Source organism: Pseudomonas sp. P4_C8 (assembly GCF_056401975.1).
Window position 1 is genome coordinate 1 of sequence record NZ_JBFUIH010000001.1, and the last position, 57671, is coordinate 57671.

A 57671-nucleotide genomic window follows, 5' to 3' on the forward strand; every position below is an offset into this window, starting at 1 on the left:
GATGGAGAGATGGAGAAGTAATAAGCTCGAAACAATTCTCCGGTGAAATCAAAAATAATCGTGTTCTTTGGCTAGCTGGTCCTGCGGGAAGCGGAAAAACAGAACTGCTACAACAATTCATGCGTGAGTATTTTTCTCACAAAAACCTCTATTCTGCTTGGCAGAATTACAAATGCATTCCGATATTTGTTCGAGTGAGAGACTTCGCAAACATATCAGCTTCCGGGGGGGACTGGATACCTGAAGCGACGCGCCTATCTCTAAGATCTAAACGCCTGCGATTTGAAGATCGCTCTTATTTCAATAATCTTCTGGCCTGCGGGGACTTTGCTATATTATTAGACGGAATGAATGAGGCAAACCGAACCTCGGAGTTTCTGCAATATATTTCCGAAACCGAAAAGACAAAGGTTATAGCCACATCTCAAGGCCCAAGTCCCGACTCAAAATTTCGCCGCCTTATACTTTCACCCTTTACAATTGATGAGGCAAAGGAGCTATTGGAGATTTTCCTAGATAAAAAACTTCAATCGCTGAATGAAGCGGTAGAATCTCTATTAGGGCAACTTAACTCCGGATACGATGTCCTTCTTCTAGCCGACATAATAAATAACGGTCTATCGGTTCCAAAAAATCGCACCGCGCTTTATGCTGAAACGCTTAGGGTTGCGGCTAAAATTGGAGAAGATACCTTTTCAGAAGAAATAGTATGTCGGCTTGCCTGGACTTCATGGAAGTCTGGTAGTCGAACCTTCGCTGTAGATAATCAGATTACTGAAAATATTGTCGCCGCATTACATTCGGCGCATATTATTGTTTCTCGTGGCGGGAAATTTGAGTTTCGTCATGATCTTATGCGCGGGTATCTTGCGGCTTCTTGGCTTATGATTCACTCAACATCTATGGAACAAACTCTTACCCGACTTGCCGCGGCCGACATTTGGGATTTAAGTCCTTCAGAGCAAGCGTCAGTATTCCCTTTTTTAGTTGACCTTTGTACAGAGAATGACGAGTTTGAGATGCTATTCTCTGAAACCATGAAAAATCCTGTTCAAAGAGTTGTGCTGTTAGAATCACTTCAAGAGAGCGCGCAAAAGCGAGGTTTGTATATATCGCTGAAATTAAATCGCCCATGAATTTCGCAATCGTTAAAATGAAATACTTTAACTTTTGCTTAAATCTACTCTGTTTGTGTAGCGTTTGCGTCCAACGATTAAATTCTATCAATCTAGGCTATCGTGACCGTCCGCTTCTGGCCGAGGCTGTGTAAAAACGGTTTAGAGCAGGTTTGACAGTCAGAACCAGAACAAAAATCGCGTTCCTACGCAAAATTCAGGTCCGGCTGATACACCAATCATTGGCAGATTTTACGCAGCGACCCAGGCTGTGTGAAAACGCATGCACTGTTTTGTAGTCTGCGTTGCTGCGTAAAATCTGTCGGTGATTGGTTAGTCAACAGACCAATAATTTACGTAGGAACGCGTTTTTCGTTCTGATTCTGACGGTCAAACTCGCTCTAAAACGTTTTCACACAGCCTGGACCCAAAGCGGACCCTAGCGTCCGGTGGAATGATGGGTTGGGCGACTCATGAAGTACGCAAGGCCTTACGTGCCGCAATTTCTTTCTGCAGAACAACAGGAAAGCCGGTGGGAAATACCTTCCTATACCACCACCGATGGCGACGGAAACGGCAACGATCACTGGAATCCAAACCGCAGCAACCGTCTTCGAGGGGTCTTTTGTGGCGGAAGCCAACGAGTCTGCTGTGTCGGAAGGCGTTTGGTTTTCGCTTTCGTTCTTTATTACTTGGCCATCGGTTGCTCGTTTTTCTGTGCCAAGCTCTTTCGCCAAGCGATGTTTCTGGGGCGAGTGTTGGACTTACGCAGTGAATTACTGAATCGTCAACGCGACATGCCCCTTGTTATTCCCATAGCAATTCCACGCGTCATTGGCATAGGCATAGAGATACCCCGAGCGCTTCGGCGTATACGTGCAGCCGTGGCCGATGAGGAAGGTTTCCGGTTTCAGCAGGATGCCTTTGGCATCGACACCATCGCTGTTGGCGATTGCGCCGACGAGACTGAACCAAGGGTAGTTCTCGTGGCGGCGGGTGAAATAAAAGTTTGCGTTGCTGTTGTTAAATAGCTTTCCGTACCAGGTTTCCAATTTGCCCAGCGCAGTGCCGGCAAGGTATGCCAGTTCGCTGGGTTGAAAATTGTTACTCACTGGCCCGTCTGGGTCGCAAACGATCGAGGCGTCCAGCCATTCACCGCTGGCACTAAAGGTGTAAGCGGTGCCAGCGTTGAGCCACAGACCGATTTCGTTCCACGGCAGGCGCGCGGAGATGTCCACTACCAGCGGGGTAGGCGGTGCCAGTAAGCGCGCTTTGCGGTAGGGCGATTGGGTGATGGGTGGGATTTTCTGCCGGTCCAGTGCTGATTGATGGAACAGCGCCGGTTGTGTGGTCATGTCGGCCACGCTGCGAGGCTGAGTCGCCAGCACGTTGAATACCCCATCACAGGAGTCGTGCATGGTGTCGTAGAGGTCTGGCTTGATCTGCCCGACAACATTCGGGTCGAAATTCAGACCGGCCGTGCTCGCCTCATCGACCATCCACATCAGCGCGCCATTGGCCAGGCCGCAGTGCTGGTAACCGCCGCCGACGTCTGAATGCACGCCGGGGAACCAGATCTGCTTGAGTTGGGTGCCATTCGGTGGCTGGCTCCACAGCGTCGGCTGGAACGAGGCACGGCGTTCGTCCATCGCCAGCGCGTGGCGGGCGTGCTTTACCAAGGGGTGCAGCGTGGTGTCGTGGAAGGTGTAGCGTTCGCGATTATCGAGCAGATTGAGCAGTGCCATGTCGTCGGGGATGCCCAGCGCACCGACAGTGTCCCATACCCCAATGAAATGGATTGGGATCGACGCGCCTGCCTTGTTATGGAACTTCCAGCCTTGAGCGGTCCAGTCTTTGCGCTGCTCAGTTTTACGCCGGTAGCCGCAGGTGAGCAGGGTCTGGATGCGCGCCCAGACTTCGGCTGGTGGTAACCCGGCGATCTGCAACAGCCCGCACCGGCCGATGAATCCGGCAAGGCTGCGCACCGTGTAGGCGCCGCGGCTGAAGCCGAACAGGAAGATCGCATCGCCGGGCTGGTAGCAGTAACAGAGCTTCTGATAGGCGCTCATGATGTTGTCGTCAAGGCCGGCACCTGTGCCACCGCCAACGGCTTTATCCCACCAATTGCCATTGGTGCCGACGCCGGGGTGATAGTAGGAGGTTTGCGCTGCGCCCTGGGCGTCGAAATCAGCTATGGCATTGTACAGCCGCACCACGTTGGTGGGGGCGGGGACGCCCTGATCGAGTTGGTCGGGGGTGTTCCAGGTGCCGTCGCAGCAAATAACCAGATTAGGCATGGCAGATCCTTTTTCCCGGCATGCAGGAGCCGGTTAAAGAAGCCCGACGGCGGGTTTGGCTACATGCTGCGAGCAGTGCCAGACGCGTCGGTCGGAAAGGGCGCGCTGACCACGGAAACCCAGCGGCAAACAAGATTCAAGATCAGCCCCGCGGGGGCGTCAAGCGGCGCTAGCTAAAAACATTAGCGCTCGCCGCCGGCGTCCGGCCAGCAGCGCTCTGTAGCGCGGCTCAGGCATGTACGAAGTATTCACGCTTTTCCTAGGTGTGCTTCAAGCCCACACCCCCTACGTTGATAGAGTTGGCATATTTACGTTGCTTTCGACCGGTAAGTAGATATGTCTCCATATGTTTACCTTGGATAGTGGCGCTCGGAACCCCTAGGAGCTAAATCTGAACGGCCGCTTTTGGCCGAGTCTGTGCAAAAACGTTTTAGAGCAGGTTTGACGGTCAGAACCAATACGAGAATCGCGTTCCTACTCAAATTTCCGGGCCCTGATTAACCAATCACTGGCAGATTTTACGTAGCAGCGCAGACTTCAAATCGGCGCATACGTTTTCACACAGCCTGGGCCGATTGCTGCCCTTGCGTGCTCACTCCGGCGCCATGAGTACTGCGAGGCTCATTTTGATAAATTCTTCGTTTTTGTCGATCGTTTGCAGGGCGCCGCGAACATTGCCGGCTACCTCCGTTGATCCTCTTTGTTCAACCCAAAGCGTCAGCTCCATGATCGCGGCTTCGAGCGCAAGTTGATTTTCGTTGATCTTGAACAGCAGGGAAGGGAGCAGGTCCGAGTTAGGCATCACTAAATCCTCCATGAAAGAGGGGCATCGTAGCAGCGGAAATGCGGTGACACACATAGGGGAATGCAGCGGTCGGCAGGACGTCGGAGAAAAGGAACTACTGTAGGAATATACAACGCTAAGTTGTTGATTCTTATAGGGGCATACCACTGTTTTGTACCCCTGCTAAAACGTCTATTTATCGTTATAGATCAATTGGTTGCGTAGGTTTCTGGGTCGCCTTGACATGGTGGATCCTGATTTTACGCCCTTTACGACAGTTTTTATCATTCGACATGATAAAGAACCCTTGCTATGGAATTTGCCGATTTGTAGCTGCCTTCTGATAGGTGGAGGCTATATGCGAGTCCGTTTGTTGGGAAGCTTGCGATAGTTTCCACTACCTGTGACTCCGCAGGAATAGTTGGAGAGGAGGCTCCTGGATTAGAAAGGAATGCTCGAAATGAGATGCGATAGCCATCACTTGATCGTGGCAAAGAAAATTTTTCCCGCGACATGCCAGCCCCAAATTCTGCCCATACAGCGGTCGAGGGATAGGAGAAGTGTAGTCCGTTCACCTCAACGACAATCCGCCCAACTTGGAACTCATTTGATTCGACACTTTCAATAGTGAGCCAGCGTTGTGGCTCTACCGTTGAGCGACCAATGTACCCTGCCGCCGCGAGCGCTCCTGCAGTAGTAATTACAGCAACCAATATTGCTTGGAATGCTGTGATTTTCGCGATTGTGATTCCTGGGACCGGTTTAGTCGTCATAAAATTACCTCGCCAAGACATGGATTGTGAGTGTGGCCCCTATTCACGATAGTTTGTATTGAGCAAAGTGAAGCTGATGAAGCCCGCGTTACACAAGTCTTGCGCGCAAAACCTCCTCTGGAGGCCGCGAGTTTCCGTTTGCATAAGCACAGAAAAGTGGGTGTTTTGCCAGCGCTGTAAGTGGATTTATTCGTTTAAAAACAATAAGTTAGGCTTATACAGTTCCCAGCATGGGGTGCTTGGGGTGCTAGGGGTGAACGTGGTGCTATTGACCGTTTGTTGCCTTCGCGAAGCGCTGCAGTCGACCGATTCTGGTGAAAAAGTCGACCATGATTTCCGCAGCAGAAAAGTATGCGTCCGAGATTGAAATCTTTACTTTCGGTAGAGGTTTCCGGACTCAGATTTCACGTAGCAGTATGTAAAAAAGGCGTTTTAACCAGTCAATGACCAGGCCATTTGGGTGAACCGACTGTTTTCAACAGAATCGACCCAATGCAGCCGGTTGGCACCGGTGGGCCGTTTGGCGGCCAACGTGGCGAATATCACAGATCGATAAGCTGCTGCACGGCGAGGAAAAGATGGTCGGCGCCGACGCGGGTTATACCAGCGTCGAGAAACGCTCTGTTCTTTGTCAAACCACGAAGCGCGTCTTCATATAATTAGACCGGCGCTTTATCGCCCGGAATGGGTGCTCGATCTTGGCGCGTACCTGGGTCTTGGCCTTCTCGATCTTGCGCTTGGCTTTGTTTGCAGAAGTGCTCAGTAACTCTCACATCAGTCTAAAGCTTTGCACCTGAAGTCTACACTTCGAATATCGTGCAAACGCAGCAATGGGCAATGAAGGAGAGGGTTGATGGACCTTAAACGCCTCACGGAGTGGCTTGGCACAATGGATGGGCTAAGCAAATCAATACTCGCCTTGTTTGGTCTGCCCGCAATTATATATGCAGGGACTACCAAATTTTTCGACTCATACATTAAACGTTTCGGTCTGTATCCAGAGGTGTCCATAGTCGCTCCAGCCCTCATCGCCCTGCTTATTGGGTTGTTGTTGTGGCTAAGCTTTCGGCGCTTCTATCGGTCAAGCCRGCTTGAGCAACCTGATGCGTTTACGCTGCGCCCCACTGGCCCCGGCTCACTGCTCGGTCGCGCGGAAGATCTAGCAGGGTTGCTCAACGCTGTGAAAAACCATCGGCTGGTACTGTTGGACGGGGAATCAGGCTGTGGCAAGTCAGCCTTGGTCAGTGCTGGCCTGATTCCTAGTTTGCTGCCTCAAAATGGGCTATTGCCGGTAGCAATTTACGACTGGGGCGATGATTGGCTGCGTGGAGCGCTTTCGGCAGCCCAGGATGCACTCTTCCAAAGTGTGTCTCAGATAGACCGAGAAAAGCTCGGCTGGACCTCGTCGCCTGATTTGGCTGCTCATACAGAAAGTTTGGCTCTCGATTTGAATGCGCGTTTGATAGCTGTAGTTCATACCCTTGGGCGACGGCCATTGCTGATCGCCGATCAATTCGATGACTACCAAGCACAGTACCGCAACCGTTTCATGGATGACGATGGCAACTGGTTATCCCCCTCTGCCCTTGCTAAGAGCAACTGTTTTTGGGATCTGGTTAACGATGGTCTGAGCGAGGGCCGATTGCATCTTTTAGTCATCACACGTGCAGATACCGCTGCGGGCCTGGCCTGCGTTCGCTTTCTTGACGGGGACCAGACAAGCACACGCACCCTGCCGAGGGTCGAGGCTGAACATCTACGCCCGTTGTTAGCGGGGATAGCAGCCGACGATACCCTGCCGCCGGTCGTTAGTAACCCGGCAGGCGGATGGCATGAGTTGCGCGACCGTTTGGAGATCGATCTGAAAGCAGAGAGAGCGATCTTGATGCAGCAGGTGCGCACCGTGTTATTGGGCCTACGTCAATTACCTGTTTTAACTCCACGGAGCTACCGAAACGCAGGAGGTCTGCAGGGCCTTGGGACTCTAGTTATCTCGCGATCTATTATTCGTGCGAGCGACTCCGCAGGAGGCGGTGAGGCGGGTATCCGGACGGTACGCGCGCTCTTAGGGCATTTAATAATGGCAGGTGGCCCCAATCAGCCGCCTAAGGCAAAAAGGACATTGCTTTCCGACCTTGTTGGAATTGTCGGTGATCCGCAGCGTATCGAAGCCATCTTAAAAGTGTTGCAACACGATGAAATAGTCCGGTCGGCCGAAGTAGGCAATCACAGTAGTGCGTGGCAACTGGACCACGATTACCTAGCGCGCTCCGTTTTGGCAGAGGCGCGACAGGCTGATCGCTGGGCTGTCTCTTTGCGTGAGTCCAAGGTGCGCTATCAGGAGGCAGCGTATGATTGGCGGCAAAGGTGGGCTGCGTTACTTCCTGTTGGTGTGTTAGCTCGTGTTTGCTGGGAACGAGCGCGAAGGCGCCTCGAGTTTGGCGAAGCTGCAAGTTATGTGCGGCTTAGCGCAGTCAGGCCGGCGATTGCCCTACTGTGCATGGTGCTGATTGGCGCATCGGCTCATGCTTGGTACCAAGACAGGGCTCTGACGCTGGAGGCCAATCGACTGATTGACAAGTTCGCTGCCCAAGGCGAAAAGAGTGCGGTGTTACAGATTTGGCGTGCCCCCCCAATACTGCGCAGACGTGTTTATGAACTCGTAACTAAGGAGGCCGGACAATTGGAGCGCGCCACTAATAGCGCTTGGCCCCTGGCGCATGCTGGCTTCGATGTTACAGAGGTGCGGGAGATAACTCAGATCTTGCGCACATCACTGGAGCAATCACCGACCGAAGATCGTGCCAGCAGGCTCGTAAAGATCTACGAGGTCGTCGCAGCGCGGTTGACCGATGCCACAGACATAAAAGTTGAGGCCTCGGCCCTGCGTAGGGCATTGGAGCAAGCACCGACGAACTGGCGTGTCAGTTGGCTCGTGGGCGCTTACACAGCCGTCGCGGCGCGGCTTTCAGATGCCATGGAGATAAAAGAAGCGGTCATGACCTTGCGCACGGCACTGGAGCGAGCACCGGCTGACGAGCGTGACATATTGGTCGAGAAGTGCTACGCGGTCGTCGCGGCGCGGCTGACCGATGCGGACGTAAAAGTTGAGGCTACGGCCTTGCGCAGGGTGCTGGAGCAAGCACCGACTGATGAGCGTGCCAGCTGGGTCATGGACGCCTACGCGCTCGTCGCGGCGCGGTTAACCGATGCCACAGACATAAAAGATTCGGCCATGGCCTTGCGCAGCGCACTGGAGCAAGCACCGATTGACGAGCGTGCTCGCAAGCTCGTGGATGCCTATACGACCGTCGTGGCGCGGCTGACTGATGCGGACGTAAAAATTGAGGCCACGGCCCTGCGCAAGGCGTTGGAGCAAGAACAGGCTGACTGGCGTGCCGACAGGCTCGTGGGCGCTTACACAGCCGTCGCGGCGCGGCTGGCTGATGCGGACGTAAAAATTGAGGCCACGGCCTTGCGCAAGGCGTTGGAGCAAGAACAGGCTGACTGGCGTGCCGGCAGGCTCGTGGGCGCTTACATAGCCGTCGCGCCGCGGCTGGCTGATGCAGACGTAAAAGTTGAGGCCACGGCCTTGCATAGGGCACTGAAGCAAGCAACGGCTCAGGAACATGCTAAGCACCTCGCGAATGCCTACGCGGTCGTCGCGGAGCGTTTGACCGATGCCACAGAGATAAAAAATGCGGCCATGATCTTGCGCAGCATGTCGCTGGAGCAAGCACCGACTGACGAGCGTGCCGGAAGGCTCATAGAGGCCTACGGGGTGGTCGCGGCGCGGTTGACCGATGCCGGGGAGATAAAAGATGCGGTCATTGCCTTGCGCAAGGCACTGGATCAAGCTCCGACTGAAGAACGTGGCCAACGGCTCGTGGAGGCCTACAAGATCGTCGCGGCGCAGCTGACTGATGCGGACGTAAAAATTGAGGCCACGGCCTTGCGTAGGGCAATGGAGCAAGCAAAGACTGACGAGCGTGCCGGTTGGCTTGCGGTGGACTACGCGCGCGTCGTGACGCGGTTGACCAATGCCTCGGAAATAAAAGATGCGGCCGTGACCTTGCGCCGGGTACTGGAGCAAGAACCGGCTCGTGAAGATGCCGACTACTTCGCGTATGCCTATGAGGTCGTAGCGGCGCGATTGACCGATGCGGACATAAAAGCTGAGGTAGTGACCTTGCGCAGGTCAATGGAGCAAGCGCCGACTGGCACGCGTGCTCGCTTGCTAGTGATGGTCTACGGCGTGGTCGCAGCGCGGTTGACCGATGCCACGGAGGTAAAATATGCGGCCACAGCCTTGCGCACGGCGCTGGAGCGAACTACTGGCTGGAGTAGGATGTGGCTCAACGACCGGCTCGTGGACGCCTACACGGATGTCGCGGCGCGGCTGACTGATGCGGACGTAAAGGTTGAGGCCATGGCTCTGCGCACGTCACTGGTGCAAGCACCGAAGGGCGAACTTGCCCGCTTGCTCTTGGACGCCTACACGGCTGTCGCGGCGCGGCTGATTGATGCGGACGTAAAAGTTGAGGCCATGGCTCTGCGCACGTCACTGGAGCAAGCGGAGGACGGAGTCTATGACCTCGCGAAGGCCTATGCGGCGTTAGCGGGAGTAATGGCCAAACGTGCTGACCCAGACCGCCATTTTGCCCTCGTCCAAGAGACGCTCTTGATAGCCGGCCATCCATTCCTCGACGATTATGCCCCGCTGCTTTCGGTCTTAAAACCTCTGGCAGGAACAGACTTTGATGGCAACCTCAGTGCCGCCTTGAGCTGGGCCGAGCAGAACTATGGCATTAGGCCGGATCAGCTCCGCCCACCGCTTCTCGAGCACTAATTGACCCAGTTTGCAGAAACTACACGGCGTAGATATGTTCCTGGACGTTGAACAATATGGTCAGTTTTTGGATGCCAAGCATTCAGGCTTGGCACGTAGGCCGCTGACAGCATGACTGTAGTCCAGTAAACCATCGTTTTTGCCGCGGACAATGTCATGAACATTTACGTGCTCAAGCGGATGAGGAGGCCGTCGCAGGCCAGAAAACTGGACAGCCGAGTCGTTGCTGCTACCGCCCTAAAGAACTCGCAAAGTTGTTGGAACCTGCATCGAGCGGACCTGAAGGTGTCTCATGCGCAGGCTCTGTATCGATTGCTGGATGCCGAAACCTGCTGCGGCGGTCGATCACCGTCTGCTCCTGGCCAATTCTGTTAAAAAATTCGGCCATAATTTGCGCATCAGAAAAGTACGCGTCTGAGATTGAAATCTTTACTTTTGGCAAAGGCTTCCGGACTCGGATTTCACATAGCAGCGTGCAAAAAAGGCGTTTTCACCAGTCAATGATCAGGCAGTTTGGGCAGACCGACTTTTTCAACAGAATCGGCCGATCACAGTCATTCCGGCGCCATCATCACCGCGAGCGTAATTTTGATGAAGTTTTCATTCTTATCGATTGCTTCTAGGGCACCGCGTACGTTATCGGCGACATCTGCCGATCCGCGCTGCTCGATCCAGTTCGAAAGCTCCATGATGGCGGCTTCCAGTGCGAGCTGGTTTTCATTGATTTTGTACAGCAGGGAAGGGAGCAGGTCGGAGTTAGGCATCGCGATTCCTCCATGGAAATGTGAGCGTAGCATCTGAAAAGTGGATTTGTAGGGGTTGTATTCGATCGGCAGGAAGCCGGTGGCTTGGGCCAATTTTTGGGCCAAAGAGGAGAAAAGTAGGGGGCTGGTGAGGTTTTCAGCCCCTGTAAATGCTGGCTTTAGTCCTCAGGAAACCCCGATCAAGACTGCATCGTGATGTTAGCTGTAGAGATCAAAGGTTTTTCCTGCGAAGCATTCAGAGTAGCTAGGGTTGCGGCAGTACCGATTCAGTACCCGTTTCCGGTATTCAAACCACGGGAAATGCATCCCGGTCAGAAGCGGAAGGTCCATCTGGCAATAAGTGGACAGCAGCATATGGAGCGCTTGGCCCGAGTCGAAGTGCGCTGAGACGGGGTTCATTCCCGTCATCAACCAAGGGGGGCGCGTAATGTTTGGCGGCGATTGTACTGGTCTGGCTCTTTAAACGATAGGGCGTTGAGACCGCTCGGGCGCATTGACGGTATCCGCGAACAGATTTTCACACCTGAATGCTAACTATTTGTGACAAACCGTGGCTAAAATGCGATTTTTCAACACGGTGGCCGATAGCCGCTACCGGTTCGACGACGGCGCTATCGGGCCCGCTGTTTCGTTTTCAGACGCTGCACAAGTCCATTGGCCGACAGGCTGGCAGGGAAGGCAGTTTGTTCACTTCTGACGTGTGACGATTTCTGTGAAACTGATCATTGCCTTTATTTACGTTGCCTCCATTGCGTACGTCCACCTGCGCGGTCGCGTGCGCCACAAGCTGGGCCGCCAACTGAGCGATCACTCTACGTTCCTGGCGCCGTTCAATTGCTTCCTTTATATGTTTTCGAAAATTCCCAACAAGCCCTATCTCAATCCAGCGGACTTCCCAGACCTAAGCCCGTTGCAGACGCACTGGGAAGAAATCCGCACCGAAGGCCAGAACCTGCTGAAGGCGGGGGACATCAAGCGCTCGGATCAATACAACGATGTCGGCTTCAACTCGTTCTTCAAGACGGGATGGAAGCGGTTTTACCTGAAGTGGTACGGCGACAGCCATCCTTCGGCGATGAAACTCTGCCCGCGCACCACTGAACTGGTGCAGGGCATCGGCTCGATCAAGGCGGCGATGTTCGCCGAATTGCCGCCGGGTTCCAGACTGGTCCGGCACCGCGATCCTTATGCCGGTTCCTACCGCTACCACTTGGGCCTGGAAACGCCGAACGATGCCGGTTGCTATATCAATGTCGACGGCGAGAACTACCACTGGCGCGATGGCGAAGCGGTGATGTTCGACGAAACGTTCATTCATTACGCGGAAAACACCACGCAACAGAACCGAATCATTCTGTTCTGTGATGTCGAGCGCCCGATGAAATACCGCTGGGTGGCGGCGTTCAATGGCTGGTTCAGCCGTAACATCATGTCGGCGGCAGGCGCGCCGAACGAAGAGGGCGACAGGACCGGCGGCATTAACCTTTTGTTTACCAGAGTCTACAAAGTCCGCCTGCGGGCCAAAGCGCTGAAGAAAACCAATCGCAAGCTTTACTATTTTGGGAAGTGGGGGATTTTTGGTGGGTTGCTGGCGGTGTTTGTTCTGATCTGAATTATGTGTTGTGGCGGATTAAGCTATCGCGAGCAAGCTCGGCTCCTACAATGGATTTGCGGCGTACACAAATCCATTGTAGGAGCCGAGCTTGCTCCGGGCGGCGTTCCGACGATGAGGCCATAACAAACACCGCAAAATCCGGAACTAGCCCCGAGAAGCCTTCGTGGCTTTTTTCTGCGCAGCTGGTTTGGCTTTCCCGGCGCCCTTGTTACCCAAGCTACGTTTCAGCAACTCGGTCAAATCAATAACATCCGCCGTTTTGCGCTCTTCTTCACCCGTCGTCTCGACGTCCTCAATCTTGCCTTCATTGGCCTTCTTCTCGACCAGCGCCATGATCTTGTCTTCAAAACTGTCGCGATAGTCCTCGGGTTTCCAGTCGGCGCTCATGTCTTGCACCAGACGCTTGGCCATATCGAGTTCGCCCTTGGCCAGTTCGGGCTTGGTCACTTCGCTGCCCAGCTCAAGCGTATCGAGGCTGCGCACTTGCGCTGGCCAGCGCAGCATCACCAACACCATCGCCGATTCCAGCGGCATCAACGCTGCCAGGTGCTGGCGAGTGTGCAACACGACATGGGCGAGGGCGACTTTATTGGTTTTGCTCAACGTTTCGCGCAACAGCGCGTACACCTTGCCGCCGCGTTTATCCGGGGCGAGGTAGTAGGGCGTATCAATGTTTTGCAGGGGGATCTGCTCACTGTCGACAAAGGCAAAGATGTCGATGGTTTGCGTGGATAACGGATGCGCCGACTTGATCTCTTCTTCGCTCAGGACCACGTACCGACCCTTTTCGTACTGCACACCTTTGACGATGTGCTCCTTGGTGACTTCCTTGCCGGTGACCTTGTTCACGCGTTTGTATCCGACCGGTTCCATGCTGCGGCTGTCGAGCCAGTCGAAATCCACCCCCTGGGAAGACGTCGCCGACACCAGCGCTACAGGGATATGCACCAGCCCGAAACTGATTGCGCCTTTCCAGATTGCCCGTGCCATGGTCGTCTTCTCGCAAGTGATGATCAGGTGACCTTTGGCCTGAAGCAAAAGTTTCAGTCAGTTGCGGCCCCGGCCGGGGGGGTGGTCGTCTCGTGTTACATCTTATGAAAGAGGTTTTAGTTAACAAATCCGAACCCCGGGCGTAGCGTGCTATCGAAGACTCTATCCACGTAGAGAGGCTCCCCCATGAACAGATATGTGCTCGGCTGCGCCGTATTGGCGCTGAGTGGTTTGCTGAGCAGTCTGGCGCACGCGACGCCATCGCCATTATTGCTGCTGGCCCAAAGCCCGACAGGGGCTTCGAGCAATCCTTACAACAGCCCGATTCGCCGCGCCAACCCGAACAGCATGCAAGGCTCGCAATCCAGCGCCCCGGCCATGCGCAGGCCAAATACCGTGCCGGTGCCGCCGCGCCCTCCGACCCTGGAAAACGGCGGTATCGGCAACCGTTACCCCCAAAGTCAATCGGCTCCCGCCAGCCCACCGATATTCATTCCCAATCCACCTCCGCGAGATGCAGGCACCAGCAACCGTTGAATAGGAACGACAAAAGGAATCGTGCATGTTGCGTAAAACCCTCTTGGCTACCCTGTGTGCTTGCGCACTGAACACCGCCGCAACGCCCGTTTTTGCCGCGCCGGTCCAGGAACTGGAAAGCGAACAGGGCACCCTTGAAGTCGCCACGATCACCAAGGGGCTGGAACATCCGTGGTCGCTCGCGTTCCTGCCCGATCGCAAGGGCATGTTGGTTACCGAGCGGCCGGGCAACCTGCGTGTCGTCAGCGTTGACGGCGAACTGTCCGCCCCGATTGATGGCGTGCCGAAGGTCTGGGCCAAGGGGCAGGGCGGCTTGCTGGATGTGGTGCTGTCCCCGGACTTCAAGCAGGACCGTACGGTGTATCTGTCGTATGCCGAAGGTGGTGGCGCGGGCGACAAGGCGGGTACGGCGGTCGGTCGAGGGCAATTGTCCGAAGACCTGAAAACGCTCCAGGACTTCCAAGTGATCTTTCGCCAGGAGCCGAAGCTCTCTGTCGGCAACCACTTCGGTTCGCGACTGGTGTTTGATCGCGACGGCTATCTGTTCATCACGCTCGGCGAAAACAATGACCGGCCAACGGCCCAGGACCTCGACAAGCTACAAGGCAAAGTCGTACGGATCTACCCGGACGGCCAAGTGCCGGACGATAACCCCTTTGTCGGTCAAGCCGGCGTGCGCCCGGAAATCTGGTCCTATGGCCAGCGTAACCCGCAAGGCGCTGCGCTCAATCCGTGGACCGGCGTGCTCTGGGAGAACGAGCATGGGCCTCAAGGCGGCGACGAGCTGAACATCATCGAGCGAGGTAAAAACTACGGCTGGCCACTGGCAACCCACGGCATCAACTATTCCGATCAGCCGATCCCGGAAGCCAAGGGCAAGACCGCCGAAGGCACCGTGGGGCCTCATCATGTCTGGGAAAAATCCCCGGGCCTGAGCGGGATGGCGTTCTACGACGGTGATCGTTTCAAAGCCTGGCAGCACAACGTGTTCATCGGCGCGCTGGTGAGCCAGGAGTTGATCCGCTTGCAGATTGATGGCGATAAAGTCGTTCACGAGGAGCGCTTGCTCGGTGAGTTCAAGGCCCGGATCCGGGATGTACGGCAAGGCCCGGATGGGTATTTGTATGTGTTGACCGACGAAGACGACGGGGCGTTGTACAAGGTTGGCCTGAAATAACCCTCGGTACTGGGGCTCTGGCTCGCTCCCACAGGTATGTAAACGCCACATATCCAAAGTGAGAGCGAGCCTGCTCGCGAAGGCAATCTCAAGAACACTATTTTCGGGTTTGCAGCCCCCGAACGACGAGATACAACAATGGCCCGACAGACACAAAAATCGCCAGGATCAACAGATAGGGCATCACCGACGCCACCGACCGCCCCCGCTTGCGCGCATCCTTATACATCCAGATTGCCGCCAGCGTCGCCAACAGGTAAAGATCAATCACCACCTGCGCAGTATCCGGCCGCGACATCAGGCTGATACCGAAATCAACCAACGACTGTTCAGCCTGGAGCATCACCGAAACGGTGTATCCGGAAAAGGCAATCAAAGCAACGAGGGGCAGGGCGACAGACTTCATGGTTTCCTTCCGTGGGACAATGAGCAGAATCAGCACCCTACAGAAGCCGAAGAAAATTGGCCATTGACTTGCCACCAACCCAAGGCTAATTTCCAGCCATGACTTCCACCGTATTGCGCTGCCAGCCAAGCATTATTACCGCCATTCCTTATTTGGCGGGCTAGCTCACGACTGCAGCACCCAACCCGCCCTAGAGGCGGGTTTTTACTTTCTGTCTCCAGGGCTCCGAACACAGCCAGGAGACGACCATGAGCAGCACTCTCGCCCAGCAAAACTTGCTTGAGCATTACGTAAAAAAGATCCTCGCCGCGCCAGTGTATGAACTGGCGGTACGTACGCCATTGCAATCGGCGCCGGCGCTCTGCGAGGCATTGGGCAATCAGATCCTGCTCAAACGTGAGGACTTGCAGCCGACGTTTTCATTCAAGATTCGCGGTGCCTACAACAAGCTGGTGCAACTCAGTGATGAGCAAAAGGCGCGCGGCGTGCTCACCGCGTCGGCGGGCAATCATGCCCAGGGCGTAGCGCTGGCAGCGAAAACGTTGGGGATTGTCGCGACCATCGTCATGCCGCGTACCACGCCGGAACTGAAAGTGCTCGGGGTTCGAAGTCGCGGGGCGGAGGCTGTACTGCACGGCGAGAGTTTTCCGTTTGCTCTCGACTATGCGTTGAACCTGGCCGAACAAACCGGTCGCACCTTTGTTTCGCCCTTCGACGACCCGGACGTGATCGCGGGGCAGGGCACCGTGGCGATGGAGATCCTGCGCCAGCATCAGGGCCCGCTCGACGCGATCTTTGTGCCGGTGGGCGGTGGAGGTTTGATCGCCGGCATCGCCGCGTACGTCAAATACCTGCGACCTGAAGTGCGCATCATCGGCGTCGAGTCAGAACATTCGGCGTGTTTGGCGGCAGCGCTACACGCACACGAACGGGTTGTCCTGCCGAGCGTCGGCACTTTCGCCGATGGCGTGGCGGAGGCGCAGATCGGCGCTTATGGCTTCGAAGTCTGCCGGTTTTGCGTTGATGAGGTGTTGACGGTCAGTAACGACGAACTTTGCGCCGCCATCAAGAACATCTACGACGATACCCGCTCGATCACCGAACCGTCCGGCGCGCTGGCTGTCGCCGGGATCAAAAAATACGTCGCGCAAACCGGTATCCGTGGTCAGACGCTGGTGGCCATCGACTCAGGGGCCAACATCAACTTCGACAGTTTGCGCCACGTGGCCGAGCGCGCAGCGTTAAGCTGCGCGCCGGCGTGAGGCGGGGTGAAGTTATTCCTGAACGGCTTTCTCAACCTTGCTCGACGCCGACCAGATCCGATAGCGGACTTCGATGTCTTTTGGCACGTAAAGCACTATCGGCAACTTGCTGTTGTAACGTAGCAAGAAGCCGTCGCCGACCACGGGTACGAACTCTTTTTTGCTTGTGCCGTCCGGGCAGGCCATCAGCGTGCTCATCGGGCCGATGACTTTTTCCAGTCGGTAGAACGGGTAGCCCCAGCCTTCCAGGTTTTTCTCTTCAAGCATCCCCCCTAGACGTTGGCGATTGCAGTCCACGGTCAGGGTCTTGCCCGCGAGGATTTCGACCTGAAAGTCATCTTCTTTGGTTTGCGGGGCGAGGTGGATGACTTGGCGGGTAAAACCACTTTCGGGTTTTGGATACGGAGCGATGGTTTCAAGTGTTGCGGCATGAGCGATGCTCGACAGGCCGGCAACCGTTAGTCCGACAGTCGTAATAAAGGTCAAAGAACCCATGATGCCTCCTTGCTTGTAATCAATTCGTGGCGCCATTCTTACTGCGCTCAGACGCTAATGCAAACCCGGCGCTTTGCACCGGTAATTTGCAACGCTGTCCAGGGCCCTTCTTGCAGATTGCACGGCGGTTTTTCTCAGTCCTGGCGCTAAGCCATTGATTTTCCGATGAGCTGCACAGCGAAATTCCAGACATATCTTATGCTTTGTCTGTTCCTAAGCTGGTCGGACTGCATATGAGCCAGCATCGATCATTGATTGGCAATCTCAAAAAGGAGAGGGTCGCCATGTTTCTTTCTGCCTTGGAACTTCGCAACATCATCGAAAGCAGTTTTTTGCCCAAGCGCTGCCAATGCACACTGTCTCCGGACTTATCGATGACAGTAAAAGTGTATGCAGACGGTCAAACCGACTTGCTGGAATTGAACGTGACCGGCATTGATGCCTCGACACTGAATGGCTGTCGGGAAATCAACGGGTTGATCGCTGGTCTACGCACCAAACAGCATCCTGTGGTCATATCTCATCCGTGGATGCGTAAAGCGCTTTAACCTGCGGTTTCGAATTCTACCGACACGCGCCGGGTCTGAAGAAACCCCAGGCCCAGCGCCAGCTCCGCCAGCACCGCAAGCAAAATGCCCGGCCCGACATGGCCATTGAGCCATTCGCCGAAACCCAATGCTGCCAGGCCAAAACACCCGACCATAAATCCGCTGCTCAGTGCGTTGCGAGTCACGGACGGCGGCTCGTTTCGAACCCAATAGCAAATCAATCCCAGCGCCGCGAACAGCACAGCGATGCGCCGCGCAACAAAGCCCGCCGTAGAGGAAAACTCAATACCCCAAATCGCCAGCAACCTGTCAGGCATCAAGCCCCAGACCAGTGCCAGTACCAAACACAGGGCGGCAGTGAACATCGACAACGAACGAAACGACAACTGCATAGCGAATCCTTGCGGCAGTGAGGGAGGCGCTCAAGCATAACGCCAGAACCCTCACAGTAAAACCGTCCGGTTTCGAATCAGACGTTTCCGTCAGTTGTAGTAACTGCACGCGTCAGAAAGCTTCCTGTAGGTGATTTCTTCAGGCTTGCCGGATTTATCGATGTACTTCATGTCGGCGATAACCACCTTGCATTCATCGGTTATTGGTTCTGTCAGGGACACGACTTTGCCCACGTTCAGCTGCATGCCGTAGTGGTAAGGAGTGGCATTGGAAGTAGATGTGGGCGTGGACGTATCGTAGGCTTGGGCAAGTCCGGTAAACGCGGTGCAGGCGAGGGCAGAGGCAAGGAGCAACATGCGGGTGTTCATGTGACGATCTCCAGTGCAGGCGGAAAATCAGCTCGACGATAAACGTCGAGCCTGCCGCACTGGGCGTCAGAAGCGTCTGAGGGCGTGCGGTCCAGTAGAATTTTGGACCTTAACGTTAAGAGAGGGTTAACCCGGCTGAATGCCGCCTGTCGCGACAGGAGAAACGTCTGTCGGATGTTTCGTCAGGAAAGCTTCTACGGCATCTTCGGCTTGGTCCTACAGGGTCAGGTGACTTGTCGACTTTCGCCTGCTGGGGTGTAGCGATTACTGTTTGGCTTCGCTGCAAAATCAGCGATCGGGTTTGGTCACCTGATGCCATCTCACATATGTGTGCCATCATTCGCCCTGCGGACATCCAAGTCCTCGTAGTGCGTTGCAATGGTGGCTGTGTGCTGGACGCCTTCGGGCGAACCGATTTGATGGTATCGGTTGACCAAGCCTGTACACAGCCGCCTCCCATCGTTTGGTCACGGTGCTGGCGTTACTTATTAACCATCGAGTAATTAATATGCCAACTTTTAAACCTTTTCCAGATCGCTATCGTTCACTCAACAGCGGCGTTACTGATTCAAGTCCTTTGGTGATCGACACCGAAGCCAACCCCCAAGACATTCTCGAAGCCGCATTACAGCGAGTACGAGCCTCCAGCCAGCTACTTGAAACGCTTCATTGCCAATGCTTCAAGCACGGCGATGTTCAAGATATACCGCACATTACTCATGCGCTTTATTTGCTGGCGCAGGATGGGTATGACCTGTTAGCGGTTGCTCAGCAACGGATGATGGGGTGGAAAGCGCCGGTCTGACGGCTGACCTATGATAGAAAAATCCAGCGCTCGTAGGCGCTGGATTTTGTATTGCGTCACGAATTACCAAGAGCCATAAGGCACACCGAATTTTTCGACGTAGGCTTTTGATACCGCTGACAGAGGGCGGTGTTTCCCCCCTGATTCCCCTTCATATGGCCCACGTGGATCAATTACGGCTTTTACCGTAGTCACCTCGATCGGTGTCATGTATGGACCGGTTACCCAGACTTTAGCAATGCCTCCGGGGACCAATCTTATAGCGATTGCCTTACGATATCCGGTGATCCATTTCCCGTCGGCGGTGCAGAAAACCTTTTCGCCCTTGCGCATGATCTCCCGCGTCGCCTCGGGTATGTTAATCACCATCTGATAAGTTTGCGGCTCAACCAGCGACTGCCAGCGGACATAGATCTGTTTGGGCAAGTCTGCCCCTGTTACGTGCTTACCGCTGCCAATGGCAGCTCTTTTCGGCCAACCTCGCGGGTCGCCGGAATTGTTGGGAGGCTTTAGCATAGAGGCAACTCCACTCATCGCACGTGGGTATACGTGATCCTGAATATCGACCACGTCGGCGGTTTCGATCCAAACTTCCATGTAAGCGGGGGCCGAGAACCCCAAGTACCAGGATTTGTAAGGCATTGACTGGCTGTTAGCAGATGTGCAACCACTGAGCAAAAATGCGCAAATCGTAGTTCGCAAGAAACTATTCATCAGACTGCTTTGCTCTGTCATTTCCAAGACTCATATGGCACGCCAAACTTCTCAACGTAAGCTTTGGAAGTGGGAGAAAGGGGTCGGTGGTGACCGCCAGACTTACCTTCATACGGGCCACGTGGATCAATCACGGCTTTTACCGTAGTCACTTCGATCGGTGGCAGACAGGAACCGCCCACCCAGACTTTAGCAATGCCTCCAGGAGCCAACCCTATATCGATCGAATCGCGATATCCTGTGATCCATTTTCCATCAAATTTACAGAAAGCTTTCTCCCCCTTGCGCATGATCTCCCGAGTGGCTTCGGGGATTTTAATCACCATCAGGTAGGTTTGCGGTTCGACCAGCGATTGCCAACGAACATAGATTTGATTCGGTAAGTCGGCTCCCGTCACACGCTTGCCGCCGCCGATAGCGGCTCTTTTAGGCCAGCCTCGCGGGTCGCCGGAATTGTTCGGAGGCTTTAACATGGAGGCAACACCACTCATCGCACGTGGATATACATGGTCTTGAATATCGACGACATCGGCTGTTTCGATCCAAACTTCCATGTAGTCGGGGGCCGAAAATCCTATAAACCAGGACTTGTAAGGCATTGACTGGCTGCTAGCAACACTGCAGCCACTGAGCAGAAAAGCGGCTATAACGATACGTATAAAATTACTCATTCGGGTGCACCGTGCGCTTAGAATTTTCGTCTGGTCGATTGATGAAAACGATATCCAAGTCGCTATTGTTGCGATTTTTGGCCGCGTTCCAGTTATCCGATAGATGAACGTAACGCTGGAACAACAGCTCCTCCTCCTGCGAGGTTAGCCCGGCTATTTTTCTTTTCCCCTGAGCGTATGCCATCAATTTTTCGGAGATGGGCACGAGTTCTGCAGGTAACGAAAGTCGTGGTTCACCTTCATCAATCTCGCCAAACGGCACTCCATTTTCCACGGCCAGTTCGCGCATGATTCGAAAGTAAATCAAGGACAACTCACTGCGAACTTCGCGCTGGCTGCTAACTGCGGCATAAACGTATTTCATGTCTTTGCTATTATTTTTCTCTGTAGTGCGAAACGGAACTTCCCAGGTCCGGACTTCTAAAGAAAGATTATATTGGGCCAGTTGATCTTGAAGTCGACGCAAGTCTTGCTGGGCACGTTTGTAACTGTTGGCTTCAGCGAAAGATGCCCTTTCTTCGACCGCGCTTTTACGGGGTTTGCTGAGCAGGATGCGTTCCATTGCTTTAGGTAAATAGCCACCACCCAAGTCCGAATGCACACCTGGCAGGACAATATCGGCCGAGCCAAGACTGTTGAGGGCAAAGTTATAACGGCGTTCATTTCGAGCGACCAATTGGACGACCTTCTTGGCCGCGTCAGGTGCCAGATGGATATTGATCCCCGGGTTATAAGCGTTATTTCCAGTCCAGTCCCCTACCAGCGGATTGGCAATAGCCGCGACCGTGTCGTAAACGCCAATGAAATTTATTGACACATTGGTATGTGGCTTCCAGGCAAAGCTGTACGCTAACCCGGGAGTACCAACGGGGATCGCTTTAGCCAGAATGCTTCCTTCGCCCTTGAGGACTTCATTGGCAAAATCCCGTGCTGCTGCGGAACCGCGACTGAACCCAAAAATATCGAATTCGATCCGGCCAACACGTTTATCTGGGTTGTTTGCCCCAAAGGCCCGCAGAGCGTTAACAAGTAACGCCGGTGTTTCTTCAACCCGCGCTCTGACGCCCTGTGCACCTAAACCTGTACCTTGCGAAAAGGTTGAATCCTCGGCAGTACTGCTGGTACCTATCCCATCCACATAAACTCGCAGGCTGGCCGTTTTGGTATCGATGGGCAGCGTTTTATTCACTTGGTTATCATAAAGGTCATACAGCCTGGCCACGTTACTGACATCATTCCCATAGCTGTTATCCGGTGAACTTCCCTTGCCATCATAACCATGAGCCGCACAGAACTGACGAATATCCTCAGCCGATTCCTCCAGATTCACGTCCGGCGCAAAGCAGCCAAACACCCGCTCGCTATTGTTCTGGTTGTTGCCCGTCCCATCGAAGAACACCCCAACCCGCAAAGTAATTTCCTCCTCCCCGACCTCCTCCTCTTCTTCCTCTTCCTCAAGCTCTTCTTCCTCCAGAGGAGGAGTGCTCAGTTCCTTCACGGGAGGTGCACTCAACAATTTTCCCGCAGCGGCTGCGGCGGCCACGCCCGGGATTATCGGCGCAAGAATCTGAATCCCACTCCCCGAACCCGGCGCCCCACCCGAATTGGTCTTCACCTCAGCCCCACTGATCGTCACACCCCCGGCATCCACCTTGACGAAACTCCCGCCAGCCTTGGCCGTCAGTTCCATCCCGCCTTCAACAACCACCTTGTCGCCAGCGTTGTAGTGAATCTCTTCACCCGCCTCGACAAACTGCGCCGTGCCGACCTTCACATGCTGGGTCGCCGACACAGTCAGGTGATCATCGGCCCGCGCTTCGGTCTTGCGATCCAGGTGGGTGATGCGGTGTTCTTCAACCTTGAACTCGCTGAAGACGTTGGCCTCGACAGTGTCGTGCCGCTCGTTGCCAATGCGGATTTTCTGGTCGTGTTCGATGTTTTCATCCCAGTCGCGCTGGGCGTGCAGGTAGATCTGTTCCGCGCCTTTTTTGTCTTCGATGCGAAATTCGTTGTAGCCCTTGCCGCCCGGTGAGCTGAAGGTTTTGAAGGTGCTGCGGGTTTTGTTCGGGGGCAGGTCGTAAGGGACGAGGTTTTCCTTGTGGTACAGGCAGCCGGTGACCAGCGGTTGGTCGGGGTCGCCTTCGAGGAAGGTGACGAGTACTTCCATGCCGACGCGCGGGATGGCGATGCCGCCGTAGGCATTGCCGGCCCAGCCGGTGGCGACGCGCAGCCAGCAGCTGGTTTTGTCGTTGGCCTGGCCGTCGCGGTCCCAGAAGAATTGCACTTTGACGCGACCGTATTCGTCGCAATGGATTTCTTCGCCCGGTGGTCCGGTGACGATGGCGGTCTGGCTGCCGAGGACTTTGGGTTTCGGGTGTTCGAGGGCAGGGCGGTAGTGCGCGTCCCACGGCGTGGCGAGGAAGCGGTTGCGATAGCCCTGATGGAAATCGTCTTTGTTGTGGGTGACGTCGCTGGTGATGTTCTCGCCGAGCACTTGCGGCTGTTTGCCTTCGTGGACGACTTCGAGCAGCAACCAGAGGTCGTTCCACTCGGCGCGCGGGTGTTCGCTGAGGGCCATGAAGTGGCCGCTGACCAGCGTGGGCTCGTCACCTTTGCCTTCGGCGAGTTTGTAGTCGCTGCGATGGCGTTCCAGCGCGCGGGTCGCCAGCTGTTTGCCGCGTTCGCGGGTGAAAAAGTGGCCGGGGTAATCGTAGTCTTCGAGGTCCGGTGCGAATCCGCTCTTGGCCGCGCCTTCAGGCAGGATGCGCGGTTTTTCGAAGTCGTAATCGAGGCGGCTGACGCGGCTGGTGCGGGTTTCCAGGCGCAGGTTGAAGCGTTTGATCACCGGTTTCTCGGCGGCCATGCCGGAGTCTTGCTGGTAGGCCACGGGCGCTAGTTTGCGGAACACGGTCTGGTTATCGCCGAAAACAATTTTGTGCCCGCTCGCGCTGTGCTGGAAGTGGAAGTGGATGCCTTCTTCTTCGCACAGGCGCTGGATGAAATGCAGGTCGGATTCGTCGTACTGCACGCAGTAATCGCGATCCGGGTAGTTCGCGCCGAGCTGGAAGCTGTAGGCGTCAGCGAGGATGCCGCGCGCTTCCAGGACCTGGGCGATGATCTTCGGGATACTTAACTGCTGGAATATTTGCTGGTCGTGGTTGTGGCGCAGGTAGGCCAGTTGCGGGCACAGGCTGATGCTGTAGCGGGTCAGTTTTTTACCCGAGTCGCCTTGCTCGATGCGATAGACCAGGCCGTGGATGAGGCCTTTGCCGGTTGCACCGAAGATCAGGCAACCGGGTTTGTGCAGGATCTCTTCGAGTTTCAGGTCGGGGCGGGTGCTGACCAGTTCGATGTCGAAACAGAACGGCTGGTTGAGGGCTTCACGGCCCACGAAACTGAGCACTTGCAGGTCAGCGGACACGCCTTTGAGCGTGAGGGAAATATGGGCTGCGTTAGCGTCCAGCATGCTTTGAATTCCGTCCTTTGGATAAGCTGGGGCGGATGGTGCAGGATTAAACCGCCTCGTTCAAGGCGCAAATGGCGTAGGCGGGCGGGTGTCCGGTCATTGGGAGAACCCTTGGTGGCACGGTTTTGGCCAATGAATACAGGGGATATTTCTTTATGTTTTTGCTGGAAAGCTCGGAGTGTCGGTCTCGATGTGGCGAGGAACTGGAGGTGGGCGGTGTCTGTGGCACCGCCATCGCGAGCAGGCTCGCTCCCACAGGGGATCAGCTGCGGTCACCCAATCTGTGCCTGATCAAGATCAAAATGTGGGAGCTGCGGTGAACACAGATTTTGTGTTCGACAACGATCCAATGTGGGAGCGAGCCGGCTCCGGGCGGCGTTCCGACGATGAGGGCCTCACATTCAGCGAAGATCCAGTTGATGCCGATACGGCAAATCCGGCCCGGTCTTGCTGCACGTCAGCGCCGCCGCCTGCACCGCAAACTTCAACATGCTGTCGATGTGCTCGCGGCTCAGCGATTGCACACCTTCCACCGAATCCAGTTGCTGCTCTGTCAACCAGGTAATCAACGCCGCCTGGAACGTATCGCCAGCCCCCACCGTATCGGCAATCTTCACCGGACTGGCCGGCACCGACCACGAACCATGCACATGGCTAAACACTGTCGCACCCTCGCCACCACGGGTCAGGAATACCAGCTGACAGCGATGCTGCAGCCAGCCTTCGATCACGCGCTGCGGGTCTTCCTCGGGATACAACAGGCTCAAATCCTCATCGCTGACTTTGATCAGGTCGGCGTATTCCACCAACGTCGCAATCCGCGAGCGCCACAGGTCGATGTTCGGTTCAGGATTGAGCCGCACATTCGGGTCGAGGCTGATCAGGCGTTTGCCGCTTTCGCGCTGCACCAGCGCCAGTAACGTGTCGGCAATCGGTTGCACGACCAATGAAAATGAACCGATGTGCAAGCCGCGCACTTCAGGCCCCAATTCCGGCAGGTGTTCCGGTTTCAACTGACGATCCGCGCAGCCTTCACCGCGAAAGCTGTAATGCGGCGAGCCATTGGCGCCCACTGCAACCATCGCCAATGTGGTGGGGGCGGCGAAGTCCACCAGAAAATCCGTGCGCACGCCTTCATCCTTCAGCACTTGTTGTAAACGCCGGCCGAGGTAGTCGGTGGACAACCCGGCAAACAACGCCGCGTCCACGCCCAAGCGGCGTAAACCAACCGCGACGTTGAACGGTGAACCGCCGGCAATCGCCTTGAAATTCACTTTTGAAGCCAGACCGCTGGCATCCTCTTCACTGAAGAAATCGAACAGCGCTTCGCCACACACCAGATACATAATTGCTCGCTCTTTAAAGGGTTGCGACATGCTGTTGATAGCGTTCATTGGCTTGCTGTGAAGGGCGCGATCATGCATCTATCCAAGCTTGGAATACCAGCGTGTAGTGCGCGCACTGGCGTCAGGATGTCGCCGACAGGTCATGCAAGGCACGACCGTAAACGGCTTTCATGCTCGTGGCCATCCAGCAGTAACGAACGATCTCTGACTCGTCGAAGAAATCGATATTGATAATGCTGCAACGTGTCACCCAGTCCCGGGATGGGTTGAACCAGTCGTTGATGTGGTTCTTGATGTCCTGGGGGCCGCCCAGAAACGCATAGCTAGTAGCTGACAACGACCACAGGAACGTTTCGTAAGGCGCATTTTCGAGTGTGCTGGCGATAAGGCGTTTCAGATCGTCGGCGTCATTGAAACGGGTAGCGTTCCACTTGTGCGGGATGCGCGGCCAGAAGTAGTCAGCGTTCAGCTCTGGAACCTTGGGTGCCGCCAGCACAATCCTGTGGCTCGCACTGAGACGCTTGAGTTCACCCAACGTGCTTGTGGCATGGGTAGGCGCAATGATCCGCTGGCCAAGTCGACGGACCAGAAGGTTATTCAGCTTCTGATAGTCAAAGGGTTTGGTCCCGTCTCCCAGTTGGTGGAAGTCGAAGACGATGAACTCATCCGGATTTTGATCGAGAAACGTTGTTACGGCTCTGATCAATTCCTCGAGGACGCGGTGCGATTGGTAGCCGTTATGATGGAAATAGAAAATCGATTGATCATGACCCTGGGTATAACCGAGACGGATATCAAACGCTCTTGCACCATTCGCAAGTTGCCAGGCGAACGAGTCGTTCTGACAGGTGGTCCAGTTACCAATAAGCACATCATAGTTGGGCGCCTGTTTATCCATGCCCGCATTATGAGCGCCGGGCCAGACGATGTCGGTCAGTTTCAGGCGATTGATGTCGAGGGTATTGCTCATCCATTTATGTTTATCAAAATTCCCTTTTGTATGCCTTGTCATTGTCAATCCTGTTTATGATTTCGCCCCGTCCGTGGGGGAAGTACTATCGGTAAAACAACAATAGAAGACAAACGCACGGTTGCCAGCGCTTGAAACAATTTTATAAACATAGCGAATGTATGGCACGTTCAATCCATGCCTGATTGGCACGCATCAAGCGTCGTTGTTCGCTTTGATCACACTTGCCRTCCGGCAATGTTGCACCAGTTTCGATGTTTCAAAAAAATCTGCATTAATAATGCTGCTTTTCAGGACCCAGTCACGGCCAGCGGGATCAAACCAGTCGTCCAGCTGCTGCCTGATGTTCACCGGGCCGCCTAAGGCACTGTAACTGGTGGCGGAAAGCGACCATGGCAACCCGCGAGGCGGGTACTTCATGACCTGCGTGATATGCGTGGTCAGTTCACTAATGCTGGTGGTCGCAATACCACTCCACTTGTGCTCGATTTTTCGACAAAACCACGACGAGTCCATGTCCGGATGACGCTCGGTTGCCACCAGCACTCGTTGTGCGTAGCTGGCTTGCCTAAGTTGTCCAAGCGTCAGGAAAGCATTGCTGTAGGGGATCATCCGGTTTCCCAAATGTGTCAGCAGAAACCTGTTCAACTCCTTGAAATTGAAAGGCGGTTTGTCGGACGACAACTCGTGAAAGTCCAGCAAGATGAATTCGTCGGGGTTCTCCTGAAGAAAGCGGATCACACTCGTCACCAGGTTTTCCAGCGAACGGGACGAGCGAAAGCCGTTGTGATGGAACCAGAACGTAGCGACGCCTTTTTGGGAAACCTCGTATTCAAGCCTCAGGTCGAGTGCGCGCGCACCTTGGGTCAATTGATAGTAAAAGCTATTGCTCTGACAGGACGTCCAGTGACTTATGCCCGGTGCTGCATAAGATGCTTTTTTATCTACGCCGGCATTGTGGGCGCCGGGTAATACCAAGTCGGCAAACGATAAGTTATCAATAATCGGAGTGTCGCTCATCCAGCGGCTTGGCGTGAAATCCACAGTGTCATAGATGGAGTTTGACAGGGTGTTTAGATGGGTATTACTCATATAGCTTCCTTGCATGGGTAATAAGTAATTTGCTCAAGTTGTTGGTCGTAACGTTCTGAGCGATGGCAAATACTTATAACCTCATGCCAGGCGATAGCCAAATAAGGCTTGATGCTAAAAATGTATGGGCGTAGAGGGTTTGTTTAATAGTCAGGCGTCTTCTTTATGTCTGTTCTTGGCTTCGATCCACTGCGACATGTATTGAGTGCTTTTATGCTGGTGATGACGCAGCATACTGCCGATGAAGTTGTTTCTTCGAATAGCGCAAAGATGCTGCCGGCAATCGTTGAGTTTGGCGATCAATGCAGGGCCGTGTGTAGCTGACAGATAACGAGTATTCAATAATTCAAACCCTGATGCCTGCGCCTGCAACCACCGGGTTTCGTCTTTATAGAGTTGCACGGCATCATCGGCGAACGCCTGTGCCGTTTTGGCCACCGCGCCCGGCCACGCTTCTACCCCGTGCATGGCTTCTGCGCCAATCGGCGTCGTGACATTCGGCGTGCCACACAGCATGGCGTCGACGATCTTGCCTTTGATGCCCGCCCCGAACCGCAGCGGTGCCAGACACACCCGTGCTGCCGACATTACTTGCAAGGCGTCTTCAGCCCAGTTCATTACATGAAAGCCCTGCGCCGGGTTATGAAGCGCGGTGGCCTTGGGCGGTGTGTAAGCGCCGTAGATATGCAACTGCGCCGTGGGCAACTGCTCGCGGATCAGCGGCCAGATGGCCGTTTTCATCCAGAGCACGGCATCCCAGTTCGGCGCATGGCGAAAGTTGCCGATACTCAAAAAATGCGCCCGGTCTGCAAACGCCGTTGGCGGCGCACTCGGCAGATCGACCATCAACGGACACCAGTGCAACGAGTTGCGCGGCAGTTTGAACTGCTCGACCAGCAATTCGATTTCCACTTCGGAGATCATCAGGTTCAAATCGCAACGATACAGCGCGGCGATCTCACGTTTGGCCAGGTCTGTATCAGCCATTAACTCGAACTCTTCACGCAATGCCGGAGCAAACAACTCGCTGAAGTCATTGGCGTCATCGCGGTCTTTCAAACGCTCTTTAAGCCGTTGATGCCGGGCATGGCGCAGGCTTTGCAAATCCGACGTCTCAAGCACACGCAAGGCGTCTGGGCAGTGTTTTTCAACGCGCCAGCCGAATTGTTCTTCCATCACGAACTGATCGAACAGCACGATATCCGGTGCCAGTTCACTGATAAACGTGTCGAAGCTGCTGTTGTTCAATTCGATTGCCACTTCACGAATACCCAGCGCCGTCAGGTCCGCCCGGTGTTCGCCGGTGCCGGCCGGGCTGCTGAAGGTAATGTCCCAACCTTGCTGCAACAACGTATCGAGGATTTGCATCACATGCCCGCTGGCCGCTGAAGAGCGCGGCTCGGGCCAGACGTAACCAATGACCAGGACTTTGGTTGCGCGGGGCTGACTCATTAACGGGTATTCCTTGGTGCGGGTAGTAGAGAAGGGTGAAACGAGGGACTCAGGCCTGGCTGTCGAGCATGGACTTGACCTTGTCGCGTAGCTGATCAATCGAGAACGGTTTGCCGATCACGTGCATGTCAGCAGGCACTTCAATGCTTTCGGCGTAACCGCTGGCGAACAGGATGGGCAGTTCAGGGCGCAGCATCCTTGCCTGAACGGCCAGTTCTCGTCCGTCCATCACGGGCAAGCCGACATCGGTCATCATCAAATCGATGTACTGGTCTTCGTCGTTGAGAAATTCCAGCGCCTTTTCGCTGCCATCTGCCTCAAGTACTTTGAACTCCAGCTCCTCTAGCACGTCAACGATCAGCATGCGCACAATGGCATCGTCTTCGACTACTAATATGATGGATGCGTCGGCGGACATAGTGGGAGCTCTCAAAGAATGAATTCAGGGTGCCGGTCAATAAAATTGCGGGGCTCTTGCATGAGCAAGTGGCGGGTCCCGACAAGTTCCCAACGTTGCGCAAAAAAGAACAACGGTTCAAGGATGGCAAGGATAACCGCTCCCTTTGCGCTCGCGCAGCTAAATGCGGGGATTTACCTTGATACACGGCAGAAAATTGGATCAATACGCCTTATTTGGGGCAGACTCCATCATTTCGAACAGTTCGACAAGGCCTTCCCATGACCACTGCGTCTTCAGTTGATGAGCAACGATTCCGCAAACTCCTGAGCCGCAACGTCAGCCTGCCATTGGGTGTCGGCATCATCAGTGCGGTGTTTTTTGTCTCGCTGATCACTTATCTGTTGTCAGTGATCCAGTGGGTCGAACACACCGACCGGGTGATCAATAACGCCAATGAGGCATCGAAGCTGACCGTCGATCTGGAAACCGGCATGCGCGGTTACCTGCTGACCGGTGACGAGCACTTTCTTGATCCCTACGAAACGGCCAAGCCAAGAATAACGGTCGCCCTCAACACCTTGCTCGAACTCACCGCTGACAATCCGGTGCAGACCGATCGTGTGCGTCGTCTGCAAGCGTTGCAGACCGACTGGACGAACTACGCGCAATCGATGATCGAATTGCAGCGTGCTAGCGGTGATTACCGCGCCGCGGTCAAGGCCGGGCGCGGCAAGCGACTGACCGATGAAATTCGCAAGCAGTTCGAAGAAGTGATCGACATGGAGCAGCAGTTGCGTGCCACGCGCAACGACGATGTGCGCCGTACCACGATCTGGAGCATCGGCCTGTACCTGTTATTCGTCGCCGGTATCAGCGCCTTGCTGGCCTATATTGGCCGTCGCGACCTGCTCAATCTTTCGCAAGACTACAGCGCCAACCTAGGTGCGCAGCAAGCCAGCGCCCGGCGTCTGGAACAACAAGCCTGGCTGCGCAATGGCCAGACCGAGCTGGCCGAGCAAGTGTTGGGGCAACTGAGCCTCAATTTATTGGGCCGCAACATTTTGCAGTTCTGCGCGCAGTACCTGGGCACCGCCGTCGCCGCCATTTATGTTCGCGAAGACCACGGTGGCCTCAACCGCATTGCATCTTACGGTTTCTCGCGTGAGCAGGAAGAACGCGACCAGCAGATCTATAGCGATGAAGGGATTGTCGGTCAGGTCGCGAACCAGGCTCGCCTGATCCGTCTTGATGACGTGCCGAGCGATTACTTCAAGGTCAGTTCCGGCCTCGGCGAAGGCCTGCCGCATAGCGTGCTCGTGGTGCCGACCAGTGATGACGAGCGGGTCAATGGCGTGATCGAACTGGGTTTCCTGCGTCCGCTGACTGATCGTGACGTCGAGTTGCTTGAGTTGATTGCCGGCAACATCGGCACCTCGATCGAAGCCGCTCGTTATCGGCAACGTTTGCAGGAAGTGTTGGGTGAAACCCAGCAGCTCAACGAAGAGCTGCAAGTGCAACAAGAAGAGCTCAAGACCGCCAACGAAGAACTCGAAGAACAGTCGCGAATTCTCAAGGAGTCCCAGGCGCACCTGGAAACCCAGCAGGTAGAGCTGGAGCAGACCAACGAGCAACTCGCCGAGCAGGCGCAGATCCTGGCGGATCAACGCGATGCCATGGACCTGAAAAACACCGAGCTGAACCAGGCTCAGGTGCAGCTTGAGGATCGCGCCCTGGAGTTGCAGCGCTCCAGCAAGTACAAGTCCGAGTTTCTCGCCAACATGTCCCATGAACTGCGCACGCCGCTGAACAGCTCGTTGATCCTGGCCAAATTGCTTGCTGAAAATCCTCAGGAAAACCTGACTGCCGAACAGGTGAAGTTCGCCGAGTCGATCTATTCCGCCGGGAATGACTTGCTTAATTTGATCAACGACATTCTCGATATTTCCAAGGTCGAGGCCGGCAAGCTGGAGATGCGTCCTGAGAACGTCAGCGTCGAGCGTCTGGTAGACGGTTTGCGCGGGATGTTCGAGCCGATGGCAACCGACAAGAACCTCGCGTTTCACGTCGAGTCGCAACCCGGTTCGCCAAAGATGCTCTTCACCGACCGCCAGCGTCTGGAACAAGTGATCAAAAACCTGCTGTCGAACGCGGTGAAATTCACCGAGAAAGGCTCGGTCAGCCTGACCGTGGCGTCCCAGCCCAATGATGGTGTCGCCTTTATCATCCGCGACTCCGGGATCGGTATCGCCGAGGAGCAGCAAGACAGCATTTTCGAAGCGTTCCGCCAGGCTGACGGCACCACCAATCGCCGTTACGGCGGCACCGGTCTGGGCTTGTCGATTTCTCGGGACCTGGCCGCGTTGCTCGGTGGTTCGATCAACGTAACCAGTGAGCCGGGGCAGGGCAGTGTGTTCACCCTGGTCTTGCCCCAGCAATACGTCGAGCCGGGAGACGAGCCTGTCGAACCCATGAAGGCTTCTCCCGTGGCAATCACCCACCGCGTGGCACCGGCAGCGCTGGTGCCGCTGATTGCCGAGGTGGATATTCCTCGCTTCAACGACGACCGCACCCACGCGCCATTCACCACACGCTGCATTCTGGTGGTGGAAGATGAGCCCAACTTTGCGCACATCCTCTACGACCTTGCACACGAGCTGGGCTATCAGTGCCTGGTCGCCCACGGTGCCGACGAAGGTTATGACCTGGCCAAGGAGTTTATTCCCGACGCCATTTTGCTGGATATGCGCCTGCCGGATCATTCCGGGCTAACCGTGTTGCAGCGGCTGAAAGAACACGCCGAAACCCGGCACATTCCGGTTCATGTCATTTCGGTGGAAGACCGGGTCGAAGCCGCGATGCACATGGGCGCCATCGGTTACGCGGTCAAGCCGACTACTCGTGAAGAACTGAAGGATGTGTTCGCCCGCCTCGAAGCCAAGCTGACTCAGAAGGTCAAACGGGTGCTGCTGGTGGAAGATGACGACGTACAGCGCGACAGCATTGCCCGCCTCATCGGCGACGAAGACATCGAGATTACTGCCGTTGGCTTGGCTCAGGACGCCCTGGACCTGCTGCGCACGACGATTTTCGATTGCATGATCATCGACCTGAAACTGCCGGACATGCTCGGCAACGACTTGCTCAAGCGCATGTCCACGGAAGACATCTGCTCATTCCCGCCGGTGATTGTCTACACCGGGCGCAACCTGACCCGCGATGAAGAGGCGGAGCTTCGCAAGTATTCGCGCTCGATCATCATCAAGGGCGCTCGCTCGCCCGAGCGTTTGCTGGATGAGGTCACACTCTTTCTGCACAAAGTCGAATCGAAGTTGTCCCATGAACGGCAGAGGATGCTCAAGACCGCGCGCAGCCGCGACAAGGTCTTCGAGGGTCGCAAGGTGCTGCTGGTGGATGACGATGTTCGCAACATCTTCGCCCTCACCAGTGCGCTGGAGCAAAAGGGCGCAGTCGTGGTCATTGGCCGAAATGGTCGTGAAGCGATTGAAAGACTGAATGAAGTCGAGGACATCGATCTGGTGTTGATGGACGTGATGATGCCGGAGATGGATGGCTTCGAAGCCACTATCGAGATCCGCAAGGACCCGCGCTGGCGCAAGCTGCCCATCATTGCAGTGACGGCCAAGGCCATGAAGGACGATCAGGAGCGCTGCTTGCAAGCCGGCTCCAACGATTACCTGGCCAAGCCCATTGACCTGGATCGCCTGTTCTCGCTGATTCGTGTGTGGTTACCGAAGATGGAACGTATTTAGTGGAACGCATTCATTCAGCGGAGCGAAATAGCGAAATCGAATTGCGCTTGTTGATCGAGGCGATTTACCTCAAGTACAGCTACGACTTTCGCGATTACTCCGGCGCGTCGATCAAGCGCCGGGTGAATCATGCGCTGGCACAATTCGAGTGCAACACCATCTCGGCCCTGCAAGAAAAGGTGCTGCATGATCCGGCTGCGTTCATGCAATTGCTGCAATTGTTGACGATCCCGGTCAGTGAAATGTTTCGCGACCCTTCGCACTTCCTTGCGATCCGCAAGGAAGTGGTGCCACTGCTCAAGACCTATCCATCGATCAAGATCTGGATTGCCGGGTGCAGTACCGGTGAAGAGGTCTATTCGATGGCGATTCTGCTGCGCGAAGAAGGCTTGCTGGACCGCACCATCATTTATGCCACCGACATCAACCCACGCTCGCTGGAAAAGGCCAAGAAGGGGATTTTCTCCATGGAAAATGTCCGGGCCTACACTTCTAACTATCAGCAGGCGGGTGGCCAGTGTTCATTCGCCGACTACTACACGGCGGCTTATGGTTACGCGATTTTCGACAAAAGCCTGTGCGAGAACGTGACGTTCGCCGATCACAGCCTCGCGACGGACAGTGTCTTTTCAGAGACTCAATTAATTTCGTGCCGTAATGTATTGATTTATTTCAATAAGAATCTTCAGGATCGCGCGTTCGGGTTGTTCCATGAATCCCTTTGTCATCGCGGGTTCCTGGTGCTGGGCAGTAAGGAAACACCGGAATTTTCGGCCTACGGCAACCAGTTCGAACCGCTGGTCAAACAAGAACGGATCTACCGAAAATCATGAGCGACGCTGCAGATGTTCCTTCAATCGAGGCTATCGTGATCGGCGCTTCGGCCGGCGGAGTGGAGGCGTTGCTCACTATTCTTGGCCCGCTGCGGGAAGGCTTCACATTGCCGATCATTGTGGTGCTGCACCTGCCCGACGAGCGCCGCAGCTTGTTGGCCGAGGTGTTTGCACGCCGGGTTTCGATGCCCGTTCGGGAAGCGACCGATAAAACCCGGGTCGAAGCCGGGACGCTGTATTTCGCCACACCCGGTTATCACTTGTCGGTGGAACAGGACCACAGCTTCTCGTTGAGCCTGGAAGATCGCGTGCATCATTCGCGACCCGCCATCGATTACCTGTTCGAGTCCGCCGCCGACGCTTATGGTTCTGCCTTGGCCGCCGTGTTACTGACGGGGGCCAATCGCGACGGTGCCCGTGGCCTTTCCCACGTTAAACGTCGCGGTGGCCTGACCATCGTGCAAGACCCGACTGAGGCGCAGGTCGCGACCATGCCTCAGGCAGCACTGGATATTCAGCAGCCTGATCATATTCTCTCTGTCCGCGGCATCGGCCGTCTGCTTGTCGAGCTGGAACGAATAGCATGTTAAGTAACATCCAAGCCAAATTGCTGATCGTCGACGATCTGCCGGAGAACCTGTTGGCGCTTGAAGCGTTGATCAAGCGTGAAGACCGTTTGGTCTACAAAGCCTTGTCCGCCGATGAAGCCTTGTCGCTCTTGTTGCAGCACGAGTTCGCCCTGGCCATTCTCGATGTACAGATGCCGGGTATGAATGGCTTCGAGCTGGCCGAATTGATGCGCGGTACGGAAAAAACCAAAAACATCCCGATCGTGTTTGTCAGTGCGGCCGGTCGCGAGTTGAACTACGCGTTCAAAGGCTACGAAAGCGGCGCAGTGGACTTCCTGCATAAGCCGCTGGATATCCATGCGGTCAAGAGCAAGGTCAAGGTGTTCGTGGATCTGTATCGCCAGAGCAAGGCGATGAAGCAGCAGGTTGAAGCGCTGGAGCAGAGCCGTCACGAGCAAGAAGAGTTGCTCAAGCAGTTGCAGCGCACTCAGCTGGAACTGGAGCAAGCGGTGCGCATGCGCGATGACTTCATGTCGATCGTTGCCCACGAAGTGCGCACGCCGCTCAATGGCCTGATCCTTGAAACCCAGTTGCGCAAGATGCACCTCGCCCGGGATAACGCGTCGGCGTTCACGCTGGACAAGATGCACGCCATGGTCGACCGCGACGAGCGGCAGATCAAAAGCCTGATCCGCCTGATCGAAGACATGCTGGACGTGTCACGCATCCGCACTGGCAAGCTGTCGATCCGGCCCACCCGATTTGATCTGGTGCAATTGGTCAGCAACCTGCTGCAAAACTTTACCCCGCAGGTCGAAGCCGCCGAGTCTTCGGTGACGCTGACGGCCGAGCAGCCGGTGGTCGGCAGCTGGGACGAATTCCGTATCGAGCAAGTGATTTCCAATCTGCTGACCAATGCGTTGCGCTATGGCGCCCACAGCCCGATCGACGTTCGCGTGTACAATCAGGACGGCCAGGCGCGCGTCGAGGTTCAGGATCGCGGTATCGGTATCGGCGAAGAGAACCAGAAACGTATTTTTCAGCAGTTTGAACGGGTTTCGGCCAAAACCGTGGTGGCGGGGTTGGGGCTGGGATTGTTTATTTCGGAACAGATTGTTGCTGCCCATGGCGGCACTATCACCGTCGAGAGCCGGATTGGCGAAGGCGCATTGTTTCGCGTTTGTCTGCCGCTGTAGGGAAACAGCCAGATAAACGCAACCTCTGATCGACCCCACGGTCGTATCAGCAGCTATTGACCGAACAAAGGCTTCCCATGAGTGAAGATGCGCAAGATGTAGTACTCATTGTCGAGGATGACCCCTCGATTCTGATGGTGTTGTCCGCCTACTTGTCGGGTGAAGGTTACCGGGTGCTGCAGGCCGAAAACGGCGAGCAGGCCTTTGAAATTCTGGCGAGCAAACCGCACCTGGACATGATGATTACCGACTTCCGCTTGCCCGGCGGGATTTCCGGCGTGCAGATCGCCGAGCCTGCGGTGAAGCTGCGACCGGAACTCAAAGTGATTTTTATCAGCGGTTACCCGCAGGAAATTCGCGAGACCGACAGCCCGATCACCAAAACAGCGCCGATCCTGGCCAAACCATTCGATCTGGATGAACTGCAAGAACTCATGCAGCAAATGCTTTCCTGAGCTCGTTGCGATCTGTTGTCTAGGGGAGAGGGGCGCTTCAGATGCTGATCATCTCTCGCACCTTGGCCGTCAATAGGTCGAAGGTGAAGGGTTTGGTGATCATCTGCATGCCGGGGTCCAGAAACCCGCCACGCACGGCGGCATGTTCGGCATAGCCGGTGATGAACAAGACTTTCAGGTCAGGCCGATATTGCCGGCCGATTTCCGCCAGTTGCCGGACATTCATCGTCGATCAAACTTTCCTCGGCCAGATCCCCGCTGTAACGCGGCAGAAGCAGCGTCACCGAAGTGCCGTGACCCACTTTGCTGTCGATCGTGACGTGACCGTGAGACTGCTTACTGAACCCGTAAATCATCGACAACCCCACCCTGTACCATTTTGCGGGCCTGACGTTTAGCAGCTGCCGTAGGCTGCGTTCGAGTGCGTAGCGCTCGTTGTCGGATGGCGGGCGGGTGCTACGCCCCCGGTCGCAGCCTTCGGCAGCTGCTACAGAGGGTAGAGTTACAACCCTTGCTGCAACGCGGGGTCGTCCGGATTGAGCTGTTCCAGTTGCGCCAGCAGAATCTGTACGTTCTGCAACTGTCCGCTTTCTTTCCAGTAGTTGATCAGCAGCACGCGCGCCTTGCGGTCGGCAGGGTGGCGCTGGACGATTTCCTGTAGTTGCTTTTGCGCAGCTTCCAGCTCTTGCTCAAGGTGCAAGGTGGTTGCCAGGTCATAGCGATAGTCCTTGTTGTCGGGCTCCAGTTCCACTGCTTTGGAAAGGCCGAGCAGGGCAAACTCACTTTGCCCGTGGTGCAGCAACCAAAGCCCCAGGGCATGTTGCAGGTAGGCCGAGTCGGGCTGCGCTTTCAACTGTTTCGCCAGCAACTGGCGTGCGGCATCGCTCTGGCCTTGCCGGTCGAGCACATCAATCTGCATCACCAAGGCCGGCAGATTGCCTGGGTCCAGCTGTAATGTACGCTCCAGCGCCTCCTGCGCCTTTTTCAATTCGGCGTTGTGCAGGTGCAGACGCGCCAACTGGTATTGGTTCTGGGCGCTGGGCGGTTGACTGTCAAGGGCCAGTTCCCAGGCATCGATGGCTTGTTCCAATGGCCCGAAATACAACCCCAGATCATCCGGCGACAGCCCCAGCAGAGCGTTAACGGCTGCAAATCGCACGTTTTCTACATCGTCATCGAGCATCGGGCCAATCAATAGGCTGCGTTGCCCGGAGGAGACCAGACCACTAATGCTTTTGATCGCGGCGATCCGCACGTCCTCACTGGGATGTTGCAGATCCGCGACCGCCAGTTTCAGGGCCTGCGGGCTTGGGTAGTTGAGCAGTTCGGCATGCAGCCAGAGGCGACGCTTGGCCGACAGATCAGGGCGGCCCAATTGCTGGTAAAGCACCCGTGCAGCCCCCGGTTGACCGGCGCGGGCCTGAGTCAACGCTTCACTGTAACCACGTTTGATTGCTTCGGGCACCTCAGGCGTCGTGCTGCGCAGGAATAACCAGGCAATAGCGATGGCAAACAGCACACAGAGACTGATGAGCAAGTAGCGGCGGGACTGGGGCATGCAGGAATCCAGGAGCTGGCAAGCTTTTGCAAAGGCCGTCAGCTTCGGTCAGGCCGGGCTGTGAGTCAAACCCTGACGCGCCTCTATATCGACGATTTTGCCTACAGGCTCCGTCGACATTGAAACCTGTCGAGGCCTTGAAGCAGTGACTACGCTTGCTAGAGATGACTCGAAGAGTGCTTCCATGCAACCGCTGCTTCAATACTTCAAGGCCATACTCAATCCCGGGCAAGGGGTGCTGCTGTTTGCCTTGAGAACCATAGTGGCCGGGCTGCTGACGCTGTACCTGGCGTTTCTGTTCGACCTCGATCAACCCAAATGGTCGATCATGGCGGTAGTCATCGTCAGCCAGCCACTGGCCGGGATGGCACTGGCCCGCAGTTTCGGCCAGGTCATCGGCACCACCCTGGGTGCTGCCGCGGCGGTATTGATCATGGCGATCTTCCCCCAGGCGCCGCTGCCTTTCATCACCACCTTGGCACTGTGGCTGGCGCTGTGCACCGCCGGTGGCACCTTGTTGCGCTACACCAGTTCCCAGGCCTTTGTGCTCAGCGGCTACACGGCTGTAGTGGTGGCGCTATTGGCCGTACCAGATCAGGACGGCACTTTCCTGCTGGCCGTTACGCGCGTGACCGAGACGCTTCTGGCGGTGGCTTGTGTGTGCGTTGTCAGCCTTCTGACCGCGCGTCCGGAAGCCGTGGCCCGAAGTTACTTCACCAAGATTGATCACGTGATCAAGTTACTGGCGACACACGCCGCTGCCGTCATTCGAACCGAAGAAAGCGACGCCGATTTTCAACGCAGGCAAATGCAGCTGTTGGGTGAAATCAGCGCCCTTGAGGGATTACGCCGGCATCTTTACTTCGATGCGCCACGGTTACGCAGTGCCGATAGTCTGGTCCAGTTGCTGGGAAACCAATTGGTGTTGCTGACATCACGGTTGATGGCGCTACGTCATCAGCGTGAGCTGCTGACCGAGCGCTGGAAAGGTGATTTACCCCTGGAGATACAGCGTTTGCGCGCTGAAGAACTGGCATTTCTCGATGAACTGGCCCAAAAGGGCCGCTCGCTATCGGCCGATGCACGCCAGCATTTTTCGGCATTGCAGCAGCGTTTCGATGATCAGGCTTACAAGGCTGAACAACTGACCGAAACCATGCCGGCCACGCTGCGTTCGCTAGCCTGGGCCCTTCGCTGGGAGCAAGCACGATTATTACAGCAACTGGAGCAGATTCTGGAGTTGAGTGATGCCATTCAGGAAGGACGCCAGGCCAGCAGCGTGTTTCGGGGACAAGAGAATCCGCTGCATCTGGATTTCACCCTGGCAGCGATGAACGCCACTCGGGCCTTTACCGCGTTTGTGGTCGCCGGACTGATCTGGATCGAGACTGGCTGGGATGGTGCACGCGGCGGGATGGTTCTGGTCGGGATTCTTTGTTCGCTGATGGCAACGTTCCCCAGACCGCTACTGGCTGCGCAAAGCTATGCAAGGGGCCTGGGCCTGGCGTTGCTGGTGTCGGCGCTTTACCAATTCATGCTGGTGCCAATGATCAGCGATTTCGAGCTTTTGGCATTGCTGTTGGCGCCGTTGCTGTACGCGGTCGCGGTAGGGCTCGCCACGCCGGCGACCACCGGCACAGGTATCGGTCTTGGGTTGTCGACCTTTCTGTTGTTGGGGCCGCAAAACGTCGGAATCGGCCAGAACAGTGCGATTCAGTGGTTCGAGTTCGCCGGCGGGTATATCAGCGCAACGGTCCTGGCATTGAGTGTCTTCGCCTTGATCTTCCCGTTCAGGCCGGTTTTGCGGATTCGCCGGCTATTCAAGGAAAATGCTGAGCAGGTCTACGCTTTGATGAAGATGCCGGCCACAGATGAACAGCAATTTGCCTTTGAAAGCCGCATGGTCGATCGACTGACCATGATGTTGGGACTGTTGCCGGCGACCAGCGACAAGTCTTCCGGCGAGTTGTTTCAGGTCAGCCTCGGGTGCATGGCCCTGGGCGTTGCGTTGAACCAGCTCAGGCAGCAGGGGCAGGGCAACACCCTGTTGAGTTCAGAGCAACAGCGCCGGTTATTGGCGGCTGTCCGGGACTGCGGAAGATGGGTTGCCGGGCGCCCCGGGGTAGACATCAACCGGCTGCTGGAGGATTTGCACACCCTGGGCGACGAGCTGGACGATCTGCATCTGGAGGTTCACGAGCACCTGTGGTCGGTGTTCCGGATGCGCGTGGCGCTGCTGATCGTGGAGTCGTTCATACAGCGATACCGCGAGTACTTTCAATCTGTAGGCGAAGCGGGAGTGCCGGCCCTTGCCCATTGATTTTGAACTGGGCGGCGTGTATTTGCCGCCAATCGCTCAAGCGTTGCTATTGGCGCTGCCGATCTTTCTGGCGCTGGACTGGGGCCTGCGCCGCCTCGGTGTGCTGCGTTTTGTCTGGCATGAAGCTTTATTCGAGGGCGCGCTGTATGCGTGCGTGTGCGCAACGCTGATTCTGGTAATGGGAGCCTGATGCCTTGAAGAACATCCTTCCCCGACTCGCAACACTGGGCGTTGTAGTGCTGGCCTTCATTCTTGGCTGGTTTGCCTGGGAGCATTACACCCGAGCCCCCTGGACCCGGGATGCACGGGTGCGCGCTGATGTGGTGACGTTGTCTGCGGATGTCTCGGGGCGCATCGTCAGGCTGGCTGTTCAAGACAACCAGCATGTTGAGAAAGGCCAGTTACTGTTGGAAATCGACCCGGCTCGTTACACCCTGGCAGTGGAACACTCCAAACGCTCAGTGGAAGTGGCGAAAGGTTCGCTGGGGCAGTCGCAGGCGGCGATTACCGCCAGCGAATCGCTGCTCAGGCAGCGACAGAGTGAGGAGCATCGGCGGCGTACGCTGAAGGAGCGCTCGGCCATCTCTGGAGAAGAGTGGGAAAAAGCCAACACGGAGGTGACCGTGGCGGAGGCCGATCTACTGCGAAACCAGGCTAATTTGATTTTGGCCCAGGCCAATGTGCAACTGGCCATCGCGGCATTGAGCCAGTCTGAACTGAACTTGCAACGTACTCGGGTCGAATCGCCCGTCACCGGTTTTGTCACCAACTTGCTGACCCGTCAGGGGGACTATGCCACTGTCGGAGGCCCACTGTTGGCACTGGTGGACAGCCAGTCGTTTTATGTCAGCGGATACTTTGAAGAGACCAAGTTGCCGCGAATCGCAGAGGGCGACCGGGTCAACATCGAATTGATGAGCGGCGAAGCCTTCGGCGGCACTGTGCAAAGCATCGCCTTTGCTATCGCCGACCGCGAGAACCTCCCCGGTGGGCGCTTGCTGGCCAGCATCAACCCCAGCTACACCTGGGTCAAACTCGCACAACGGGTGCCGGTACGGATTCAGATTGACGCTGAATATGCCGACAAAAATCTTCTGCGGGCGGGGACAACGGCCACCGTAACCGTACTGGAAAACCGCAATGACAAGGCAACCCACTAACCCTTGTAGGAGCTGGCTTGCCAGCGAAAGCGGTGTAACAGTCAACATGGATGTTGAATGTAAGGGCCTCTTCGCTGGCAAGCCAGCTCCTACAGGGGATTGCAGTCGGTTGGAGAATCAGCAGACCAAAAAAAGCCCCGCGACCGAATGAGGCGCAGGGCTAAAAAAATTTGGTTGGTCGCGGCCAACCAAAGGAGCTCTTCAAAAAGCTTACTTGCTGGCGACGGTCTCGGGTTGCCAGCCACCGCCCAGGGCTTTGTAAATCGCGACAATGCCGCTATACAGATCGGTTTCGGCCTGAGCCTGGGTATCTTCGGCCGCCAGTCGCTCGCGTTGAGCGTCCAGCAGGACGAGGAAGTCCGCCGTGCCTTCGCGGTAGCGAACTTCGGCCAGGTCGGCGGCGGCGCGGCTCGATTCACTCTGACGAATCAGTGAGATCAACCGTTGCTGCCGTTTGCCGTAATCGCTGAACGCGTTTTCCGACTCTTCCAGCGCCAACAGAACTTGCTGCTCGTAACTTGCCAGCGCGCCTTCGGCATCCGCATCGGCTGCGCGTATACGGGCCTTGACACTGCCCAGGTCAAAAGCCGCCCAAGTGATGGCAGGGCTCAGTACCCAAGCGTTGGCCGCCGAGGAACCGATTTGCGAGCCGCGACCGGCGGTGAAACCGAGGAAGCCGCTGAGGCTGACCTGAGGGAACAAATCAGCCGTGGCCACGCCGATACGGGCGGTGGCAGAAGCCAGTTTGCGTTCGGCGCTGAGGATGTCCGGCCGACGTTGCAGCAGTTCACCCGGATCGCCAATCGGCAGCGCTTTAGCGATTGCCGGCAAGTTCTTGGGACTCAGGTCGACGGTTAGTTTCTCCGGGCGCTCGCCCAACAGGGTGGCGATGCGATTTTGCTGCCGTACCTGTTCGGCTTGCAATTGCGGCACGCTGGCTTCGACGGACGCCAGTCGTGCATCGGCGCGCTCCACATCCAGCTGATCGCCGACGCCGGCATCACGCAAACTGATGGTGATCTTGCGCGATTCCTGTTGGTTCTGCAGGTTCGCCAGCGCGATTTTCTCTCGCAGTTGCGCGCCGCGCAGTTGGCCATAGGAATCCACCAGTTCGGCAATCATGGTGACTTGCAGTTGGTACAGATCAGCCTCTAAAGCCTGTTGTTCAGCGTTGGCTGATTCCAGGTTGCGCTGGATGCGGCCAAACAGGTCGATCTCCCACGCCATGTCCAGGCCAAGGTCGTAGCGTTCGCTGTTGACCTGGTCGGTGGTCTGCCCCGGGACTTGCCCATTGCCCAGGTCGCTGCTGACCCGGCTGGTGATGGTCGGCATGGCGTCATTGCTGATGTCATCACGAATCGCCCGAGCGGCTTTCCAGCGCGCGAAGGCCACGCGCAAATCACGGTTGCCTTGCAGCGATCGCGTCACCAACTGGTTAAGGGTCGGGTCCTCGAATTGCTGCCACCAGATGCCCTCGAAGTGCGAGCGGTCAAAGTTTTTCTGACCGGCAGCGCCATCGGTAGCGGCGGTGATGTTGGCCGGTGCAGTCGCTGGGGTCTTGTAGTCCGGGCCGACGGTACAGGCACTCAGGGCCAGTACCAGCAGGCTCGGCAGGAACGCTTTCAAACTCATTGTTGCGACTCCAGTTTCAGGGCCTTGGCCGCTTTGCGCGCTTCGCCGCGCTCGACAAAGTTGCGAATCAATACGTAGAACACCGGTGTCAGCAACAGACCGAAGAAGGTTACCCCGAGCATCCCGGAGAACACCGCCACACCCATGGCGTGACGCATCTCGGCACCGGCACCGCTGGAGAACACCAGTGGCACAACACCCATGATGAACGCGAAGGAGGTCATCAGGATCGGACGCAGACGCAGGCGGCAAGCTTCAAGCACAGCAGCCAGCGGGCTCATGCCTTCGTCCTGCTGTTTGTCCTTGGCAAACTCGACGATCAGAATCGCGTTCTTACAGGCCAGTCCCACCAGTACGATCAAACCGATCTGGGTGAAGATGTTGTTGTCACCCCCCGAAGCAATCACCCCGGTAATGGCCGACAGCAACGTCATCGGTACGATCAGGATCACCGCCAATGGCAGGCTCCAGCTTTCGTACTGAGCCGCGAGTACCAGGAACGCCAGCAGTACGCAGAGCGGGAACACGAACAGTGCGGTGTTGCCGGACAGAATTTGCTGGTAGGTCAGGTCAGTCCATTCGTAGGTCATGCCGTTCGGAAGTTCAGCCTTGAGCAGTTTCTCGATGGCTTTTTCGGCCTGGCCAGAGCTGTAGCCTGGCGCTGCCGCACCGTTGATTTCAGCAGTGATGAAGCCGTTGTAGTGCATCACGCGGTCCGGCCCCGAGGTGTCGCTGACCTTGATGAAGGTCGCCAGCGGGATCATTTCGCCTTTGTTGTTACGCACTTTCAGCTGACCGATCTGGTCTGGTTCAAGACGGAACTGTTGTTCAGCCTGAACGTTGACCTGATAGGTACGACCGAAGCGGTTGAAGTCGTTGGCATACAGCGAACCCAGGTAGATCTGCAGGGTGTCGAAGATGTCGCTGACGGCCACGCCGTGGGTCTTGGCTTTTTCCCGGTCGATGGCGGCATCAACCTGTGGCACGTTCACTGTGTAGCTGGTGAACAGGCCGGCCAGTTCCGGCACGCTGTGGCTTTTGTTGATGATGTTCATGGTTTCTTTGAACAGCTCGTCGTAGCCCAGGTTGCCCCGGTCTTCGATTTGCAGACGGAAACCACCAATGGTGCCCAGGCCCTGTACCGGCGGCGGCGGGAAGATCGCCATGTAGGCTTCTTGAATCCCGGCGAACTGACCGTTCAAGGCGCCGGCAATCGCACCGGCGGACATGCTCGGGTCTTTGCGTTCGTCGAACGGTTTCAGGGTCACGAACACGATGCCGGCGTTAGGGCTGTTGGTGAAACCGTTGATCGACAGGCCAGGGAAGGCCACCGCACTTTCCACGCCCGGCTGTTTCAGGGCCAGGTCGGACATGCGTTTGATCACGTTTTCGGTACGGTCCAGGCTCGCCGCATCAGGCAGTTGAGCGAAGGCCACCAGGTATTGCTTGTCCTGGCCGGGGACGAAACCGGTCGGGGTGTTGGCGAAACCGAAGAAGGTCAACACCATCAAACCTGCGTACAGGAGCAAGGCGATCCCGCTGCTGCGGATAACCCGGCCCACGGTGCCGACATAACCATGGCTGGCTTTGTCAAAGAAGCGGTTGAACGGACGGAACAACCAGCCACCGAAAATCTTGTCGAGGACCTTGGAGAAACGGTCTTTCGGCGCGTCATGGCTTTTCAGCAATACGGCAGCCAGTGCCGGCGACAGGGTCAGTGAGTTGAAGGCCGAGATCACCGTCGAGATCGCAATGGTCAAAGCGAACTGTTTGTAGAACTGGCCAGTGAGACCCGAAATGAACGCAGCCGGGATAAACACCGCACACAGCACCAGCGCTGTGGCGATGATCGGGCCGGTCACTTCACGCATGGCACGCTTGGTCGCTTCGACCGGCGTAAGCCCCAGTCCAATGTTTCGCTCGACGTTCTCCACCACCACGATGGCGTCATCCACCACGATACCAATGGCAAGCACCAGACCAAACAGTGACAAGGCGTTCAATGAGAAGCCAAACAAGTGCATCACGGCAAACGTACCGATCAGCGAAACCGGTACCGCCACCAACGGAATGATCGAGGCACGCCAGGTTTGCAGGAACAGGATCACCACCAGAACCACGAGAATCAGCGCTTCAAAGAGGGTGTGAACCACCGCCTCGATGGAACCGCGCACGAAAATCGTCGGGTCATAAACGATGCTGAAATCCATGCCTTCCGGGAAGCTCTTTTTCAGCTCGGCCATCTTCGCCCGAACTTCGTTGGAGATTTCGATGGCGTTGGAGCCCGGACGCTGGAAGATCGGGATCGCCACCGCCGGTTGATTGTTGAGCAAGGAGCGCAGGGCGTATTGGCTGGAGCCCAGTTCGACGCGGGCAATGTCTTTCAGGCGCGTGATTTCACCGTTATCGCCGGAGCGAATGATGATGTTCTCGAACTCTTCTTCGGAAACCAGACGACCTTGAGTATTCACCGACAGCTGGAAAGCGGTGGCATTCGGCGCAGGAGGCGCGCCCAGTGCACCGGCAGCCACCTGACGGTTTTGTTCACGAATCGCGCTCACTACATCGGTGGCGGTCAGGTTGCGTGAAGCGGTCTTGTTCGGATCGAGCCACACCCGCAGCGAGTAATCGCCCATGCCAAACAATTGCACGTCACCGACACCGCCCAGGCGCGCCAGCTCATCCTTGATGTTGAGCAAGGCGTAGTTGGACAGGTAGAGCATGTCGTAGCGTTTGTCCGGCGAGGTCAAGTGCACAACCATGGTCAGGTCGGGCGAAGCCTTGTCGACGGTGATACCGATGCGCGTCACTTCTTCAGGAAGTTTGGGCTCGGTGCGAGTCACGCGGTTCTGCACCTGTACCTGTGCGTTGTCCAGGTCGGTACCCAGCGCGAAGGTGATGGTCAGGGTGATCTTGCCGTCAGCGGTGGACTGCGAGGACATATACAGCATGTTCTCGACGCCGGTGATGGCTTGCTCCAAAGGAGCGGCCACGGTTTCACCAATGACTTTAGGGTTGGCACCCGGGAAGTTGGCGCGGACCACAACGGTCGGCGGCACAACTTCCGGGTATTCGCTGATCGGCAACTGGAACAGCGAGATGGCGCCGGCGATCAGAATCAGCAGCGACAGCACCGCGGCAAAGATCGGCCGTGAAATGAAGAATTGGGAAAAATTCATCGGAGTCGTTATCCCTTAACCGCGTGGAGTCGCGTCAGCCAGTTTCACAACCGTTCCCGGCGCAACCTTGGCAGGTGCAACTTGGGGCAGGTTGCTGGCTTCCAGCGCTTGTCGTTGTTGGGCCAGAGCCGCGAGGGTTTGTTCGCTGGCCATCGGGATCACTTCAGGGGTGACCGGCGAACCAGGGCGAACCCGTTGCAACCCCTTGACGATAACGGTGTCATCCTTGTTCAGGCCGTTGCGCACGATGCGCAAACCTTCGATCTTCGGTCCCAGTTCGACTGCGCGGTACGCCGTTTTGTTGTCGGCATCCATGACCAGTACGAATTTTTTACCCAGATCGGTGCCGACCGCTTCGTCATTGATCAGCACAGCGGAATAGGTGCCGCTGCCCACCAGTTTCAGACGTGCATAAAGGCCCGGGGTGTAGCTGCCGTCCGCGTTGTCGAAGACCGCACGACCACGGATGGTGCCGGTCTTCGGGTTGACCTGGTTGTCGATGAAGTTCATCACGCCCTGGTGCGGGTTGCCGTCTTCGTCGGACAGGCCCATGTAAACCGGGGTGGTGGCGCCGCGTTTGCCCTGGCGGGCGAGTTGGGTGTACTTGAGGAATACGCGCTCGTCAGCGTCGAAGTAGGCGTAGACCTTATCGGTGGACACGACGCTGGTCAGCGGTGTGGTGTCGGCGGTCACCAGGTTGCCAGCGGTGATTTCCGCACGGCTGACGCGACCGCTGATTGGCGCGGTGACGCGGGTGAAGCTCAGGTTCAGTTTGGCCAGATCCAGTTGCGCCTGCAGTGCTCCGACGGCAGCGCGGGCTTCTTGAGCCGCACTGGTACGCGAGTCGGCCAGTTCGGCGGAGATCGCGTTGCTGGTGCGCAGGCGTTCACCGCGCTGAGCTTCGTTTTCACTACGGGTTGCGTTGGCGCGGGACTGGGCAACCAGGGCTTCGAGGCGGCGGACCTCTGCCTGGAATGGACGCGGGTCGATCTGGAACAGCAAATCGCCTTTTTTGACCAGTGCGCCTTCAGTGAATGCCACTTCATCAATCTGCCCGGAGACCCGCGGACGAATTTCTACCGTTTCCGGTGCTTCCAGGCGCCCGGTGAATTCGTCCCACTCGTTGATCGGTTGTTCCAGCACCTTGGCGACGCTGACTTTGGCCGCAGGCATGGTTGCGGCTGACTCCGGAGCCTTGCCGCACGCGCTCATCACCAACACGGCCAATAGGGCCAACGGGAAGCGCAAATGTTTGAGAGATTGTTCCATGGATGCATCCGCCAATGTATTGAGAATGGACGGATGATGAGCGGCGAGGGTGTATGTCACGAATCGAATGAAGCGAAGGTAACTATCATTCGGAATGATATGAGGCTCGATTGAGCTCTCTAGCATGCACCTTTGATTCAGTCCTGATCAATTGGATTGATCACAATTCAGTGTTGCAGGGAATGCAAAGGATTGGCTTGAAACCGAGTTGCGGCCATCGTCGGATCGCCGCCCGCAGACATGCTGCTCACACTGGTTTTTCAATGTCAGGACAGGAGTCGTCGAACTCTTTTGCGCTCACAAAAAGGTCTGAGGGGGAGCGCTTAGTGACTTTGGAACGCTTTCAATCCTCGCTGCACGGCGGGCCTGGCTTCGATCGCGTCGAACCAGCGTGATAAGCGTGAAAGCACTGCCCAATCCAGCCGGTCACGAATGGATGCCGCAATGGTGAAAGCAGAGATGTCCGCCATGGAAAACTGGTCTCCGGCCATAAAGTCGTCGGTAAGAAACCGTTCTGCATAGACGAGTTGTTCAATGACGCGCCGATCAATGACCGTGGCCGCATCATTTAATCCCGCCTGGCGCAGGAAGAATGCTGCATGGCTAGGCGCGATTACGTCCGTAACGAAAAAGAAGTAACGATCAAACACCCTGTCGCGCTCTGGTCCAGGATGCGCTGGTGCGAGTCGACCGGGCGCTTTGGCATCAGCGAACTGAATGATTGCGTTTGATTGGTTGATGACCAGTGCCGGTGTCGACGTATGATCGACCAGGGTCGGGACTTTTCCTGCCGGATTAAGCGCCAGGTACACCAAGTCGCGCTGCTCATTCGCTTGCAGATTCAGTCTCCGTGCCGTGTAGGGGACACCTGCTTCTTCCAAGGCTATTACAGCCCTCAGGCTGTTGCCGGTATTAGCGCCATACAGTTCTATTTTGGGGTTCATCAGGCACTCCTTGGAAATGAATGGATGATCATTGGATGCTAAGTGAAAAGCGGCGTATGCGTATGTCTTCAAGACCAAGCGCATACGCCCATAGTGATCACACCTCGAACGCTTGCCGGTTTGCACGTACGAAGTCACCCACCGTTTGAGGCGCTTGTCCGGTGATTTGGCCGATAACCCCGTCCTCGCCGCTAAAGATTCCGTTCTGGTAATCGACCGCGACTGCAAGGAAGTGCTGGATCACAAACTCCGGCAGATCGTAGGTCTCCAGATGCTGGCGATACTCTTCGAGGGTCGAAGGGCTGTAGGTGATGGTGCGGCCTACGATGCCGCTGATTTCGTCGGCAATCTCTTGATGGTTCAGCTCGACAGGGCCGTACAGCGGATAGGTTTTCCCGATATGGCCAGACGGCTGTGTGAGAACGGCGGCGATCAGCCGCGCTTGGTCTTCAGCGGCGATTGGTGCATGTCGGCCGGTGCCGTATGGCAGCGTGATCCTGTTCTCCTTCACGATCTGATCGAGCACCCACGGAAAGATCAGCCACTCGGAAAAGAACGTCGGGCGGATGTGCACGGCGGGTACGCCCGACCAGTCGAGTACACGTTCTGCGATCCAGTGGTCGCGCGCGGCGTGACTCAAAGAGTCTTCCCGAGCAGAAATCTGCGACATTTCCACAACGACCTCGACGCCTGCTCGTTTAGCAGCATCCGCAAAATAGGCAGTCGCCTGAATGTAGCCAGGACGCACGGGATAGCACAGGTATGCGCCTGTGATCCCCTCCATCGCACGAACGATGTCGTCATGTTCAAGGAGGTCACCAACAAATATTTCAGCGCCTTCGCTCTGGAGCGCTGCGCTGCGCTCATCCTCCTGGTGCACAAAAGCCCGAACCGCATGGCCTCCGTCGAGAAGGTGGCGAATGGTGTAGACACCAGTTTTTCCTGTAGCGCCGGTGACGAGGTATTTACGTTGCTGCATGGTGAATACTCCAAAGTAAAGGAACATACATTGCTCTCGCCGATATCACGTATCAGGCGTTACCAATTCACGAATGTTTCGCAGTAGTGCCATCTGGCAGCACCGCAGTCAGCTATCGAAAGGAGCGTGATCAATCAGGTCGCACACATTTGGGCAATCGAATCCGTGCACGTGACGGCGTCCGATATCAGCGAGCCCAGTGCCAATCGCAGTGTGAGGTTTCTTCTTGGCCACTTCAGCGACCGCTTGGGTAAACGCGGCTTTCATTCCAATGCGGGGGTAGAGGGCCAGCGTATCCTCGACCAGCGATGGCGTGATTTCCTCCAGCCGTAATCCCATCACGTCGACATGGGCGCCCATGTAGATCAGGGCGATCTCTGGCTGTTTGCGGTCGGCGATGCCGGCGCTAGAGTGAAGTGCGATCGCATCCCAAACCAGCTCCGCTTTCGACTCCGGGTAACCGTTTTCCAGCAGGAAACGGCTGGCAGCGTCGGCGCCGTCGACCTCAAAACGTTGGTCGGCTGCGAATTCGTACGTCAGACCCAGATCGTGCAGCAGCGCGGCGAGATAGACCGCCTCGCGGTCGTATTTCAGGCCTCGCTGCTGGCCGAGGAATTCGGCAAACCACCACGTGCGATGCACATGGTGCAGGAGCGCTGTCGAGTGAACGCGTTCGACGAGGAAAGAGGCCTTGCGAGCGAGTTCAGAGTCTGGAGCGCTGAAGCCGCCGATGATGACAGGTGTACTCATGTTTGCTCCCGGGGGATGAAGTTGGCTCGCAATTCATTCTAAATAGTTGCAATTGACCAAATTGACTACTTTCAGATGATTTGTGCCAACATGCGTGTCAGGTCAATGCGGGAGATCGCTGTGAGAATAACGACGAAATCAAGCCATCCCTTTGTCGGCGTGGCGCAAAAACGAGTGGTGATTTTGGGTTTGCCTCCCGTGGATTCGCTTGATGTGATCGGCCCCGCAGAGGTGTTTGCCTATGCGAACAATCTGCACCGCGGCGACTGTGCTCCCTACGTACTCGAGCTGGTTTGCGCGGGCGCCAATGAACACCTGGAGAGCAGCACCGGCATCGCACTCATGGCGCACAAGACGCTTGAACAGGAGCGTCTTGAAAACAAGGCCATCGACACGTTGATCGTGACGTCGGGCTGGAAAGCCATGGATCAGCTGGATCAGTCCGCCATCGAGTGGATCCGCACGCGAGCCAAGAGCGTCAGGCGTGTGTGCTCGATCTGTGTCGGCGCGTTCGCCCTGGCCGAGACAGGGCTATTGGATGGTCGTAAGGCAACGACCCACTGGCGGATGGCGCGTAGCCTGGCTGACCGCTATCCCAATGTGCAGGTAGATCCCAACCCGATTTGGGTCAAGGACGGCAACCTGTACACCTCGGCTGGGATATCGGCGGGAATCGATCTTGCGCTCGCTTTGGTCAGCGAAGACCTGGGAGACGACATCGCTTTGGAGGTCGCGAAGAACCTGGTCCTGTTTCTGCGACGTCCTGGCGGTCAGGCACAGTTCAGCGTCGCTCTCCAGTCGCAGCATGCGACCGGTTCGAACCTCGATGAGTTATGCGTGTGGATCAGTGAGCATCTACATTCGGAGCTTACGGTCGAGATACTTGCAGACAAGCTCGCGACTAGTGTGAGGACCTTGATCCGCATGTTTCAGAGGGAATTCAAGACAACGCCTGCGAAGTACGTCGAGGACGTCCGGGTTGAAGCGGCCTGTCGGCAAATAGAGCTGGGAAGGCGGTCGATGGAAGAGATTGCGCGCCGATGCGGCTACCACAGTGTCGACGTGCTCAGAAAAGCCTTCGTGCGACGCATGGGGGTGAGTCCAAAGGAGTACGCACAACGTTTCGCGCCAGTTAACGAGCCTGCTTAGGCATGCTCAATGGTCATGAACGTACAAGCGGGCTGCTGATTCATTTAGTGGGGATGATCTGCGAATAGCAGTGGCCGACTGCGCAGTCAGTTGCCCATACCAAACCGAAGCTTTCGTCTTGTAATGTCTCAAGGTGGGAAATCATGGTTGGGGGCATACTTTTTAGTGGACAGAGTTTGCCCCCAAAAATGGCGGTAGAGTAAAGCGGGTCTCAATCGGCAGCAGTGGACGTTTGGATGGTAATAAATTCAGCTAATGCGCCCGACGAGAGATATGCCAGCCTCTTTCAAAGGCTCTCAGGATCCCCAAAAAACATTTTGACTGGGCTCTAGGGCGGTGTTTTTTGGTTGTAAAGCACGAGTGATGCCCCCAGTTTTGCCCCCCATGACACAGGGTGAACAAGCGATCGCGAACGGTGATTTCTGGCGGACTCCAGTATTGCAATGGTCTAGATAGCCAATGAAAGGTTTCATCTCCTTACGCGTTGGCGACTATTGGGCTCGTTTCCTCGGCAGGGTCGTCAGGAATTTGTGTCAGTCGCTATCGACTTTAGGAGCAAAGTAAGCGTCCGGCAAAGTCACCTTCTCGATCCCGGACATTTAGCTTTCAATCTCGAGTGCTGTTTGTGTTAATCCCCGAAGCAGAATCGCGGATGCCCGCTAGTCGGCAGCGGGCATTAAGCGTGTCTACTCAAATTCAGGCCCCTCGGCTACAGGCTCGGATTTGTATTCGCAGCGCAAGCGATTGAAGTTGGTGGGCACGGAGACCGTTTTCTCGAAGAACTCAGCGAAGTTGAAGCTGGAAAGCTTGTAGGGCGCTACCAAAACAGCCTCTTGAGCCGCACCCAGGAAGACCACTGGCCTGTCAGGCGCTATGTTGCCGCACTCATGGGAGTAACTGAAATCCAGGGCATTCGCCAGCAGGTAAACTTTCTCCGGAACTTTGGAGTCTGCAATCTGGTCGTGGGACCAGCCCCAACCAAAATATAAGATCACCCCAGAAACGAGCACGGCGAGAACCGAATACAAAGGTGGTTCGTGAGGCGCCTCACCTGCCAGCTTGCCTTTGATCCAGCCTGCGCTGATGAACCCATGAGCCAAGGAAAGCAGTAGAGCGGCGGTGAGCACGAACGGGAGCACAAGTTTGATGATGAGTAGCCCGGTTGTGAACACGAGCGTGATCGGCAGTGCCGACGCATCCACATGAAAGACACCATTCACGTAGGCTGCGGCGTTCCCTCTTGAATACAGCACCACCCCTGAAAGGATGACGGAGACTAGAAACTTGGTGCTCGCGAAGCTCCATAGAGACCGGATGACGGCTGATCGCTCAAAGGATACGCCGATGAAGATCGTGCAAAAGACCACGGCCCACAGACGAAATGCGACAGTGTGCTCACTCACCCACTCGATGTCGCTATTGGCAGAACGAGTGATCGCGAGCAAAACGCCGATAGCTCCAACCAACCCAAGCGCCCAACTGAGCTCATAGCGGCGCCTGTCCTCAGCATAGCCTTGGTGGGAAAGCCATCCTCCGAGCTGCTGATGGATATCCCGAACATAATATTTCAATGATCTGGGACGGTTGTACGCCAAATCCTCCTCTCCACCCTGCAGCTCATGTCGAATGGCTTTAACGTCATTTTCGGTTTGTTGGCTCATTGAAGCGACTTCTTATTGATGAATAGTAATCAAGGCTCGATGCGTGAGACGCGGTGACACACCGTACTGAAGGCGCAACGTCCAACCTGGGATGTAGAGCACCGCGTCGGCAGAGGGCCTCGCCGGCAGTTCGGCGCGAGTAACATTGCATCCGCGTGAATGATTCAGCGGTTTTGCGGAGGAAAGTTGAGCTTCGCCCGAAACTGCGAAATATATCCAGGTGGTGCATAACTCACTGGCGCCGGGGTACGGAGCAGATCACAAATAGCTGCGAACTCCTCCTCCGAGGCTTCCGGGAAAAGGTCATGGCTAATATCGAGATCCGTTCGGCTGACCATTTCGGTTGTAAGCAGCATCCCGCCAGGGCGCGCATTAGTAAGAGACATAAATCGCCTCACCCACCCGTCAAACGTGATGTAACTGTTCTGAATTCCCCGCGATTCCAGACCGAGCATCATCGATACCGTATGGTATAGCCCAATCGAGGCCAGATCCTGCATCGCATTGTGGACGCGGTTTGGCGTGCCGCCTTTTTTCAGGGATGGTTTGAGAATCTCATGGGCATCCTCCTGACGGTAAAGACAGGCGAGTGCGCAAATAAAGTAGATACTTTCGACGGAGACTCCGAGCCGGCTCGCTTCAGCGATCAATTCACGCTGTACGGCCTTGAACTTGTCTCTGCCAATCGGTTGGAACAACCTGCGCTGGGCAAAGCCTACAAACTCGGCATAGGTATTCCAGCGCTCCTGTTGACGATCAACGATTGCGTAAAGATGATCTCCATGCGCGATCCTTGCCATGTCGTCGGTATAGGCATGCTTAAAGAAGCCTGAAAGCGCAACCGTATCCTTGGCTATCGACTCCTTGAGCTGTTCGACTGTCTGCAATACGCCTACCTGCCCCTCGAACGATGCAATGAGCGGGCTAATACGGCTGTCCTTACGATCAAGGGACCGCAGAAGGCTCTCGTCTTCCTCTGAAAGCTTCTGGTCCTTGATTTGGCTGATCACGTTGCGGTCTACAAAATGTACGAATTTGATCATTGCTATTTCCTGTTCATTCTCAGATAGCTCCAGGCCAACTGCGCAGCTTGAGAGTATCCTTCGCTAAGCCGGAGGAGAGCTCCTATAAGCGAAAAAAGTAACCGTCCGGTAGAACACGTCTTGACGAAATCATGTTATGCCATGGCGCGAGCAAGATGCCCTTGTTGACGGTTGCGGTGGAGCATCTACGATGCTTTTGGTGTCCGGGATCAGTTGACCACTACAAATCGCCTAGACCTCCCCTGGCTGCACAAGCTCGGCAAGCTATGCCCCCAACCGTTGGTATTTCGCTAGTAATCGCTCAACTTCGGCAGCCAACAAGTCTTCCACCATGGCCGAATATTGCTGATCAGGCGCCGCATAGGCGTAAAGCGCATCAACCTGCTGAAATGCCAGGTTCTGCAAGTTTGTGGCATGTGGCTCAGGCATGGTGATGGCCAGGTCGAGTTGGCTCTCGATAGTGGCGATCTGCGCTTTGATCTCACGCCAGCGTGCGGTGCGTTGCTCCACCAAGCCCTGCCGGTTCAGGCCAAAGACTCGGTAGGTGTGGTGGCCGTAGGGGTCAATCTGACCGGCATGCGCTTGAGGTCCGACCACGCTCAGCTCTTGCTCCAGCATCCACTTCAAGTGCTGCTTGGGGTCGCGTCGAGTAGGATCAATGAGCGCGGGGTCTTCGGCTTCGTGATCATCACTCGCACCAAAGGCGCGCTGTGGCCCCAATATGGGAAACAAATCGCCTTTACCTAAATAAAACTGTCCCTCGACCTCATCTTCCAGTGGGGTTTGTTCGGTTTGCTGAGCGTCCTGGTAGCGTCGTCGATTACAATCGATGCAACTGGCAAGTAAGTTTTCCCAGCGCGCGGCGAGCCACCAATACCCTGGGTGCTCAGGGCAGCCAGCAACGCGTCCTTTCGGGCGGAAGTGCTCAATATCGGTCGGTTGAACGGCCCGAATGCTGGACTCGCAATAGGCGCATTTGCCAAAGAACAACGTATTTAATGCCGTGGCAACATCATCCTGTCGATAGGCCTTGAATTTGAACTTAGTGGTGGGAGTAGTCCTAAAGTGTTGGGTCGCCCGAGCACGTTCGCGGGCGGCCAGGCTTGTGGATCCGGCTAGGGATGCTGGGACGGGAACATCCCGTCGATCTACCCACCTCATGGCCGGCGGCTCCGTTGCAGGGTCTTAAGCTTGGCCAGTACACCTTGCACGGCCTCCTCTCGGACTTGACCACGAGCAACCTCGGATGACGCATTCATTTCCTCAATAAAGCGGCGCAGGGCTTCGTTGAGGATCTGTTCAGCAGGCGTGTCACCGAGCCAACGAAGATGTCCAAGCGTTCGCTGATCATGGTGGGACAGCGCAGAGCGAGCGTGGGCAGGCAATGCGATTTGTTCCAGCACCTGTTCCAGATCAGGGTCGGCGGTGCTCGACAAACCAAAATAGTCAGAGGTCAATAGCTGTTCTGCACGAAGCCCTCGGACGTCCGGCAGGTCGTTCAGGACTTCGATAGTTTGCGTTTCGTTTCGCACAAGCACCTTGACTTCATCGCCGCGCATACCACGTAAACAGAGTGGGTCATGGGTAGTCACAATAAACTGCACATTGGGCATCGCCCTTCGCAGGGCGGACATCACCTGCAGCTTCCAGCGTGGGTGCAAGTGGGTTTCGATTTCATCAATCAACACGAGCCCGCGCGCGTATTCCAGATCCCCCCATTCCTCAAGCATGCCGCGCATCACTGCCAACACCATGGCCATCAGTGAACGGTAGCCATCGCTGAGTCGCTCGAGGGGCGTTTCACGGCCGTGCGCATGAACGTAGAGTCGACCCTCGGCGTCCCTGCCGATGTTGTCGTCGTGCTTCAAGATCAGTACCTCTCGCATTGCACGTGCAAGGGCGTCGAAGCTCGCGTCATCAAGGCTCTGTAACCAACGGCCTGGATGGGGCAGTTTGGCAAAGGGGTCGAACAATGATTTTACTGCCGAAATGTGCTGTCGACGGGTCGTTTCTTTGCCGAAGAACCGGCGTGCACCGAAGGCGAATAACACTAGCGCGGGTTGTTCTTCACCGACGAAGCGCTTGGTCAACGGGTCGATGTGGAAGCGAATCGGCTCGCCAGTGTCAAACTCGAGAACCACCTCCGGGGTAACGGTATCGTTCAAATACCATCCTTCCACTTCACGGGGAAGAAAGTCTTCAGCAGACACTCCTAACCGAGTGCGCATGGTATCGCCCATTAGGCTGAGCGCCACAGCCTGGAGGGTCGTACTTTTTCCGGTGGAGTTCTCTCCTAGCAACGTGGCACACGGCGCGCCCGCTTCATCTGGGGACGTGGCAGGAATATCGAGGTCTAGCTGGGGAATACCCTTGAAATTGCGGATGCTAATGCGGCGCAGGAGTGAGGTTCGTGGCTCGGGGCGCAGCGGCAGCGTGCGCAACTCGGAAACTAGCTCGAGTGGCTCGTCATGTGCGTACAGGGTTTGGGACGTCGCTGAGTCCAGAAGCTCTTGCCATTGTTGATCGTCAGCGCCATACACTAACTCGATGGCATCATCCTCGATGCTTTTTAACTTTGGCTTGGCAAGCTTGGCTGACTGGGCATAGCGAGACATGAGATTAAAGAAAAAGATACGGGCTACGCCAGAGAATTCACTACTATCCTCCAGTTCCGTGCGGAACTCTTCGTAGTCCCCTTGATAATCTCTGCCTCTTCCTATTTGTAGCAGGTCTAAGCAGCGTTGAAGTTTTTTTGCTCTGGCGTAAACCAGTTCACTTCGATTGAGTGCAAGCGTGTCAATGGTGCCTCGACCTACAGGGCCCACGCCGATAGCCGTTCCATTGAACTCGAAGCGAAGGTGTTTATTGGGTTCTGTGTTGCAGGGGTTGATTAACAGCGCCTGTTCAAAGGTCTCTGTTTCCGACCAAGTGCTGCGGATTCTGGCGCGAGGGCCTTCCACGGGAAATATGTTGCGTTTGCTGCGGTTACATTCGACACAGGAATGAAATAAGTTCTCCCACTCATAAGCGAACCAACTGTAATGGTCAGAACTATGGCTTTCGCTTTCACGCCGATCATTTTGTAATGCATTACTTAACGGTCTGTGATGCACAATCTCCGTGGGGTTCTTCCCATGGAGGGCGGTCTCACAATATGCACATTTGCTGAGGAAAACCCTGTACAGCGCCTCTTGGACAAGTGCAGATTTCCAAATGTCGGGCTCAAGTGGTGGGCGTCGACGCGCGCGCTCTTCAGGAGGTAGGCGGTAATGGTCAGCCAGTCGTTCCTTGGCTCTGCGTACCTGCTCGTCGGTCAGTGGCCTAGGGAGTGAAGCGCGTTTGCGTAAGACTCTCATCATGGGTGTGGTGTCTCCTTTCCTTGCGCACCGTGGTTGGCGATTAACCCTAACGAGTCGGTTGGCAAGTGATTTTGTGCCCGCTTGAGAGCGGTTGATAATAAGTGAAGGCGTTGTTAGGTGAAGGTATCTGTCATGCCCAAGTGATATGAGCTTGCCGACGCAATTTGGGAAATAGATCTCTTATCCTTCAGAGCACGCACTACGACTCTAGAGGGCGTCAGGGTGCGGGTGAGTGGCCGTAATACTCCCTGTTAGATTTCGTCTACAGCCCACCTTACGATGCTTTTTTCGAAGTGTGTCAACGGCGCTGATTCGATTCTAGGTGCCCATGCGCGTAACTTGTCGAGTAGTTGAGTAAGGTTTTCTGAAGGTAAGATCGCCCCTTTGAATTTCGAGGAGATTTGGGTCGGTACACCGTACTCATCCAAAGCGGTGAGCAGGGGATCATGGAACAAGTTTTCAAGCTGTTCGGCGAAAAAGCCAAAGTCCCCTGGCTCGATGCCCCTGCGGGTCAAAACGTCCGCTTGGATTTTGCTCAGCGCCATGATGTCTCGGG

At 55.9% G+C, this 57671-nt stretch carries 45 protein-coding genes and 3 pseudogenes (1 of these 48 running past the window's edge); 17 read left to right on the forward strand and 31 right to left on the reverse strand.

Annotation, left to right across the window (positions count from 1 at the left end; all coding sequences use genetic code 11):
* A partial coding sequence (locus AC1DWM_RS00005; RefSeq protein WP_477794370.1) for an NACHT domain-containing protein occupies positions 1–1136 on the forward strand: 1136 nt, incomplete at its 5' end.
* A 755-nt stretch (positions 1137–1891) separates the two neighbouring features.
* Here AC1DWM_RS00005 and AC1DWM_RS00010 read toward each other — a convergent pair.
* From AC1DWM_RS00010 to AC1DWM_RS00025, 4 genes and pseudogenes are all read right to left on the reverse strand, one after another.
* Positions 1892–3412, reverse strand: a complete 1521-nt coding sequence (locus AC1DWM_RS00010) for a DUF2235 domain-containing protein (RefSeq protein WP_477794371.1) — start codon at positions 3410–3412, stop codon at positions 1892–1894.
* A 592-nt stretch (positions 3413–4004) separates the two neighbouring features.
* A complete protein-coding gene (locus tag AC1DWM_RS00015) occupies positions 4005–4214 on the reverse strand; it encodes a hypothetical protein (protein ID WP_477794372.1) in 210 nt (69 codons plus the stop codon).
* Positions 4215–4480: 266 nt separating this feature from the next.
* Positions 4481–4969, reverse strand: a complete 489-nt coding sequence (locus AC1DWM_RS00020; protein ID WP_477794373.1) for a hypothetical protein — start codon at positions 4967–4969, stop codon at positions 4481–4483.
* Positions 4970–5591: 622 nt separating this feature from the next.
* A pseudogene (locus AC1DWM_RS00025) lies at positions 5592–5714 on the reverse strand (IS5/IS1182 family transposase); the annotation flags it as partial.
* Positions 5715–5822: 108 nt separating this feature from the next.
* On the opposite strand from AC1DWM_RS00025, the gene AC1DWM_RS00030 reads away from it, so the two are divergent.
* Positions 5823–9818, forward strand: a complete 3996-nt coding sequence (locus tag AC1DWM_RS00030; RefSeq protein ID WP_477794374.1) for an nSTAND1 domain-containing NTPase — start codon at positions 5823–5825, stop codon at positions 9816–9818.
* Between the two features lie 554 nt (positions 9819–10372).
* On the opposite strand, the gene AC1DWM_RS00035 is transcribed toward AC1DWM_RS00030, so the two are convergent.
* A complete protein-coding gene (locus tag AC1DWM_RS00035; RefSeq protein ID WP_477794461.1) occupies positions 10373–10582 on the reverse strand; it encodes a hypothetical protein in 210 nt (69 codons plus the stop codon).
* Between the two features lie 712 nt (positions 10583–11294).
* On the opposite strand from AC1DWM_RS00035, the gene lpxO reads away from it, so the two are divergent.
* Positions 11295–12194, forward strand: coding sequence for a lipid A hydroxylase LpxO (lpxO, locus tag AC1DWM_RS00040; RefSeq protein ID WP_477794375.1), 900 nt, complete (start codon positions 11295–11297; stop codon positions 12192–12194).
* Between the two features lie 147 nt (positions 12195–12341).
* On the opposite strand, the gene ku is transcribed toward lpxO, so the two are convergent.
* Positions 12342–13187, reverse strand: a complete 846-nt coding sequence (gene ku, locus AC1DWM_RS00045) for a non-homologous end joining protein Ku (protein ID WP_223512587.1) — start codon at positions 13185–13187, stop codon at positions 12342–12344.
* 186 nt (positions 13188–13373) lie between these two features.
* On the opposite strand from ku, the gene AC1DWM_RS00050 reads away from it, so the two are divergent.
* On the forward strand, positions 13374–13724 hold the full coding sequence (locus tag AC1DWM_RS00050; RefSeq protein ID WP_477794376.1) for a hypothetical protein: 351 nt from the start codon (positions 13374–13376) through the stop codon (positions 13722–13724).
* 25 nt (positions 13725–13749) lie between these two features.
* Positions 13750–14901: a PQQ-dependent sugar dehydrogenase gene (locus AC1DWM_RS00055; protein WP_223512579.1), complete on the forward strand. Its 1152-nt coding sequence runs from the start codon at positions 13750–13752 to the stop codon at positions 14899–14901.
* A gap of 97 nt (positions 14902–14998) precedes the next feature.
* Here the strand turns inward: AC1DWM_RS00055 and AC1DWM_RS00060 are convergent, their stop codons facing one another.
* Positions 14999–15307 carry a DUF2834 domain-containing protein gene (locus tag AC1DWM_RS00060; protein WP_477794462.1) on the reverse strand — a complete coding sequence of 103 codons (309 nt, stop codon included), beginning with the start codon at positions 15305–15307 and terminating at the stop codon, positions 14999–15001.
* A 248-nt stretch (positions 15308–15555) separates the two neighbouring features.
* Between AC1DWM_RS00060 and ilvA the strand changes: the two are divergent.
* Positions 15556–16551: pseudogene (gene ilvA / locus AC1DWM_RS00065) on the forward strand (threonine ammonia-lyase, biosynthetic); the annotation flags it as partial.
* Positions 16552–16581: 30 nt separating this feature from the next.
* On the opposite strand, the gene eco reads toward ilvA, so the two are convergent.
* Positions 16582–17064, reverse strand: coding sequence for a serine protease inhibitor ecotin (gene eco / locus AC1DWM_RS00070; RefSeq protein ID WP_477794377.1), 483 nt, complete (start codon positions 17062–17064; stop codon positions 16582–16584).
* A 284-nt stretch (positions 17065–17348) separates the two neighbouring features.
* Between eco and AC1DWM_RS00075 the strand changes: the two genes are divergently transcribed.
* Positions 17349–17612, forward strand: a complete 264-nt coding sequence (locus AC1DWM_RS00075; protein WP_223512569.1) for a DUF1652 domain-containing protein — start codon at positions 17349–17351, stop codon at positions 17610–17612.
* Here AC1DWM_RS00075 and AC1DWM_RS00080 read toward each other — a convergent pair.
* Both AC1DWM_RS00080 and AC1DWM_RS00085 read right to left on the reverse strand, forming a co-directional pair.
* Entirely contained in the window at positions 17609–18004 is a 396-nt protein-coding gene (locus AC1DWM_RS00080) for a hypothetical protein (protein ID WP_223512567.1), read from the reverse strand. The two genes, AC1DWM_RS00075 and AC1DWM_RS00080, sit on opposite strands and share 4 nt — an antisense overlap.
* A 90-nt stretch (positions 18005–18094) precedes the next feature.
* The gene (locus tag AC1DWM_RS00085) at positions 18095–18373 is read right to left on the reverse strand and encodes a DUF2790 domain-containing protein (RefSeq protein WP_477794378.1); all 279 of its coding nucleotides are present in this window, start codon (positions 18371–18373) and stop codon (positions 18095–18097) included.
* Between the two features lie 508 nt (positions 18374–18881).
* Here AC1DWM_RS00085 and AC1DWM_RS00090 point away from each other — a divergent pair.
* Entirely contained in the window at positions 18882–19178 is a 297-nt protein-coding gene (locus AC1DWM_RS00090) for a hypothetical protein (protein ID WP_223512563.1), read from the forward strand.
* Positions 19179–19241: 63 nt separating this feature from the next.
* On the opposite strand, the gene AC1DWM_RS00095 is transcribed toward AC1DWM_RS00090, so the two are convergent.
* From AC1DWM_RS00095 to AC1DWM_RS00130, 8 genes are all read right to left on the reverse strand, one after another.
* On the reverse strand, positions 19242–19892 hold the full coding sequence (locus AC1DWM_RS00095) for a DUF2931 family protein (RefSeq protein WP_477794463.1): 651 nt from the start codon (positions 19890–19892) through the stop codon (positions 19242–19244).
* Between the two features lie 17 nt (positions 19893–19909).
* A complete protein-coding gene (locus AC1DWM_RS00100; protein WP_223512560.1) occupies positions 19910–20563 on the reverse strand; it encodes a DUF2931 family protein in 654 nt (217 codons plus the stop codon).
* Positions 20556–24029, reverse strand: a complete 3474-nt coding sequence (tssI, locus tag AC1DWM_RS00105; protein WP_477794379.1) for a type VI secretion system tip protein TssI/VgrG — start codon at positions 24027–24029, stop codon at positions 20556–20558. The genes AC1DWM_RS00100 and tssI overlap by 8 nt, the downstream gene beginning before the upstream one ends.
* Before the next feature lie 401 nt (positions 24030–24430).
* A complete protein-coding gene (locus tag AC1DWM_RS00110) occupies positions 24431–25375 on the reverse strand; it encodes a carbohydrate kinase family protein (RefSeq protein ID WP_477794380.1) in 945 nt (314 codons plus the stop codon).
* Positions 25376–25496: 121 nt separating this feature from the next.
* Positions 25497–26387, reverse strand: coding sequence for a phosphatidylinositol-specific phospholipase C domain-containing protein (locus AC1DWM_RS00115; protein WP_223512548.1), 891 nt, complete (start codon positions 26385–26387; stop codon positions 25497–25499).
* A gap of 153 nt (positions 26388–26540) precedes the next feature.
* The gene (locus AC1DWM_RS00120; RefSeq protein ID WP_477794381.1) at positions 26541–27437 is read right to left on the reverse strand and encodes a phosphatidylinositol-specific phospholipase C domain-containing protein; all 897 of its coding nucleotides are present in this window, start codon (positions 27435–27437) and stop codon (positions 26541–26543) included.
* A 150-nt stretch (positions 27438–27587) separates the two neighbouring features.
* Positions 27588–28889 carry a glycosyltransferase gene (locus tag AC1DWM_RS00125; RefSeq protein WP_477794382.1) on the reverse strand — a complete coding sequence of 434 codons (1302 nt, stop codon included), beginning with the start codon at positions 28887–28889 and terminating at the stop codon, positions 27588–27590.
* Positions 28890–28938: 49 nt separating this feature from the next.
* Positions 28939–29307, reverse strand: a complete 369-nt coding sequence (locus AC1DWM_RS00130) for a response regulator (protein WP_223512538.1) — start codon at positions 29305–29307, stop codon at positions 28939–28941.
* Between the two features lie 260 nt (positions 29308–29567).
* Here AC1DWM_RS00130 and AC1DWM_RS00135 point away from each other — a divergent pair, with 260 nt between their 5' ends.
* From AC1DWM_RS00135 to AC1DWM_RS00155, 5 genes are all read left to right on the forward strand, one after another.
* Positions 29568–33059 carry a response regulator gene (locus AC1DWM_RS00135; protein ID WP_223512535.1) on the forward strand — a complete coding sequence of 1164 codons (3492 nt, stop codon included), beginning with the start codon at positions 29568–29570 and terminating at the stop codon, positions 33057–33059.
* Positions 33059–33892: a CheR family methyltransferase gene (locus AC1DWM_RS00140; protein ID WP_223512532.1), complete on the forward strand. Its 834-nt coding sequence runs from the start codon at positions 33059–33061 to the stop codon at positions 33890–33892. Before AC1DWM_RS00135 ends, AC1DWM_RS00140 begins: the two co-directional genes overlap by 1 nt.
* Positions 33889–34482, forward strand: coding sequence for a chemotaxis protein CheB (locus AC1DWM_RS00145; RefSeq protein WP_223512529.1), 594 nt, complete (start codon positions 33889–33891; stop codon positions 34480–34482). The genes AC1DWM_RS00140 and AC1DWM_RS00145 overlap by 4 nt, the downstream gene beginning before the upstream one ends.
* Complete coding sequence (locus tag AC1DWM_RS00150; RefSeq protein WP_223512527.1) at positions 34476–35657, forward strand: hybrid sensor histidine kinase/response regulator; 1182 nt, start codon at positions 34476–34478, stop codon at positions 35655–35657. Before AC1DWM_RS00145 ends, AC1DWM_RS00150 begins: the two co-directional genes overlap by 7 nt.
* Positions 35658–35734: 77 nt before the next feature.
* Positions 35735–36112 (forward strand): response regulator, encoded by a 378-nt coding sequence (locus tag AC1DWM_RS00155; protein WP_007949268.1) that lies wholly within the window; start codon positions 35735–35737, stop codon positions 36110–36112.
* Positions 36113–36149: 37 nt separating this feature from the next.
* Here the strand turns inward: AC1DWM_RS00155 and AC1DWM_RS00160 are convergent.
* Together AC1DWM_RS00160 and AC1DWM_RS00165 are read right to left on the reverse strand one after the other, a co-directional pair.
* Positions 36150–36480 (reverse strand): annotated as a pseudogene (locus AC1DWM_RS00160) (response regulator); the annotation flags it as partial.
* A 134-nt stretch (positions 36481–36614) separates the two neighbouring features.
* On the reverse strand, positions 36615–37670 hold the full coding sequence (locus tag AC1DWM_RS00165; protein WP_223512525.1) for a tetratricopeptide repeat protein: 1056 nt from the start codon (positions 37668–37670) through the stop codon (positions 36615–36617).
* A gap of 184 nt (positions 37671–37854) precedes the next feature.
* Here AC1DWM_RS00165 and AC1DWM_RS00170 point away from each other — a divergent pair, with 184 nt between their 5' ends.
* From AC1DWM_RS00170 to AC1DWM_RS00180, 3 genes are read left to right on the forward strand one after another with little or no spacing between them, the layout of a single operon-like run.
* Entirely contained in the window at positions 37855–39990 is a 2136-nt protein-coding gene (locus AC1DWM_RS00170) for an FUSC family protein (RefSeq protein WP_223512523.1), read from the forward strand.
* Complete coding sequence (locus tag AC1DWM_RS00175) at positions 39980–40180, forward strand: DUF1656 domain-containing protein (RefSeq protein ID WP_007949274.1); 201 nt, start codon at positions 39980–39982, stop codon at positions 40178–40180. Before AC1DWM_RS00170 ends, AC1DWM_RS00175 begins: the two co-directional genes overlap by 11 nt.
* 4 nt (positions 40181–40184) lie before the next feature.
* Positions 40185–41150, forward strand: coding sequence for an HlyD family secretion protein (locus AC1DWM_RS00180; protein ID WP_223512521.1), 966 nt, complete (start codon positions 40185–40187; stop codon positions 41148–41150).
* A gap of 210 nt (positions 41151–41360) precedes the next feature.
* Here the strand turns inward: AC1DWM_RS00180 and AC1DWM_RS00185 are convergent, their stop codons facing one another.
* The 6 genes from AC1DWM_RS00185 to AC1DWM_RS00210 all read right to left on the reverse strand — a co-directional run bounded on the left by AC1DWM_RS00185 (position 41361) and on the right by AC1DWM_RS00210 (position 49903).
* On the reverse strand, positions 41361–42782 hold the full coding sequence (locus tag AC1DWM_RS00185; protein WP_223512518.1) for an efflux transporter outer membrane subunit: 1422 nt from the start codon (positions 42780–42782) through the stop codon (positions 41361–41363).
* Positions 42779–45961, reverse strand: a complete 3183-nt coding sequence (locus AC1DWM_RS00190) for an efflux RND transporter permease subunit (RefSeq protein ID WP_223512512.1) — start codon at positions 45959–45961, stop codon at positions 42779–42781. Before AC1DWM_RS00190 ends, AC1DWM_RS00185 begins: the two co-directional genes overlap by 4 nt.
* Before the next feature lie 15 nt (positions 45962–45976).
* Positions 45977–47230 carry a multidrug efflux RND transporter periplasmic adaptor subunit MexE gene (gene mexE, locus AC1DWM_RS00195; protein ID WP_452626419.1) on the reverse strand — a complete coding sequence of 418 codons (1254 nt, stop codon included), beginning with the start codon at positions 47228–47230 and terminating at the stop codon, positions 45977–45979.
* Positions 47231–47553: 323 nt separating this feature from the next.
* On the reverse strand, positions 47554–48174 hold the full coding sequence (locus tag AC1DWM_RS00200) for a glutathione S-transferase family protein (RefSeq protein ID WP_477794383.1): 621 nt from the start codon (positions 48172–48174) through the stop codon (positions 47554–47556).
* 97 nt (positions 48175–48271) lie between these two features.
* Positions 48272–49153 carry an NmrA family NAD(P)-binding protein gene (locus AC1DWM_RS00205; protein ID WP_477794384.1) on the reverse strand — a complete coding sequence of 294 codons (882 nt, stop codon included), beginning with the start codon at positions 49151–49153 and terminating at the stop codon, positions 48272–48274.
* 108 nt (positions 49154–49261) lie between these two features.
* Positions 49262–49903, reverse strand: coding sequence for an HD domain-containing protein (locus tag AC1DWM_RS00210; protein ID WP_477794385.1), 642 nt, complete (start codon positions 49901–49903; stop codon positions 49262–49264).
* Between the two features lie 105 nt (positions 49904–50008).
* Between AC1DWM_RS00210 and AC1DWM_RS00215 the strand changes: the two genes are divergently transcribed.
* On the forward strand, positions 50009–51052 hold the full coding sequence (locus AC1DWM_RS00215; protein ID WP_411741833.1) for a GlxA family transcriptional regulator: 1044 nt from the start codon (positions 50009–50011) through the stop codon (positions 51050–51052).
* Between the two features lie 686 nt (positions 51053–51738).
* On the opposite strand, the gene AC1DWM_RS00220 is transcribed toward AC1DWM_RS00215, so the two are convergent.
* From AC1DWM_RS00220 to AC1DWM_RS00240, 5 genes are all read right to left on the reverse strand, one after another.
* Positions 51739–52713: a hypothetical protein gene (locus tag AC1DWM_RS00220; RefSeq protein WP_477783467.1), complete on the reverse strand. Its 975-nt coding sequence runs from the start codon at positions 52711–52713 to the stop codon at positions 51739–51741.
* 164 nt (positions 52714–52877) lie between these two features.
* A complete protein-coding gene (locus AC1DWM_RS00225) occupies positions 52878–53756 on the reverse strand; it encodes a hypothetical protein (protein ID WP_477783466.1) in 879 nt (292 codons plus the stop codon).
* 264 nt (positions 53757–54020) lie between these two features.
* The gene (locus AC1DWM_RS00230) at positions 54021–54917 is read right to left on the reverse strand and encodes an HNH endonuclease family protein (RefSeq protein WP_477783465.1); all 897 of its coding nucleotides are present in this window, start codon (positions 54915–54917) and stop codon (positions 54021–54023) included.
* Positions 54914–57115 (reverse strand): AAA family ATPase, encoded by a 2202-nt coding sequence (locus AC1DWM_RS00235; protein ID WP_477783464.1) that lies wholly within the window; start codon positions 57113–57115, stop codon positions 54914–54916. Before AC1DWM_RS00235 ends, AC1DWM_RS00230 begins: the two co-directional genes overlap by 4 nt.
* Positions 57116–57366: 251 nt before the next feature.
* Positions 57367–57671: the end of a DEAD/DEAH box helicase gene (locus tag AC1DWM_RS00240; RefSeq protein WP_477786959.1), read on the reverse strand. Its footprint extends 1840 nt past the window's final position; the window shows 305 of its 2145 coding nt (coding positions 1841–2145); its start codon lies beyond the right edge, outside the window — the gene reads right to left on this strand; its stop codon occupies positions 57367–57369.

Coding starts and splice junctions, on each gene's coding strand:
- AC1DWM_RS00010 (WP_477794371.1), bottom strand. CDS start 3,412: ATGCCTAATCTGGTTATTTGCTGCGACGGCACCTGGAACACCCCCGAC.
- AC1DWM_RS00015 (WP_477794372.1), bottom strand. CDS start 4,214: ATGCCTAACTCGGACCTGCTCCCTTCCCTGCTGTTCAAGATCAACGAA.
- AC1DWM_RS00020 (WP_477794373.1), bottom strand. CDS start 4,969: ATGACGACTAAACCGGTCCCAGGAATCACAATCGCGAAAATCACAGCA.
- AC1DWM_RS00035 (WP_477794461.1), bottom strand. CDS start 10,582: ATGCCTAACTCCGACCTGCTCCCTTCCCTGCTGTACAAAATCAATGAA.
- ku (WP_223512587.1), bottom strand. CDS start 13,187: ATGGCACGGGCAATCTGGAAAGGCGCAATCAGTTTCGGGCTGGTGCAT.
- AC1DWM_RS00050 (WP_477794376.1), top strand. CDS start 13,374: ATGAACAGATATGTGCTCGGCTGCGCCGTATTGGCGCTGAGTGGTTTG.
- AC1DWM_RS00055 (WP_223512579.1), top strand. CDS start 13,750: ATGTTGCGTAAAACCCTCTTGGCTACCCTGTGTGCTTGCGCACTGAAC.
- AC1DWM_RS00060 (WP_477794462.1), bottom strand. CDS start 15,307: ATGAAGTCTGTCGCCCTGCCCCTCGTTGCTTTGATTGCCTTTTCCGGA.
- eco (WP_477794377.1), bottom strand. CDS start 17,064: ATGGGTTCTTTGACCTTTATTACGACTGTCGGACTAACGGTTGCCGGC.
- AC1DWM_RS00075 (WP_223512569.1), top strand. CDS start 17,349: ATGTTTCTTTCTGCCTTGGAACTTCGCAACATCATCGAAAGCAGTTTT.
- AC1DWM_RS00080 (WP_223512567.1), bottom strand. CDS start 18,004: ATGCAGTTGTCGTTTCGTTCGTTGTCGATGTTCACTGCCGCCCTGTGT.
- AC1DWM_RS00085 (WP_477794378.1), bottom strand. CDS start 18,373: ATGAACACCCGCATGTTGCTCCTTGCCTCTGCCCTCGCCTGCACCGCG.
- AC1DWM_RS00090 (WP_223512563.1), top strand. CDS start 18,882: ATGCCAACTTTTAAACCTTTTCCAGATCGCTATCGTTCACTCAACAGC.
- AC1DWM_RS00095 (WP_477794463.1), bottom strand. CDS start 19,892: ATGAATAGTTTCTTGCGAACTACGATTTGCGCATTTTTGCTCAGTGGT.
- AC1DWM_RS00100 (WP_223512560.1), bottom strand. CDS start 20,563: ATGAGTAATTTTATACGTATCGTTATAGCCGCTTTTCTGCTCAGTGGC.
- tssI (WP_477794379.1), bottom strand. CDS start 24,029: ATGCTGGACGCTAACGCAGCCCATATTTCCCTCACGCTCAAAGGCGTG.
- AC1DWM_RS00110 (WP_477794380.1), bottom strand. CDS start 25,375: ATGTATCTGGTGTGTGGCGAAGCGCTGTTCGATTTCTTCAGTGAAGAG.
- AC1DWM_RS00115 (WP_223512548.1), bottom strand. CDS start 26,387: ATGACAAGGCATACAAAAGGGAATTTTGATAAACATAAATGGATGAGC.
- AC1DWM_RS00125 (WP_477794382.1), bottom strand. CDS start 28,889: ATGAGTCAGCCCCGCGCAACCAAAGTCCTGGTCATTGGTTACGTCTGG.
- AC1DWM_RS00130 (WP_223512538.1), bottom strand. CDS start 29,307: ATGTCCGCCGACGCATCCATCATATTAGTAGTCGAAGACGATGCCATT.
- AC1DWM_RS00135 (WP_223512535.1), top strand. CDS start 29,568: ATGACCACTGCGTCTTCAGTTGATGAGCAACGATTCCGCAAACTCCTG.
- AC1DWM_RS00145 (WP_223512529.1), top strand. CDS start 33,889: ATGAGCGACGCTGCAGATGTTCCTTCAATCGAGGCTATCGTGATCGGC.
- AC1DWM_RS00150 (WP_223512527.1), top strand. CDS start 34,476: ATGTTAAGTAACATCCAAGCCAAATTGCTGATCGTCGACGATCTGCCG.
- AC1DWM_RS00155 (WP_007949268.1), top strand. CDS start 35,735: ATGAGTGAAGATGCGCAAGATGTAGTACTCATTGTCGAGGATGACCCC.
- AC1DWM_RS00165 (WP_223512525.1), bottom strand. CDS start 37,670: ATGCCCCAGTCCCGCCGCTACTTGCTCATCAGTCTCTGTGTGCTGTTT.
- AC1DWM_RS00170 (WP_223512523.1), top strand. CDS start 37,855: ATGCAACCGCTGCTTCAATACTTCAAGGCCATACTCAATCCCGGGCAA.
- AC1DWM_RS00185 (WP_223512518.1), bottom strand. CDS start 42,782: ATGAGTTTGAAAGCGTTCCTGCCGAGCCTGCTGGTACTGGCCCTGAGT.
- AC1DWM_RS00190 (WP_223512512.1), bottom strand. CDS start 45,961: ATGAATTTTTCCCAATTCTTCATTTCACGGCCGATCTTTGCCGCGGTG.
- mexE (WP_452626419.1), bottom strand. CDS start 47,230: ATGGAACAATCTCTCAAACATTTGCGCTTCCCGTTGGCCCTATTGGCC.
- AC1DWM_RS00200 (WP_477794383.1), bottom strand. CDS start 48,174: ATGAACCCCAAAATAGAACTGTATGGCGCTAATACCGGCAACAGCCTG.
- AC1DWM_RS00205 (WP_477794384.1), bottom strand. CDS start 49,153: ATGCAGCAACGTAAATACCTCGTCACCGGCGCTACAGGAAAAACTGGT.
- AC1DWM_RS00210 (WP_477794385.1), bottom strand. CDS start 49,903: ATGAGTACACCTGTCATCATCGGCGGCTTCAGCGCTCCAGACTCTGAA.
- AC1DWM_RS00215 (WP_411741833.1), top strand. CDS start 50,009: ATGCGGGAGATCGCTGTGAGAATAACGACGAAATCAAGCCATCCCTTT.
- AC1DWM_RS00220 (WP_477783467.1), bottom strand. CDS start 52,713: ATGAGCCAACAAACCGAAAATGACGTTAAAGCCATTCGACATGAGCTG.
- AC1DWM_RS00225 (WP_477783466.1), bottom strand. CDS start 53,756: ATGATCAAATTCGTACATTTTGTAGACCGCAACGTGATCAGCCAAATC.
- AC1DWM_RS00230 (WP_477783465.1), bottom strand. CDS start 54,917: ATGAGGTGGGTAGATCGACGGGATGTTCCCGTCCCAGCATCCCTAGCC.
- AC1DWM_RS00235 (WP_477783464.1), bottom strand. CDS start 57,115: ATGATGAGAGTCTTACGCAAACGCGCTTCACTCCCTAGGCCACTGACC.